Below are 47,800 nucleotides of genomic sequence, written 5' to 3'. Positions count from 1 at the left end.
TAGGCTGTGGTTTGTTGCGGTTAACTGATATTAGTTGCGCATAGGCTGGGGTTTGTTGCGGATAACAGAAAAAAACAGCAGATGCATTCTGCTGTTTTGAGTTATTTAACGGATGCCTAATGCAATTTTCGCATAACGTGACATCATTTCCTTATTCCATGGCGGGTTAAAAACAATATTAACCTCTACATCCTTTATTTCCGGAATATCAGCTAACGCTCTTTTCACTTGGTCGACAATGGTTCCTGCAAGAGGACAGCCCATTGAGGTGAGCGTCATCGTAATCGTTACTACTCCTTCATCATCCATCTCTGCGTCATACACCAATCCTAAATTGACAATATCCACGCCTAATTCTGGATCGATTACCAATTCTAATGCACCCATAATATTTTCTTTTAAATCTTCATTCATTACTCATACACTCCTCTATATTAAGTTAATAAATGTTTCTCGAGCCACGAAACCGCAGCTTGTAAACCTTCCCTGCTGACCTTATGATCCGCATTTTCATCACTTATGAAGTGAAGATTGGCTGGTGTTTCCTCATAATCATCCTTAACGGATTGATAAAACTGGTAGGTTAAATGAAAGGGAACAATTGGATCTTTTTTTCCGTGCCAAAATAATAATGGCCGATTCCCAAGCTTCTCCGGTTGAAGGCTCAAGTCAAATTGGCGAAGAAACGATAACTGCTCTTCAATCTGTTCCTTCGTGAATGAAAGTCCAATACCGAGTCTCTGCATTTGTTCTATTTGCCAATGTAGATATTCCTCATAAGCGGGCATTCCCATTAAGCTGACTGCAGCTTTAATCCATTTATATTTGGTTAATGCCCCCAATGTAACTATACCACCCATTGAAGTTCCCGCAAGTCCAATTTGCTCCTGGTCAGCTAATCCCTCATTAACATAGTATTCCTTATAATCGTTCAATTCATGGATGGTCTTAATAACAATTTCCCAAAAATGTTTGTATAGCGCGTTCTCAGATAAACCTTGTTCCCTTTCACCATGGTAAATTGCCTCTGGTAATATGACTCGAAATCCCTTTTCCGCTAATAAATAGGCATAATGAAGATTATGCTCCTTTGCACTGGTAAATCCATGGTTAAAAATGATGAACGGAAGTTTTTCTTGTTGGTCATTTTTATTTACTATATGTAGATAAGGGTTATTTTTCAGCCAACTTTTTTCAACGATAATCACTAAGGCAGGACCTCCTTTATACATAAATTCAAATTCTTATGAAGTGAATTTTTTTACAGGTATGGTATAAAATTGTTAACATAGTATCTATACAAATTTGATTTTCAACAAAATAAGAAATTCATAGTTGTAGTGTATCATTACATTCTTCAATTTTCTAAAGCTAAGCCTTATTGTATAAAAAACTATCAAAGAAGGAGTCAATATGGCGGAAAAACATTTAATTGCATTGGATTTAGATGGGACTTTATTAAAAGATGATAAAACCATTTCTACAAAAACAAAAAACGTTTTAAGTAAAGCAAGAGAAGAAGGACATGTGGTAATGATTGCAACGGGCAGACCATTTCGCTCGAGTGAACCGTATTATCGTGAGCTCCAATTAGATACTCCAATTGTAAATTTTAATGGTGCTTTTATGCATCACCCACTTGATTCAAGCTGGGGATATTATCATGATCCTTTAGATATTAAAGTCGCAAAGGACATTGTGGAAGCGTGCCGTTCTTTTCAATTTCACAACATCATTGCAGAAGTCATTGATGAAGTTTATTTTCACTATCATGACGAAAAACTTTTAGATATTTTCGGTATGGGCAATCCATTCATAACGACAGGAGATCTTCGTGACTACTTAAAAGATTCTCCAACAAGTTTGTTAATCCATACTGAAGAAGATGATCTAAAGCAAATACGCCGGCATTTGTCAGACGTTCATGCTGAAGTAATTGACCATCGAAGCTGGGCGGCACCATGGCATGTCATTGAAATTATCAAAATTGGCTTAAGTAAGGCTGTTGGGTTAAAAAAAGCCTCAGATTATTTTAATATTCCTCCTGAAAGGATCATTGCTTTTGGAGATGAAGATAATGATCTAGAGATGCTTGAGTATGCTGGGCGCGGCATCGCAATGGGTAATGCCATTGACAAAGTTAAAAGTATTGCGAACGAGGTAACCCTGACGAATGAAGAAGACGGCATTGCCGTATATTTGTCAGATTTGTTAAACTTAAAGTAATAGATGGTATTTCACCAGACTTTACCTAAATGAATTCCTCTTATTAGAGCATACTATTTTTGTGAGGCACTTTCGCTGCTTCATACCAAGCTCACCAAATTGGAGGGATTGCAATGGGTAAACGAAACAAATCGAAACGCTTTGTCCAGCAAGGTGTGGATACCGTAAGTAAACACGCTGAACGTATTCCTTACCACATGACTTACGCTGAAGCGGAAGCCCAGAAAATGTCCAATGTGCGTGACTCCTCGCTTGGAGGGATATAACGATGGGAAACCAGTTATTCCAAGAAGCAAGAAGATTTGTTGAGATGGCGAAAACGGCCGACCCTGCTGAACGGAGTTCTGCGGTTTCGATAGCAAAGAACGCCTTAAGTTCTGCTTTCGCTAATTCTACCTTTGCGGAACAGCGTCAGCTCCAAGAAATGCAAAATGAGCTTGAACAAATTCAATAATAGAAAAGCTGGCACGTTACACTTTCGTGCCAGCTTTTCTATTTTAGCTTTACCAAACCTATTCACGCCGAAAGAAACCATAGATTCCTGTTGTCTGAAGGATATTCGTAAATGCATTAGGATCAACTTCTTTAATAATTCTCTCTAGATCAAATAGCTCGTACCTGGTAATAACGATCATCAGCATGTCTCTTGATTCATTTGAAAATGCCCCCTTCGCTGGAACCATCGTGATTCCCCTTACAAGCTTCGAATGAATAGCTGTTTTTAATTCTTCTGCTTTTTTCGTAATAATCATGGCCGTTAATTTTGCATGCCTTGTATGGATGGCGTCAATTACCCTCGTGGTAGCATACAAAGATACGATTGTATAAAGTGCTTTTTCCCATCCATATAGAAAACCGGCTGTAATAATAATTAGTGAATTTAAAGTAAAGATGTAGTTACCAATCGGCCTATCCTTCATCCTAGATAAAACCATGGCAATGATGTCTAAGCCGCCCGTGGATGCCCCCCATTTTAACGTTAAGCCGACACCAACCGCTAATATCACCCCGCCAAAGACTGAATTTAGGAGGATATCTTTAGATACCTGTGTAATCGGGATCATTTCTAAGAAAAAAGAGGATAGGACAACACTTAGAAAACTATAAACAGTAAATGATTTTCCAACCTTAAACCAGCCCAAAATCGCTACAGGAATATTTAACAGTAACAATAAAATACCCATTGAAATTGTAAAAGGCGTTTGATCAGTTAAAACTTTTGAAAGCAATTGGGCGATTCCTGTAAAACCGCTAGAGTAAACATTTGCCGGTACTAAAAAGAAGTTAATTGCCAGGGCGTTAAGAAATGCACCAACAATAACGATTACTATTTTTTTGGTTTGGAGCCATAACAAAAGCACCATCTCCTCATATATTTTGAAATATAGATAATTGTTTTTTTACCCTGAAACCGATAAACTGAAACTAACTATATTGCTTGAAAGCAGGTGAGCTTCATGCCGGTACAAATACTAGCTGACAGCGCATGCGATTTACCAAAAGATTTTTACTTAGAGCATAACGTGACCTTATTTCCATTAAAGGTTCAGGTTAATGGCCAAGAATATGAAGATGTTAAAACCATTGATCCAAAAACAGTCTATGACGCCATTCGTGGTGGAGATATTCCTAAAACATCACAGGTTTCTCCTTTATTATTTGAGGAAATCTTTACAAAAATGGCTGAAAATAATGAAGATGGAATATATATTGCGTTCTCTTCTGAATTATCTGGTACATATCAGACTTCTGTTATGATTCTTGACCAAGTAAAGGAAAAATATCCAAACTTTAATTTAACAATTGTTGATACTAAGTGTGCCTCACTTGGGTTCGGACTAGTCGTAAGAGAAGCTGCACGGCTTGCTGCAGAAGATGCCTCAAAGGAAGAAATACTTAAAGATGTGGTATTCCGAAGTCAGCATATGGAACAGATTTTTACAGTTGATGACTTAGATTATTTAGCCAAGGGCGGACGTGTCTCGAAAGCTTCAGCCTTTCTGGGTAGCCTACTAAATATCAAGCCAATCCTAAATGTCGAAGATGGCAAACTGGTTCCAATCGAGAAAATACGAGGAAAAAAGAAGGTTTATCGACGTTTGATTGAACTAATGAAGGAGCGCGGTGAAGATTTTGGTGACCAAGTGATCGGGATCAGCCATGCTGATACAAAGGAGACGGTTGAAGTGGTCAAAGCGTTAATCGAGGAAGAATTACAGCCAAGAGAAACGTATGTAACGAATATCGGCTCTGCAGTCGGAGCCCACACAGGACCTGGGGCCATCGCAATTTTCTTTCTGAGTAAATCGCCTTCATAAATAAAACAAAGCAGGGAATTCCCCGCTTTGTTTTATTTATGATCTGTCTTTTTTGAATATTGATTTTTACCCGCTTGACGATTTTTCTCTCGCATCATGTTTTTTTCGTGTCTTAATGCATTATTGTCTTGTGCTTTTTTATCGTTATCTGATGTATGCGGCATAAAGATACTCCTTTCAAAATTCCTTCAGTGTATAGTGTCCGTCATTTCAAATAGGAGTATGTATAGGAAAATTAATCCTTTTTCAGGTACGTCCAGCTTCCTTCCTGGTACACTCTGCCGTCTTTCATAAGTTTACCGAGTGCGCGCTTAAATGCTCCCTTACTTAACTGGAAGCGTTCTTGGATTTCCTCAGGCATACTCTTGTCATTAAAAGGCATTGCACCATTTCTGCTCATTAAATAATCAAAAATACGTTCCGCATCAAGGTCCAGGGATTCCTGTTTTCTAGCAAGTAAAGAAACATTTACTGTTCCATCTTCTTTGACATCAACAATCCGACCTTCCACCATTTGCCCTAACCGCGGCTCTTTTTGTCTTTGTGATTCATGGATGAATCCTTTAAAGCCCTCAATGGTATAAATCCAGCTTCCCACCTTTGCAGTCCGGTAGATATGCCCCTGTATATTCTTGTTAAAATCCTTCCTCGTTGCATTGGTTGATATTGACTCTATTACCGGGTCTGTTGCAAGCTTTGCATATAATAGATAATTGTTATTCACCCTTAAGGTAACATAAACCAAATCGCCTTCCCTAGGCCAGACTGATTTATGGACTGGGAGATCGTCAATTCCTAATAATAGATCCTTTTTAATTCCAATGTCCAAAAATACACCTACATGAGGATTGGTATCCACCACTTTAAGCCAGGCATATTTGCCAATCGCAATTTCGGGTATGGTTGTAGACGCAGATGTTCTTCCTTCAGAATCAACATACAAAAACACCTCGACCGTTTCGTCTTCTTCATATTCTCGGTCCGCTTCATTTATATGCAATAAAACATCTTCATTTCCATCCGTTAAAAAATACCCAAAATCGGCTTTTCGTGCCACCGTTAAGGTAACGGTTTGACCAATAAGTTCTTGTAATGACATGTTAACTCACCTTTTCTCTCCTATTGTTATCCATAGGGTTGTTTGACTTGCTATATTTTACTATAATGTAGGCATAAAGGGAAACATTAGCAGAAATGAAAATAACCGTTATTAAACATATACAGGAGGTATTATTACTATGGCCAAAGACGAATCTTTTGATATCGTATCCAAAGTGGAATTTACTGAAGTCACAAATGCAATTACCGCAACGATGAAGGAAATTAAAACTCGTTACGATTTTAAAGGAAGCAAAAGTGAAGTTACACTAGATAAAGAAGAGCTTGTTTTAGTTTCAGATGATGAATTTAAAATGGATCAGCTGAAAGACGTTTTGCTCGGCAGGTTAATCAAAAGAGGTGTTCCTGTTAAGAATCTGGATTATGGCAAAATGGAAAAATCCTCTGGAGGGACCGTCCGCCAAAGAGCTAAACTTGTTCAAGGGATCGATAAAGAAAATGCTAAGAAAATTAACACGATTATTAAAAACAGCGGACTTAAGGTGAAGAGCCAAATTCAAGATGACCAAGTACGCGTAAGCGGTAAAAACCGTGATGATCTTCAAAAGATTATTTCCTTGGTTCGCGAGGCTGATCTAACAGTCGATGTTCAATTTATTAACTATCGATAAAACATATTTACTGGGTGAAAGAAAAATTTCTTTTCACCTTTTTTATTTTCTCATATTTTCGTTCATTTACCTCAAACTAAAATGGTAAATAACCTTGGAGGTAACATGAATGTCAAATAACCAACAACAGCAAAAAAAGACTTTTCCACCACAGCATCAAAATCATCAGCCTGGTATCGAAAGTGAAATGAAACCGCTTCCTCTCTCAGTCAATTCCAACTATAAAAGTGCAGGGAAATTAGCTGGTAAAACTGCGCTTATCACTGGAGGAGATAGTGGTATAGGAAAATCTGTTGCCATCTATTTTGCAAAAGAGGGCGCAGATGTTGCCATTGTTTATTTAGAAGAACATCAAGATGCGGAGGAAACAAAATCTCTCATTGAAGCAGAAGGGCGTAAATGCCTGCTCATTTCCGGTGACATAGGTAATGAAGATTTTTGTAAGGAAAGTGTTCATAAAGCAATCGAACAGTTTGGTAAGATTGATGTTTTAGTAAATAATGCAGCTGAACAGCACCCGCAGCAAAGTCTGTTAGATATTACCTCAGCACAACTTGAAAAAACGTTTCGGACCAATATATTCTCATACTTTTATATGTCTAAAATGGTCCTGCCACACCTAAAACAAGGTGCGGCGATTATCAATACGGCTTCCGTTACTGCTTATGCCGGCAATGAGCAATTATTAGATTATTCTGCCACAAAAGGTGCAATCGTAACCTTTACTCGTTCCCTGGCAAAATCACTGGCACAGAAAGGTATACGAGTAAACGGCGTTGCACCTGGCCCTATTTGGACACCCCTGATTCCCTCTACCTTTAACGAAGACCAAGTGGCAAGCTTTGGGTCAAATACACCGATGGGCAGAGCCGGGCAGCCATTTGAACTTGCTCCGTGCTATGTATATCTGGCATCCGATGATTCCTCCTATGTAAGTGGACAAATCCTTCATGTCAACGGCGGAGAAATTATAAATGGGTAATCAATGAATATAAAAAGGCGTTACTTCGATATGGAAGTAACGCCTTTTTATAAAGTTTACTTCCTTCTTTTCCTAATCTTTACTATAAAAATAGTGAACAAGACATAAACAACGATTAGTGATCCGATTAGCGGCAGATTAATTCCGCTTTTCTTGGCTAATACATAAACCTCGGCTTCATCTCTATCTATAATGAGGTCGTATCGATTATCCTTACTCCGAACCAGGTCACCTTTTAACAGCCCACGCAGTTCTTTTCCACCTTCAATTTGGTCATTATTTAAGGTGATGCTTTGAGATTCGCTAGTATTATTAATAGCAATAATAGCTGTTTCATCTTGGTAGACACGTTTGTATACGGCCATTCCATCTTTTTCATAAAGCATTTCCATGCTTCCTCTCGTTAACGAAGGAAGTTGGTTTCTTAATTCACCAAGCTTTGTAATATAGTCAATCAGCTCTTTTTCTGTTCGAAAATTCATAGGCTGACGATTATCAGGAATTTCTCCTCCGTTTAATGCAATTTCACTCCCATAAAAGACTACTGGGAGTCCAGGAGTTGAATACATATAGGTTAAAGCCGTCTTCCACCGTGCCCCTGGAAAATGTTTATTCTTAACGATATCACGCGTAAAGCGAGTAGTCATTTCATTGTCAAAAAATACTGGCTGCAACTCGGGCTTATCAACCTCATTATCTTCCAGTCCGCTAAATGATTGATTGACATCAGCAAAGGCATTTCTCAAATTCTCACTATATTGATAATCAGTAATGCTGTCGATTCCAGTACTTTTATAAATATTAAGATCAACCTTACTATTAGTGGAGGTTATCCCTAATAGGAAAAAGTTTTCTTTTTCCTTTTTTACTTCTTTTGAAAATTCGCTCCAAAATGTCTCAGGTACAAAATTTATTTCCGGAAGACTATATCCGTCGATATCGGTTTCATTTATCCACCACTTTGCAGCGTCTAACAAGTAATTTTTGACTTCAGGGTTATCCTGATTAAGATCAGGCAGATCGTTTATCCAGGCATTTTCTAGTTCGTCCTGATCTTTTAAATCATGAATATCCCGTTTCTCATTAAACCAGTCTTGTTTCGTTTTATCCGTAACCCATGGGTGTTCTTTAGAAACATTATTGGTTACAAAATCGATAATAACCTTCATATCACGTTGATGTGCTTCTTGAACCAACTTCCTGAATGTTTTGAGTGATCCAAAATGCTCATCCGTCTTATAAAAATCATTCACCCAATATCCATGGTATCCACCATCCGTATTATCAACGATTGATGTGAGTCGGATTGCTGTAAAGCCCATTTCCTTTATGTAATCAAGCTTGTCCATAACCCCTTGAAAATCTCCGCCATTATAGGCTAAAGGGTCTTGCGTATTCACATCGATATCATTCTTTGTATTGGCATCAAAAAAACGATCGACCATAATCGAATAAATGGTTTCATCCTGCCATTTACGGTCTTCTTTCTCCATTTCAGCCTGTACTGGCAGTGATGTGATAACCAAAAAACAGATTAAAATAAGTGTCATTAAGGTTTTTCTCATGTTCAATCCCCTTCCATACACTCATTTTAATCTAATAATGTTGTGAATCCAACTATTATCGTTTATCATTTTACTATATTAATATTGTAATCTTTAAACCAAATATCAAGTTGAATAAAGTAAGCTAAAAGCTGCGGGCCTGACATCAACTGTCCAAACCATGGCTCTTTGAACGAATTACCCCCAGATTCCACTAGTTTATTTAGTAGATCATGATTGAATAACTCATATAGTACAGATGCCTTATCTCCTAGTATCTTCCTTAATTGTTGTTGAACTGCTAGTGTATATTCTGGATGATGGGTTTTTGGATATGGACTTTTCTTTCGATACAGAACTTCCTCTGGAAGAATCCCTTCAAACGCTTTTCTCAATATCCCCTTTTCTCTGCCGTGAACCATTTTAATATCCCACGGGATATTCCAAACGTATTCAACAAGTCGATGGTCCGCAAATGGAACTCTTACCTCTAGACTTGCACCCATGCTCATTCGATCCTTACGGTCAAGCAGTGTGGTCATAAAATGTGTCATATTAATATAGAAAAGCTCTCTTCGTTTTGCTTCCTCTAGGCTTTCTCCATCCAATCCTGGTGTTTCCAGGATGGCTTGATTGTATTTATCAATCACATAATCCTTTAAATTCAATCTTTCCTGCCAATCCGTTCTTAACAGGTTATTCCTATCATTTACCGAACGCATCCAAGGGAAACTTGGTCTCTCTAAATCTTCCTTGCGGTGGAACCATGGATAGCCTCCAAAAATCTCATCCGCACATTCTCCAGAAAGGCTGACAACAAAGTCATTTTTTATTTCGTTACAAAACCAAAGTAAGGAAGAATCAATGTCAGCCATACCAGGCAAGTCGCGAACATGAACCGCTTCTGTTAAGTCTTTCACTAATTGCTGCTGTGAAATGGTCTTAAAATGATGCTTTGTATTAAACTCATTGGTTACAATGTTAATCCATTTTTCATCCGCATTTGGTTGAAATTCATTTGCCTTGAAAAATTGGTCATTTCCTTCATAGTCAATAGAATACGTGTGAAGCTGACCTTTTCCTTGGTCCTTAAAACATTGAGCAGCAATAGCTGTAATAATACTGGAATCAAGCCCGCCTGATAAGAAAGTAGATAGCGGCACATCCGATACAAGCTGTCTTGTAACAGCATCTGTTACCAAATATCGTACCTTTTCAGCTGTTTCTTCTACATTATCCCTATGCACATCACTCTTTACATTCCAATAGCGCCAAATCCTTAAGCCCTTTTTGGAAAAAGTTAATGCGTGGGCAGGCCTTAACTCTTTAATTCCCTTAAAGATACCAGAGCCAGGTGTCCTTGATGGACCTAAACCAAAAATTTCAGCCAGCCCCTCATATTCCAACTCCGTCTTCATTCCAGGGTTAGCGAGTATGGCTTTTATTTCCGATGCAAATAAAATTCCTTTATTTAATTGTGTAAAAAACAATGGTTTAACCCCTAATCGATCCCGTCCAATAAACAGCTTTTCTTCCTTTTGATCCCAAATGGCAAATGCATAGATTCCGTTTAAATGATTTACGCACTCTTCCGCCCATTCTATATAGGCAGTTAACAGAACTTCTGTATCAGAATGACCTTTAAAAGAATATCCTTTAGTAAGGAGAATTTTGCGGATATCTTCGGTATTATAAAGTTCACCGTTATAACAGATGGTGTACTCATTACCTTCCTTTTGTTTTGTCATTGGCTGTCTGCCGCCCTCAGGGTCAACAACAATTAAACGCTTATGTCCAAACCCCACATGTGTTTGAACCCAGAGGTTTGTTTCATCTGGCCCTCTTCTGGCTAGAGTATTGGTCATTTTTTCGACTGTATATTTTTCTTTTCTTATATCTTTAGTAAAATCAACCCATCCTGATACTCCGCACATATAGCTCTCCTCTCTCCAGTTTTGAACACTGGGTTACATTGCATGTTCTTATTCTATTCAGCCCAATATATTTGGAAAATTGTCCAAATTAAAGATAAACAAGTTATAAAATCTCACAAAGATGTCTACAAAGAAAATGAAAGTATTAGGCACGGAGGTTAAACATGAATCGACAACAAAGAATAAAACTAATGGATTTTCAGCTAAGGGCCTATAACGAAGGTTCAGTTGAACAAATAAGTGATCAATGGATCTTTTTTGACGAAGAAACAGAAGAGGCAGCGATGCTGGATGATTATCTTCAGCAAGAAATAGAAATATTTCGTGTAAATCGTTGGAAGAAAGGAATCTTGATTGAATCTGGGAAGATTCGAAGTGGGAATGAGACTATTATGCTTCGAGACCAAGATTCGGTTAGAATCAGAAAGCATTTAATCTATTCACTGGAAAGGCTTTTAGAGGGAATGAATGATGACGCCTTTTTTCAATTTGTCACGACATTGAACTCGTTAGATTTTTCTATCTATGATTGTATATATTGTTACAATCACCTCTCCTTCTTATCAGATGAAAATCGGAGAGATGGGGTAAACTTTATTGTTTTTGATAACCAAGAACAAATTTGTAATGTTCAGCACCATTTTTGTTATTTTGAAAAGGTAAATGACCGCTTTGAATTTACAATAAATACGGGGAAGAGACTAGTCATCGAAAAGATGATTTCATAGGTACAAAGTGTGTTTTTCATTTGAAGAAAAACACACTTTTTTTTCAATTAATTTCCAATATATCTTGAATACATAGATTTTGCTTTTACGATATCGTTTGTACCATGTACCAAAACTCGCCCATCCTTGAATACCACGATAGAAGTTTCTTTATCTGGAGAAAAACGAAGTAAGAATTGGTTTCCCGTAACCTTACCATGCATTTTCAGCCTCTCACCAAGCTTTAGTAAATCACGTTCCTGCTTTTCCCTAAAATAAATCTGTACGGTATCTCGTCCACAAAGAGAACTATACGATTCTTGAAGGGAAGATGACCGATTGAGAAAGTCAAACTGACGGTTTACACATGCCGGACAATGTGGATTCTTTCCATCCATAATATTCATTGAAAATAAAGAGGGATCCCAAATATCAATTTGCTCAAGATTTGGACTTGTAGCTGCCCCTGTCAGCAGTTTGATCGCTTCAATTGCTTGGAAAGATCCAATAATATCTGTAATAGGAGAGAGAACTCCTATGGTGTCACAGGTTTCACCTCTGCCAATTGGTACGTGCGGAAATAAACAGCGATAACATGGTGTGATTCCTGGTTTTATAACAGCATACATTCCTCTAGAACTAACTGCTGCACCATGAATCCAAGGAATCCCATACTTTATCGCAACATCATTTATTAGATAACGAGTCATAAAATTATCGGTACCGTCAATAAGACAATCAAACCCGGACAATAGATCTTCGGCATTATCTACATTTACATCTGCAATAACGGCATCAACTGTGACAGTCGAGTTAATCGTATTCAATCTCTTTTGTGCGGCAATTACCTTTGGAAGATTTAGATTTACATCTTCTTCATTAAAAAGGGATTGTCGCTGTAAATTTGACAAGTCCACTACATCCCTATCAATTAACCTGATGTAACCCACACCAGACCGGACCAAATGATTGGCAGCGATGGTTCCCAATGCGCCAACACCGACAATCGCCACCTTGCTTTTCAGCAATTTTAACTGTCCTTCTTTCCCAATTCCTGAAAAAAGCATCTGTCTTGAATAGCGTCCTAAATCGTCCATCTGAAGTCCTCTTTTCTAAATTAATAGTTCTCTGACGTAACATGTTAATTTTAATGTAATTTCAGAAAACTTTAAATATTAAATAATAAAAAATAATAGTATAATAGAAGTTGGGTTTATTTATCTTTTTAGGAGGGGTATCCTATTCTATCCAAAAATAGGATATTAGCATCTAATATCAATGAAAGAGAGGAAGAAACATTGAATCTAGGTGGATTTTTAAACAAAGAAGTTGTAGTTGATTTAACAGCTGGAACCGTAAATTACAGGCCTATTAATGAGGAGGATGCAAAGAAGTACATAGGCGGCCGTGGTCTGGGTGTCAAATATGTACTTGATAACGGTCCTGAGGTAGAGCCATTATCACCTGAAAATATTCTATGTATCATGACAGGTCCTGTAACAGGATCACGCTCTTCAATGAGCGGACGACTTTGTGTTGTGACAAAATCTCCGTTGACAGGAACAGTAACAGATTCTCATATGGGCGGTTGGACGGCAGCTCGTCTAAAATGGGCAGGTATCGACAATATCATCTTCGCTGGAAAAAGTGATAAACCAGTATACCTTTATATTGAAGATGGAAAGGCAGAATTACGCGATGCTTCTGACTTATGGGGTAAAGGAACAAGAGAAACAGTTAAAACGCTGCAAGCAAAGCATGGAGAACAAGACCTTAGTGTAATGACAATCGGTCAAGCAGGTGAAAATACGGTTCGATTCGCATCGTTTATTAACGAACATGATCGTGCAGCAGGACGTGGCGGTACTGCAGCAGTAGCAGGTTATAAAAAGTTGAAAGCGATTGCGATTAAGGCGCCGCAAAAAGGAAATATGCCACAGCCGAAGTTAGAAATTGAATATAAAGAAGCAAATAAAAAGGCAGTAAAAGCCATTCTTGATGGCGGCCTAACTGCACCAAATAAAGGTGGTCTTTCCGTTTACGGCACAAATGTTTTAACAAACATTATCAATGAAGTGGGTGCTCTTCCGACAAAGAATTCTCAGTTCACTCATTGGGATGAGGCTGAAAAACACAGTGGTGAGTTTGTAAATGAACATTTATTAATTAAGAATAATACCTGCCATGCATGCCCTGTAGGCTGTAAAATCGAAGTTGAAGTAAAGGATGGAAAGTATAAAACTAGAGTCGAAAGTATTGAATTCGAATCTGCTTGGTCACTTGGATCTAATTGTTTGTTAAGTGACGCAGAGGCAATTTCTTATCTAATTGACCGTTGTAATGAGTATGGTCTAGATACGATTGAGCTAGGACATTGCTTCTCCGTTACAATGGAAGCATATGAAAAAGGACTAATCACCGAGGAGCTAATCTGGGGCGATGCCGATTCAATGATTGAATTGACAAAGAAAATTGCATACCGTGAAGGTTTTGGTGGGATCCTTGCCGAGGGTCCAGCAAGAGCAACTGCTTCATGGGGAGCACCAGAGCTATCTATGTCTGTTAAGGGTCAGTCCATTCCAGCCTATGATCCACGCGGAATTCAAGGGATAGGCCTCGGTTATGCAACCAGTAACCGCGGAGCCTGCCATTTACGCGGTTATACGGTAGCAAGCGAAATCGCGGGTATCCCTGAACCAACTGACCGCTTGAAGCCTGAAGGAAAAGGTGAACTATTAAAAATATTCCAAGATATGCTTGCATTCTCTGATTCTATGAATATTTGTAAGTTTTCGTCTTTCTCCGAAAACGCTGAACACTATGCTGAGCAGTATAGCGGGATGACTGGTATTTCAATGACTGCTGATGATGTAATGAAGGCCGGAGAAAGAATCTATAATCTTGAGCGTTATTACAATAATTTAGCAGGATTCAATAAAGAAGATGATGACTATCTTCCAAAACGATTCACGGAAGAGCCAGCCTCCGGTAATAGTGCAGGAGAAGTAAGCCGTATGGACATCATGCTTACTGAGTATTATCAGGTTCGCGGCTGGAAAAACGGAAAAGTGACCGAAGAAAAGCTTCGTGAGCTTGAAATTATTGGCCCAGAAAATCAGTTAGTTTAATAGGTAAAGGCTTCTGCACTATTTTGCAGAAGCCTTTTGTTATGGCGAATCTATCCGCCGATTCTAGTTGTTTTTACACGAAATTTTTTAATAATTTCCTTAAGAGCCTCGCCGTCGTTTGCAGTAAATCGGATATAGACACGATTTACTTTAAAAGTGGAGGTTATGGTAAGTTCCTCTTCACTTAAAATTTCCCCAATCCAGTCATCCGTTTGATAAGTGATAGGATATAAATTTGTAATCTGTTTACCCCCTAATTCCGCGAAATACATTTCAAGATGTTTACGATTAATTCCACGAAACTCCAGTTCCTGCTGTGGCATTTTATCCACCTGCCACTGGAGGAAACAGGGCAAATTGATCGTTCTCATGGACAATCGTGTCAAGCCCATCTAAATGGATAATATTTCTACCATTAATAAAAACATGAACAAAAGGAAGGAGCTCTTTTTCCTCTGTAAAAATTTCATCCTTTAAATCTGGAAACATTTCAATCATTTTATTGAGTATATCGATTACCCGTCTGCCTTCCGGTTTAACCTCTACCCCAACCCCGCCGCAAATTTGCCGGAGATTTGCAAATACTCTTACCAGCATACGATTCCTCACCTCTCCCTTATCTAAATAGTAAAATGATTTGTAACCCTTGTCATCCTTTTTTCAATAAAAAAAGAGCAGCCAGTTAAGGAACCGACAACTCTATCGAAAGGTTAATCTTATACGTGAAAAATTGACATAGGAAGTTTATCAAAACCTAAATACAATACAAGTAAGAAGGCGATAACAAACTGTATCCACAAAACGGACGTCTTTCTATTTTGCGCAACCTTGGCAAGAATCATTTCAAATAATCCTATAACCCATATCCCTACTACCGCTTTTAATATATACAACAAATCAATATTTGACAGCATGAACAATAAGCCTACACCTGTTGCAATAATTAGCAGATAAAGCACGCGCAGGATCATTCTAACAATTTTAGCTCCCTTTTCTTTTCCGCCTTTTAGTAAAAATATCGCGACAATAAATAAGATTAGGGCTAAAACCCAAGCTGTAACGTGACCATGAATCATTTAATCTTCCTCCTATGTATCAATAGCATATTGCAACACTATCATAACATAGGGATTGGAAAATTCCTAAATAAAAAATGCTAATAGTAATAACTTGTTTTCGTTAAGATTGATAGCTATAAATATCCCGAAGCACAATCGTATTGCCTTTGATTTCCTGTACCTCTGCTATATTAGTAATTTTTCTGGTTCCATCAGTTAAGCGTGATAGATGGATAAACACATCAATCGCACCAGCGAGCTGCTCCCTTATAACCCTTATCGGTGTACCCATTCCTGAGAGCAGGGAAATGATTTCTAAGCGGTCAATCAAATTAGTTGGACTATTCGAGTTACCTTCAGCAAGCAAACCATCATGTCCCTTTTTTATAGCTTGGAATATGGAAAAAGCGTCATTGCCGCGAATATCCCCAATAATTCTTTTTTCATCCCTCTGAATCAAATGGGATAGCGCATTCAGAAGAGTAGTTTTACCAGCCCCCGAACCACCTGAGATAAATATATTTAACCTATCCTCCACACATGCACTTAGAAAATGAGCCATTTCTTCTGTTACCATTCCGGAGTTAATTAAGTCTTTTAATTGAAGAGAATTCTTGGAAGTTTTCTTAATGGTTATGGCCGGACCTTTTGTGGCTGCTGGCGGAAGGATAGCATTGACGCAAGAACCATCTGGCAGCCTTGTATCAAGGATTGGTGAGTTTTCATCCATCTTTATTCCTAGTTGTGCTGCGAATTTTCCAATTACATTCACGATATGTTCATTATCACGAAATTGGATTGATGTTAATTCTATCTTACCATTTCTTTCACAATAAACTTGACATGGCCCATTTACCATAATCCCCGAAACATTTTCGTCCAAAAACAAGGAATGTATCGGGCCAAAATGAATCGCTATCTTTGATTCCTTATACTTCTCCAGCAGCGATACCTTTGGATATTCATTAAATTTTGCAATTGGATATTTTTCTCTGACGCTAATTTTCATTTCATTCGGCCGCAAGGAAGCGTTTAACAAAACCTTTGAAAAGTCATGTTTGTGATTTACTGCTTGTCTTTTTGTTTTTTGTTGGATTCGATTTACTAGACCCATCATTCCACCCACCTTGGCTTATTGATAACGGTTTAGCGGGGTTGTTAAAAAATAAATAACCCCGCCTTTACCGAAAGGGGGGTTGCCAAATTTACTACAACAAAGCGCATAGAAGGTCCTATACAAACCATGCTATAGTATATTAAAAAACACCCTATTCTTTCGGTAACTGGCTGGCGTAGTGCATATGTACACCTTAGCCCCTTTAGCTTTGCGTCACTGACTTTCATCAGTTTTGCCTTTATCGAGAATCAGTGTTTTCATCATTCCTACTGATCTCTTATATTTATCATAAGGCCTTTTACCTTTTCTTACATCCTACTATTTTATCATTTTTTATTTATATATAGGTAATATTACTCATTTATATAATTTTCCCAACATTCCTCTAACCTACCTCGTAACACCATTTCAGTTTGGCAGCCTAAAGCCGTACTATTTCTAAAAAAGGTTCACTCTTAACATTTATTAGGCGATTTAATCACATTACACCATCCCATACATACGATAGTAAGAGAATAAATGTAAAGGGTGTTGTTAATGCCAGCTATTGTAGGAGTTGCACAAGTCATAACACTTAACAGCAGTTCCGTTTTTCATATTGGAGATGTCTATAAAATTATGCCATTTTCATCCGCAAGAACTTTCTCCGGAGCTGGTTCCTTTAATACGGGTGAAAGTTTAAATGTTCATAATAATAATTTAAGTAATACGAACACATATGATGCAGATGGTGTAGATCAAGGAATCTTCCTTAATGCTTAAGGAAAGGTTGGTTTTTAATGAATTTTTATATTCAGCAGTCGATTCAAATAAACTTTATTAAAATTAACGCTATTACAAATTCTTCTGTCCTGCAGATTGGAAGCGCTGGAATCATTAAACCTGCCTCCTATTTGTATAATACAGGAGGTTTTACCCAGCCCGCGCCAACTGCAGGAGGTCCTCCAACTATAGGCGGGCAATCTAGCAGCCCTGCAGTGCCATTATCAGGCGGGAGAGAAGATGATTCAAAGTGAGGTGATGGTATATGTACCAGGATTATTCACAGCTTCTTCAATGGGTCCAAATGACCTTGCAGGCACAGGAAAATAGAATTGCTGCTCTGGAACACACCATCCAAAAATTGCAGGAAGAAATGAAGCAATTAAAGGAAAAGCCTAGCGTTCGGGTTGATAAAATTGAATACAAATTCGATCAATTGAAAGTTGAAACGCTGGAAGGAACCTTAAACATTGGTCTAAATCCATCCGATTTGGCTAATATTGAAGATTTTGCTGTAGAAAATCAATCCTTAAAAACACCCATCCATCCTAAAGCACAAATGCAGCGGTCTATGAAAGTAGAGGAATCTATTTATCAGTATTTAGAAACCGAACTGCCAGCACTATTTAAGGAAACCCAAAATCAATTAAATGTTAGATTAGATGATTCCTATTTAGCTTTTATCAAACAAGATATCATGAAACAGCTTCCAGCTAGGATTGATTACCATATACAAAATACGGCAGCCAAAGAACGTGAAGGCGAACATAATACAGAGGAGAGCATTATTGATTTACTCAAGCAGGAAATCAGAAAAGGTATTATAATTTTTATTAATCATTTGCCAGAGAACGTGAAAGGAATGAATACAAAAAATGAACTTTGAAGTATATAATCGGGATATCTGTGTTGATACCATTCGAATTCTAGGCGTTGCAAGTTCTTCACTCGTAATGGTTGGTGACACACAAACAATTCAATTGGCTGCAACTTTCGACACTCCTGCTGAATCACTCATCATCGGGCCGTTTGTGCCACTTTTTTAGGAGTGCTTAAGAATATGCTCCAGAGATCTTCCGTCGTAAACACCATTCATGTGACCTCTGCTTCCTTCGCCTCTATCATCCAGCTTGGAGATTCCCGTATTATTAATGGATTTTCACGTGCCTTGGCTGTTCAAAGGGAAGCTGAAGTTTTTAATTCAAAAGAAGGTAATTTTTCAAACTATAGTGTGTTTTCAGAACCAATCCCTTTTTTGCCAATCAATGAAAGCATGACGATATCTACTCATAATAGCCTTCCCATCATTAAGGTCAATACTATATCTATCCTTGCAATGTCTTCGGTCGCCATACTGCATGTTGGAAACAGTGAAAACGTCTCAATGGAAGCACGGATAAAACATATCAGACATCTGCATCAAGAATGAACAATGACAAGGAAGTTTGAATACGATATTACAAGATTACTAAGGGCAAGTAAAGAAAAGGATGTTAGTAAATGCCAGCGATAATGGGTCCAGTTCAGATTGTGAATGTAAGCGGTGGAATTGTTCAATTCGGGGATACTGTATATATTTCCCCAAAAAGTGCTTCAAAGACCTATACAGGTTCTGGAGGCTTCAATACAGGGGGAATTATATTTACTGCTAGCGGTTTAAGCGGTACAAACGTACTTGATGCTAATTTGCTTGACCAGCCAATTGGCGGGAATAATTAAAACGACATAAACCACTCATGGTTTATGTCGTTTTTGTCTGTTTTTGTTATGTTAGAGTTTCAAAATATTGGCTCCATCAAAGAAGAATAAATATCTTTCATTCACTTTTCTCTTCCAGATTTGTTCCAATGCTTTTGTGTATAAATTAATTTGCATTCTGTACCGCTCTTCAAAGATCGGTTTAGCTTGTTCGAAGCCGCCTTTATAACGATCTGTAATTCCATCCGATTTAAAGTCAATTAGGACGAGTCCCTTTTCATCTTCAAAAACACAGTCGATAATACCTTGGACAAAAACAGATTCCTCTGCCTCTTTCCATGTCGGGTATACTTCCGAAGCTGGTAATGAAAGAGTAAAGGGAATTTCACGATTTATTGCGTTTGCTTTTATCATCCTTTGACCTAAATCTGTTTCAAAAAATTCTACAATTAGTGCTGTATTGATGACTTCCGCCTGCTCCACCGTTAACAGTTCGTTGGTAACCATCGATACTACTTGTGCCTTAACAGTCTCTGGTGTAACAGGTCTTGAAAAATCAACATGCTGCATCACCATATGCAAGGCTGTCCCTCTCTCAGCGGGGCTCAACGACTTTTCCTGCATAAACTTAGGCCGTTTTGTAATTGAATTTTTAAATCTAGATAACAATTCGGTCCCGCTATGCTCATCTGACACTTCCCGCTGACGCTTGATTTCTGATACTGATTGCTTCGAGCGGTGAGTCGAAGCATTCGAAAAAGAGTATTCCCAAGTTAAACGAGATGTTATCTCTTCTTTAAAGACTGATGTCACGGGAATTAATACATTTTTTTCTACCTGCTGAAGGTAACTGTCCTCCTCCATGCCCTCGAAGATTTCCTGCTTTTTAATATCTTCGACACTCTTTCGAGTAATACTCCATGCAGACGGGTGAAAAGCGATGTCATCGGAAATAAGAGAATGATTAATCTCAGTTTTTCTTAATGCGATACTATCGTGATGCCGGATAAGTGCAGGTCCAACCCAATCCATATAACAGCTTGCAGCTGCTCTTTCATAATCCTTAAGCAGCCAATCTGTATGAGTGGATACATCGTTCCACTGTTCAATTTTTTTATCGGCATCCTTCAACGTTCCGATCAAATAAAGTTTTTCCTTTGCACGTGTCAAGGCTACATAAAAAACACGCATTTCTTCAGCCAGCATTTCCATTTTTTTTCTTCGCTTAAAAGCAATTTGAGGTAAAGAAGGATAGGTAATCCTTTTTTCCACATTTACATATTTTGCTGCAAATCCATATTCTTTATCGAGCATGTATGGTTTACGGATATCGGATTGATTAAAACTGCGTGATAATCCTGCTATAAATACGACTGGGAACTCTAGCCCTTTACTGCTATGAATCGTCATAATCCGAACTACATCTTCTTGCTCGCCAAGCGCCCTGGCCGCTCCAAGGTCGTCTCCTCTTTCAATCATTCTCTCAACAAAACGTAAAAAGCGGAATAACCCTCGAAACGAAGTTTGCTCATACTGTCTTGCCCTGTCATACAAGGCACGTAAGTTAGCCTGACGCTGCTTGCCACCCGGTAAACCACCAACAAAGTCATAAAATTGTGTATCTCGATACAGCTGCCATATTAATTCTGATAATGACCCCTGACGTGCCATTAATCGCCATTCATCTAAAAAGTCATAAAAACGACGGACCTTTTCATATAATTGTTCCGCTTGATGATCCGGTTTGCTGCGACAGAACCTCTTTACAGCCTCCCAAAATGTACCCTTGCTGTGTAAACGTACTTGCGCCAGCTCCTCTTCGTTTAGCCCGACAATCGGCGACCTTAGGACAGAAGCCAATGGGATATCTTGAAGAGGGTTGTCAATGACCCTTAGTAGCGACATCATAATGGCTACTTCCGTTGCTTCAAAATATCCCGAGGATAGATTGGCATAGATGGGAATTCCCTGTTGTTTGAATTCCTCCATTATTTGTGGCGCCCACGTCATGGAACGAAGAAGAATGACCATATCTCGATACTTAATCGGACGGTAAGATTCTGTTTTTGGGTTATACACTTTCGTTTCATTTGCAATTAATTGTTTAATCTTTGCAGCCATTACACGAGCTTCAAGCTGAGACTTTTCCAAATCCACCTCATCAAATTCGGTTGGTACTATCTCTATTTCTGATTCGGCCGCTTCGGCGGGCAATTCTTTACTTTCATTATTTTGGTCAATTAGTAATAGTTCAATAGGAAAAGGTTCATCTTCAGGATACGGTGCACCCGGCCTTAATTCAGCCGCCTCATCATATTCTATTTCCCCAACCTTAACACCCATGATTTGTTTAAATAAATAGTTTGTCCCTTCAAGGACCTCTTTCCGGCTTCTAAAGTTCCTTGCAAGATCTATACGTAATCCCGTACCATTACCATCCGGTCTGAAACGATTATATTTTCCCAAAAACAAATTAGGCTCTGCTAAACGAAACCGGTATATGGATTGTTTTACGTCCCCAACCATAAACAGGTTACCATTCACCTCATCTTCTTTCGCTACTAGTTTTAAAATGGTTTCCTGAACCAAATTTAGATCCTGATACTCATCAACAAATACCTCATTGAAGTGATTTCGGTAGGCCAATGCAGCATCTGAAGGTAAAAATTGTAGGCTATCGGTTATTTCACCGGTTAATATTTTTAAACAATAATGCTCCAAATCTGCATAATCTACGAGCCCTTTTTCCCGTTTTGCTTTCTCAAAACGGTCGGAAAAAGCAGTGACCAAATAGACAAGCGTTTCTATGAGCGGACGCATTTCTTCCATATCACGTAAGAAGCCTTCAGGCTTTCTTACGAAAAGCTCTTCTTTAATATCTTGAATTTTCTTTTTTGCCTTTTCACGAAGTTTTTGGGATTTTTCCGTTAACTCTTTATCATATTGATCCCCTTTTACCTGTTTTGCTCTTGTAAAAGTCCAAGTCTGCATTGCCTGATAAAGGGTTGTCCACGAATCGCGATTTGCTTGGATTAGTGTATGAATAACATTTAGGTCATCTATAAAGTTTTCAGCCCTGGGTGCAGGTCCGCCTGGAAGCTTTGTCACTTCTAAGCCACGCTGTATCATTTCTTTAGCACCTTCTAATTGTAGTTCGATATCAAAAAGAAGAGCTTTGATAAAGGGAAAGTCTTCTAGATTTGTTACATCACCAACATCATACATGTCAATCATGGACTGTAAATAATGCCTTGGTAGAGGATTCGACATGGCAAAATCATAAATATCCCTGACGATATCCATTAAGGCACTATCACTCCGGTCACTGGTAAAGGAATCTACTAACTGAAAAAATGGTTCATTATCCTTTTTTCCGTATTCCTCTTCAAACAGCTCGTCCATTACTTCATCCCTCATTAATTGAGCCTCTGTTTCATCTGCGATTCTAAAACTAGGATCAATATCAATGAGATAATAGTTTTTGCGAATAACCTCCATGCAAAAGGAGTGAAGAGTTGAAATTGAAGCTTTATTTAATAGGCTGAGCTGTTTGCGTAAATGTCTTGATCTAGGATCTTTGTTTATCGCTTTTTCAAGTGCCTCCCCGATACGGTGACGCATTTCAGCAGCAGAAGCGTTCGTAAAGGTTACTACTAATAACTCATCGACATCGATTGGTTCTTCTTCCGAAAGAATTTTTTGAATAATTCGTTCTACAAGTACAGCCGTTTTTCCTGAACCAGCTGCTGCTGCGACAAGGATATCTTTATTTTTCCCCATGATAGCTTTCCATTGGTCTTCCGTCCAAGTTGCGCCATCAGGTTTTGGAGGTATCACAAAACTACTCATTTGCCCCAACCTCCTTTCTTATTAATTCAAAAATTGTTTCCTTTGGTTGAGGTGACAGTATTCGGTAATGATTTTCCATGGACTCGTCAAATTGGCAAACAGATTTGTAGGAACAAAAAGTACAAGGTGTTTTGTCTTTTAGTTTAAAAGGTTCAATTGCAACCTGTCCATCAACAATAGCCTCTCCTGTAGATTGATATAGCCTTCGAACATATGCCCTAAGGTCTTCAAATTCATTTAAGCTGGCTACTTTTGACTTTTTGGTTAGATTACCATCCTTTTTAATACCAGCTGAAATAATGTGTGAGTCCCCCGATTCAAGCGATTGATCCATTAGCTTAAGGACATCTTGGTCACCCACCATTAAGCCATTCATCTTAAATCGCTTCATGATTTCCTTTTCAATTTCATCAGCACTCAGCAATTTGCTAGAGCTTATTAATGGATTATGAACATGGAAATAAAGGACTCCAGCCGGGCTTGCCTTCATTTCTATCAATTCATCTGAGTGCGTGATAACAATATCTAAATAGGTTAACATTTGTAATGCCAGCCCGTAGTATACTTCGTTGAGATTAACATCCTTTTCACTTGATTTATAATCAATAACCCGTAAATACGTTTGATTATTTTCGTCCGTTGCCTGATCAACCCTGTCAATGCGCCCGGCTAATTCCATCCGTTTACCATTTTTCAATGAAAATGCTAATGGCGGGAGCTTGCCATTTCGTCCAAAGCTTAATTCCAATCCGATTGGCGAAAATCCACTTACCTTTGCATGCTCACTTAATACTTGAGACGCCCGGGTAATAATCTGTTCTAGTTTTCGTTTTATATAATGATGACGATCAGAGCTTAGTAGAATTTCATTTTGGAGCTTCGGGGCTAACGCATTTACAGCTTCCCTAGCTAGTTCTTCACATTGCTTTTTTGAAAGAGATGCCCAGCTAAGTTTTTGTTCATTGACGAAATCAGATATATGCTTTAAAGCTGCATGAAATAGTTCACCAATGTCAGGCGCCTCTAAACGAAAAACCTGCCGTTCGCGAAGCTTTAGCCCATGCTGTGCGAAATGAGAAAAAGCACAGCCATTATATAGTTCCATCCGTGATACACTTGCCTGTATCGTATCACCATATAGTTCATCCGCTGTTTCCTTTGAAAGCTGTATCGTCTGATTGGTATAGAAAAGGCTGGAAAAAACTTTCTCTGCCGTCTGCTTCCACTCTCCTTGAATATAAAAGTTATAAACATCCCACCACAAATCGGATATCGGATAATTTCGCTTTTTCAACTGAAGCTGCGTGGTTAAATAAGACAGGGTTGTTTTGTAATTTGTGACAAAGTTCAACTGTTCCTCTTCTGATAACTCAGCAGGGTCTGTACCATAAAAATGCTCTTTTATTTCGGGATACATATCTTTCAATCTCTTAATATATGAGGAAGGAATTAATGCCTTCCCTTCGTCATTCGCAAGCGGGTAGCTGACATAAAGAGCCTCGGAAGGTGTGGTTAGTGCTTTATAGGCAATAAAGTTTTCATCCAATAAACGTGTTTTGCTGCTAGGTGCCACTGTTACATCTGCAGCAAGTAACATTTCACGCTCTTCATCCGATAATATCCCTTCATCGGCAATTTTAGCTGGTAAAATCCCCTCATTTACCCCCACGACAAACGCTGCCTTAATGTCTGTTAATCTGGATTTTTCTAAATCTCCAATGATAACCTGGTCAAGAGCTGGAGGAATGAGTGAAAAATAGAGAGATTCAAATCCAGCTTCTAATATAGTTGAGAATGACTTTAAGGAAACATTTTCTTCGCCCAGTATTTCAACATACTGATCTAAAAGATCAATACAAGCATTCCATACCTGTTCGTGCTCGCGCATTTTTACAAGATTGCCTTTTTGTTCCGCGTCGATTTTCCAATTTTCTAGTTTTGCAGGAATATCCAATTCTTCTAAATATAAATAGATTGCTTCACAAAGCTTCCGGCCTGTATCTGCCTTTTTAAGTCTCCTTGACAAACGGAGAATGGGGGCAGTTACCATAAGCTTTAATTCATTTAATTGCTGTTCGATTTCTTTGTCGGCGTCTGTTTGCACATTACTGTCCATTTCCAGTCCCCTGAAGCGACGATATGTCCATCGATCTTTTCTTGTCCATTTACTCCCTTTTATTCCGTACGCAAGTACGTAGTTTTCGAGTCTATCCATTTTTTCGCGCATTGTATCTGGATTTTCCTGAAGCGGGTATAATAATTCGGTCTTTATTGCCCTAAAAACTGGCTCATAACGCCAAAATGATTGAATAACCTCCAGGGTTGAACGAATTAATTCTATCAATGGATGATTTAACATGGTTCGTTTTTGGTCGATGAAATATGGAATCTTATAATCTGTAAAAACTGGCTCTACTATTTCATGATAGTCACCGCCGTTTCTAATCAAGAAAGCCAGGTCTTTGAATCGATAATTCTTTGTCCGAACCAGCCGAAGAATTTCGCGCGCAATCCCTTCGATTTCAGCTCTGCGATTAACTGCTTGACTAATATGGATGTCTCCTCGGCCATAAAAAGGGACTGCTGGTCTTGAATCAAAATTAGCCTCTAAATGTCTTAGTGAAGGATGACTCCATTTCTGCTGCTGAGATAGATAGGTTGAATGCTCGATTTCAATTCCTTCAACTTTTGCCAATTCATATAGAGAGTATGAAGCATCACTTGATAACCGAAACAAATCCAGTTCATCTGGAGGAGTTTCAAACGTTTTACGATCAGTCGTCATGGTTATTGTCACTCTCTGACAATGTTTCATTAATTCTTTGATGACTAAAAATTCCTGAGGTGTAAAGCTATAAAAACCATCAATATAAATTTCCGCTTCTTGCAAATAGGTTGATACAGAAATCTTTTCTGAAAGTAAATGAAAATAGTCTTCGGAATCAATATATTTCCCAAAGACTTCGTCCTCAAATTGTCTATAAATCATTTCTAAATCTTTCAATTTATCCTGTAACGCTCTAGAAGCTGAACCACCACTCTGATTAACCATCATAGTCTCTTGAATTAGCTCATTGGGCTGAATGCAATAACGCTTAAATTCCGTTATCATCTGTTCTACTTGCTGTACAAAACCATTTTTATCAGCTGCTCGCTGAAACAATTTTAATTGATCTTTTTTTTCTTCGATAATTTTTCGAATGAGCATGCTAATTCCAACACTGCTAAGATGATAACGGCTTATACCGCCCGTCTCCTGCAAAATTCTCCATGCCAATCGTGAAAAGCTATATACTTGTGCGCGAATCATTCCACCAAGTACAGGGTCGGTCGCCAATTGATATTCTGCCTGAAACGTCATTTGTTCAGGAACAATATATATAATCGGCGCTCCCTTAGGATTTTCCAGCAGCCGGTCCTTTATTTCGTTCATACACAGGTGCGTCTTACCACTGCCCGTCCTTCCAGTTACCAATCTTAAAGACATGTTACTTCCTCACTTTCCGATTCCCCTTCTTAAACTATATAATCCCATTTTATCACAAAAAGAGCACAAACGTTTGGAAGACTCCATACAGATTAAAACCAATATTGGTAAATTTTAAAATTAAGAAAAGAGTCTTTAAAAACAAAAAAGAGCCGACATCATCATCGTACTCTCTGGTTTCTGATTACCATATTAAAATTGAACATCCACTTCATTTAGCGGCCAATAACGGAGGTCAACTTTTCCTACCACTTGGCTGACAGAGATAAAGCCAAAATGCCTGCTGTCCCAGCTTCCTAAGCGATTATCCCCAAGGACAAATAGCTTTCCTTCCGGTACTGTACTTTCACCGGTAATTTCCTTCAAACTAAAATCACCTGTAAGTTTAATGCCAGGTATATCCTGCTTATAAACAGATAAAAATGGTTCTTTATACTTTTGTCCGTTGATGTATAATTGATCATCTACAAATTCAATTTTATCCCCTGGAAGTCCGATGACACGTTTAACAAAATCCTCTTTCTCATTTGCATGAAAGACAATAACATCAAAACGGCTAAGATCACTAATTTGGTATCCCAACTTATTGACAACTAATTTGTTCCCATCTTGAAGAGTAGGCATCATCGATTCTCCCTCGACAACATAGTTAGAAAAGAAAAATGTTCGTATAAAAGCAAAAATGATAATTCCAATTGCAAAGGCTTTAATCCATTCAATCCCCTCTTTTTTCCATTCATTATTCATTTTTAACTCCTCCTTTTCTTCAATTCTTTACCTCTATTTATCTCCTCATTATGGTCATTTTCAATGCGCTTATTCAATCTTACTTCAATTCTTTTTCCAACATACCAAAGAATAAAAATAACGACTAAAACTATCCCTGTGCGGTAGGGTTGAGTAATCAATGATCGAAGATCATATCCTACAAAACTAATGGTAAAGATCATTACCATCTTGCCAATCGCAACAGCAAGCATGTATTGATACATACTGATTTTTGAAAGACCTGCTACAACATTTACAATTACAGATGGTGTAAATGGGAAACAGAGCAGTAGAAACAACGGTCCAAAACCATGGCGATCCACCCAATCCATCAACTTCCGAACCTTTTGGTGTTTGGAAAGAAAAGAAAATAGTCTCTTTTGTCCGTACCTTCTTATTAGTAAAAATAGTAATAGTGCTCCTAAGCAAGAGCCCACCCAAGAATATAAGAACCCTAACCAAAGCCCGAAAGCACTTGCATTCGCCATTACAAATATGACCAATGGCAAAAATGGCAAAAATGCCTCAATCATGGGCAGCACGATACCTGGTAATGGTCCAAATGACCTGTATTCTTGAATTAAGTCCATTATATTTTCAAGAGTGAACCATGCTTTGAATGCTTCGATGTCCATAAGAATGCTCCTTAAAATTCTGCAGTTTCTTTTTGCTTATTGTGTTAAAAATTGGTGAAAAGCCTCATTATTCATTTCTAAATCTAAATCCAATACAGCACCTTCCCCCTTTATATTTGCATCTTTATATCCATTTTCTATCGGAATCCTAAAAGTCTCAATATTACCTCTACCCTTTGCAAAGAAATCCTTTGCCATAAATAAAATATCACCTGTATCCATATTTGTATTAATATATGGGGTGACCACCCCGATTAATTTTGGCAGCTTTGGAATCGTTTGGATCCCTGTAAGTTGATCCCCAATAGCTTGAAGTGCCTGCTGTTGACGCTGAACGCGGCCAAAGTCACCTATTGCGTCATGCCGAAACCGCACAAAGCTAAGCATTTGCTCGCCATTTAACCTTTGAAGTCCAGGTTCTAACGGAACTTCTATGTATTCTTTCATTCGTTTCTCAACATTTATTTCTACACCTTTAGGGAAGGCTTCATCTATTAATTGTACAAACCCTTCAAAGTCCACAATCGCATAATATTGCAGGTCTATTTCAAAGTTTTCTTTGATTGTTTTTCTCATAAGTTCAGGACCGCCCCGCATAAAAGCAGAATTGATTTTATGCTTACCATGCCCTGGAATACTGACATAACTATCCCTCATAATAGACGATATTTTATATGTCCCTTTATCTTCATTATAATGCGCAATCATGATCGTATCGGCCCGAGCCTTCTCATTCCCCCGGGCATCACTGCCTAGCAACAGAATATTAGTGGCACCATATTGATCCTTTTTACCCTCAAAAGCATAAACTTCACTATTTATATCGCTTTGTTTTTCCTCATTATTAATTTTCTCTAAAGATTGATTAACTCCTTGTTTATATTGAAAAAATACATAACCAGCTGTTGCACTTATTAACACCAAGAGAACTAATAATATAGATGTTGATTTTCTTTTTTTTCTTTTTTTATGTCTTTCATATCTCATACCAACTCACCCATCTATGTATAATGTATTTATTTTTATGGTTCTATTATATAATTCATTTTCTCCGAGATAATATCCTTCTATAAAAAACTTTCTCATACTCGTACCAAATTTTGCAAATAAAAAAACGCAAGCTTTTAAGCATTGCGTTTTAGATTAAATTTTCGTATGATTAAACAAGAACAAACGTTCTAATGATAAAAACTAGAAAGGTGCCGATAATGGATGACCAGAATTCCAGAGGAAGATCGCAATATAATGGAAAAAGCCATCTATTTACCCATGGTATTGATTGTCTTAAATCGTGATTTAACCATAGTAGAAAAGAGTCCTTTTAAATTAAAAAAACCATATTTATTACTAATTGAAGAAACAATGAAGACCATTCAAAAGGAATTAGCAGAAGTAAAAAAATATATGAAGCAGCATAAACTCCAAGTAATCGAGACAAAACGGGACGATGCTTTTACTATGTATATGTTCTTATATAAAGGGTATGAGGAGTCTCATAATTACTTTAATCCAAGAATTCGCAATAAAGTTCAAGAGTTAATGGAGTTTTATTTTCTAAAATAGAACCTATCTCGATAAGACCTTACAGTTACTTCTTTAACTTTTCTTTATCATACGTATTGAAATTTTCCGATGCTTCTATGTTCTTGGGACGTTGTAATAAATAAAAAGATTTCCTTTCATTAAATTCAATTCTTTGCATTAGCTTTGTTCTTAAATACGCTGTCCGCTCTAATTGAGAACTAATCGTGCTGTACGATATCGGAAATTTAAAGGACTGATTGTTGTTAAAAAGAACTAATGTTTCTTGCGGATTAATACGGTCATAATCTTTTACATGTTCATGGGAAATCCAAATGCACTCTTGTCGGTTAGGTGATGTTGTAGGGAAGAAAAATATCCGGTTGGTGGGATCGATCGCAATTGGAATTTTATGCGCGTACCCAACTAATTGTTTCGTACCATTCCTGCGACCTTCATAATCACATCCATAATATTCACAACTGGTTCTTATAATATCAAGCGGTTTGAAGGGGGATAAAAATTCATCTTCTACTTCAACGATCTCTGAATAAATTTTACTGCCATACGCGATAGGTTTAATAAACATCGTATATGGATTTACCTCATATTCTTCAATTTGCCTCAGCTTCATTTTTTCAACTCCATTAGCAATATTACCCATCATAGCATGTTTGTTTCCTAGTTGATTAATTTTTCAAAATTGTTGCGAATTTATTCACAAAGTTACGAAAATATATGTCGGAAAATTATAATAATTGATTGATATTATCAAAAAAAAACCATATAATATTAAAAAGCATCAGAGGTGATTTTGATGAATGAGAAATCATACACGGAATTAATGAAAATTGGTGCCATGAAACGTCAACGGAAAGAGAACTTCGTTCAGGATTTGTACATTGATATGCTCTTATCAGAAATTCAATTGACGATTGAAAAAGAAAAACTGCAAAAAAAAATTGACCTTGCCATTGACCATCGAGATAAACAACATTTTTACTACCTGTCTAAACAACTTATCGAAATAAACAAACGATTTGGAACGTAGTCACAAAAACGGGAAAGGAGCTCAAAACTCCTCTCCCATTTTTTATTTAGGCCCTTTCTTAATCTACAGCCATTATTTATCTTTTATCCTTTGTTTTATTTCAAATTCTTCCAGAGTAGAAATACGCTCCAACATGGTAGGATGACTATAACGGAATATCTTTACAAGTAATGGCGGATTCACCTGGGTCAGCCCTGATTTTGTTAATTCCTGGAAGGATGTAATGGCTGATTCTGGATTTTGAGTCATATTTATTGCGTATTGATCAGCGCGTTTTTCCTCATAACGAGAAATCAGGTTGCTGAAAGGACTGGAAACAAACATTAACATCGAAAGAATCATAAAAAATAGAGGCAAAGATCGAATGTCTTTGACATCAGGTATTTTTAATTCCTTTCCAAAGCGACTAACTGCCCAATTCATTATTCGATACGTGAGATATAAACCAACTAATGAAAAAAGTAAATACAAGGCAATACCGATATAAATATGCTTCTCAACATAATGACAGATTTCATGTGCCATGATAAATAAAATTTGGTCATTTGATAACTTATTTAAGGTTGTATCCCATAACACAATTCTCGCGTTTGAACCAATGCCTGTTACATAAGCATTCAAAGAATTTGTCTTGTCCGCCATATTTACTTCAAAAACATGTTCTGCCGGGATCTGTGCTTTTTCAGCTAATGATAGTATTTTTGTCTCAAGTTCCTTATTTTTTAAAGGATAAAAGTCATTGTACAAAGGGTCAATCACAATAGGTTGTAAAAACATCAAGAACAAAGTAAACGGTACAGACAATAACCATGCATAAAACCACCAGCGTTTTACACTTCTTTTCATCAACCAGTATAATACTGGCACAATAATCATTAGTGTTCCAAAATTGATCCAGAAATCAATTAGTTCATCCTTCATCCAAGAAGCAAAGCTTTGTGTTGAGATGTTATAGGACTTTGACAAAGTATAGCCGATATAGCTTAAAGGAAATGTTGCAACAAATGCAAAGAACGATAGCCAAATAAGGTAAATAGCTGTTTGAAGCAGTTTGTACTTTGATGAATTTTCAGCCCACGATTTGAACGCTTTAGAAAATCCAACTAATAGTATTAGAAAATAAAAAAGCCATTCGAATGGTGTCGATAGAAAAAACAACAGATTTCTGATTTTTGAATACTCTTCACTTAACATTAACTCCCTGCCATTTAAAAAAGTTGCGGGATCTGCTTTGGTTCCTTGAAATTCGAAGGGCAGGTTTGAGTCTGTAAAATGAAATAAATACCAATAAAAAAACAACCCATATATTACATAGGCCAAAACTGCATAGACTCCCATTTTTCTAACCATGTTTTGTCCTCCTTTTTGTACAACCTCTCTATACATAGTTTAGTATGTACGTTCATATTTAGAACAACAAAAAGCCGGATTTTACCGGCTTAGAGAAAATAAGAATATACAGCTAGGACTGTAATGGACCCAAGAACGACAACAATTACATTCGCTCCTAAAAATGCAGCAGCAAAAGCTGCGGAAGCACCAACGATTCCATACCAGATATCATCTTTTTGAAGCAAAAGAATAGCTGGGAAAATTAATGCACCGAGTGTGGCGTAGGGCACGTTTTTTAGTACTCCTTGAATAAATGTGGGAAGTTCTTTTCCTTTAAACAAAACAAACGGAAGCATTCTTGGTATATATGTAACTAACCCCATCCCAATAATCATCCAAACAATTTCACTTTTCATCCTTTACACCCCAATGTTTTGCTTTTACCACTTCAATCAACTCAATAAGAACAGCTGACAAAATGGTGGAAGAAACAATTGCCCATCCTTGTGCCAATATCTCCCCAAGTGTAAAAATCGAATTAAATATTGCTGCCAGTACAGCAAGATATACTACCTTAACACTTTTTTTCAAAGATGGAACCAGGAGTCCAATGAACATCGCATAAAGGGCAACTCCCATACTCTCCTGCAGTGTTTGTGGAAGGCTTGCTCCAATCAAGTGACCAATCGCGGTAAAAACAACCCAACTCGAGTAGGCAACTGAATTTACGCCAAACATAAAACCAGTTGCTGCTGTTCCTTCTTTGGTCGCCACCACAGAGAATGTTTCATCGGTAATTCCAAAAGAATAGAGCATTTTATTCCCAAGATGGTCATCCTCACACTTTTCATTCAAGGAAGTGGACATCAGAAAATGGCGAATGTTTACAATAAAGGTCGTTAAAACAATTTCTATGATTCCTGTCCCATAGGTAAGCAAACTCAATGAGATATATTGTGAGGCACCAGCAAATACAATCATACTCATTAACACTGATTCATAAATAGATAGTCCTGATGTTTTAGCTAGAAGACCAAACGTAAGTGCTATGGGAAAATATCCAATCCCGATGCTGATACCTGCCTGGAGTCCCTTTTTAAATTCAGACGATTCTTTTCCTATTGCAATTTCCGACAACTTGACCCCTCCAAAGAAAAGCATAAGGCGCCTGCCTATCGGCGACAAGCGTAAGACGAGCCGGCATGAAGGTTGCTTTTTAACCTTCTTGACGGATTGCTTACGACCTCGAGCCAATGGCGCCTGAAGCTAGACAAATTTCACGCTTGAATCAAAGCTAAATTTTAACAAATTTTCGAATAAAATGAAATAAAAAAACATGGCGAAGATTCAGGATGGTTATAAAGTACTTTTTCGACCTCTTGTAGATAGACATTAAATCCACAAACAATAAATCAAATTTAAGTATTCAAATATAAATTTCGTCAAGAAAGAACACGTTACTACTTCCGCATTTGACCATAACAAAATAGTCAGAGTAATCATATTTTAACAGTAGTAATTATGTGATAAGGAAGGGGGATTTCCATGACCTTAATTGGCATGCTCCATCATAGAAAAGATCCAGCTACCGTTATAAAGTCCTATGCCTATGCTGTTGTTGCAAAGGCGGAAGGTGCGGATTTTGTATATTTTACACCGAAGAGTGTAAATTTTGATAACCAGACGATTGAGGGTTATGAATATAAAAATGCTTCTTGGCAGGAAGTAACAACACCTTTCCCAGATGTTATCTACAATACGGGCAGTCCAGAGAAACTTGATGTTTCAAAAGATATTATTAATCAGTTAAAGGAAAGGATTCCTTTTACTACCGTTTCATTGGGGAATAAATGGACAATAAATGAAAGGCTAAAAAAGGGAAAACAATTCTCAAATTATTTAATCCCGGCAAAAGTGCTTAGGAACTGGAATGATCTTAGTGGATTTTTACGAGAATATGAGAACGTTGTGGTAAAGCCTATGGATGGCAGGAAAGGACAAGGAATATACTTTATCCAAACAACCAAGAATGGCTTTATTGTCAATAAGGATTGTAAGGATAAGAGTTATACACAAAAGGAACTGAAGGTGTTTTTAGAAGCTTTACTGCAAGAAAACACTTATATTGTTCAACCATATATTAGCAGTAAAACTAAAAAAGGATTGATCTTTGATTTTCGCCTTCATGCCCAGAAAAATGGGGAAGGTAAATGGGTCATTACCGCCATTTATCCTCGAATCGCAACAGATGGCACCATTATTACCAATATTAATAATGGTGGATATACCAAATATTTAGAACCCTTCCTAAACCAGGAGTTTGGTGAAGAGGAGGCTTTTAATTTAAAGAGGACACTCGAATACTTCACCCTTTCACTTGCTCGGCATCTCGATGAGCTTCAAATGCTTGAATATTCGGAGGTCATAGATGAGATTGGAATTGATGTTGGTTTAGACGAAAACCAGAAACTTTGGATTTATGAAGTAAACTGGCGCCCTGGCTGCCCTCCTGCCTTTTATTTAGAACTTGATGTGGTAAGAAACACAATCCAATATGCATTATACTTGGCCCATCATAATGAAAAGGTTAAGCAGGAAATTAGACGCTTTAAGAAGATGGATTTGGAGAAGAGAAAAATTCCCATTATTGCTGTTACCGGGAGCGCAGGAAAAACAACAACAAAATCTTTTATATCCTCTATCCTTCGTACAAGATGGAATACATTTGAATCAAAGGATTACTGGAATCGAACGGACCATACTCAAATACATGCTGATTTAATTAATTCCAGCCATCAGGCCGTTGTTTTAGAGTATGGGATGGGGTTCCCAGGAGTGATCACCGAACATTGCCGGATTATTCAGCCAAATATTAGTGTGGTCACGAATGTAGGAATGGCACATATTGGAAATTTTGATGGCGATATTAGAAAAATTGCCAAAGCCAAATCTGAATTAATCCATGGAACAAAGAAAAATGGCATTTTATTTATTAACAAGGATGACGAAAATTCCAAATTACTCGAAACTGACCAATTTAAAGGGAATATTATTACAATTGGAGTAAAAAATGATGCGGATTATCGAGCCTATCATGTTTCCTATGCTGATAGCGGCATGAGGTTCAAGGTCATGCTTCACAATAAAGAATGGTCGTTTTTCATTCCGATATATGGTGAGCACCATGTTTATAATGCTTTAAATGCGATTGCCGTGGCAGATTATCTTGGCTTCTCGCCGCAAGAAATTAAATCAGGGTTACTATTCAGAAAGCCGCCGAGACGATTAACGGTCTACCACTTAAATTTTGGGATTAACTTAATCGATGATTCTGTTCACTCCACACCTCAAGGCGTCATTGCAGCCATAGATGTTTTAAAAAATATTAGCCCTGCCAGAAAAATAGCCGTACTCGGCAGGATGATAGGACTTGGCGATAGAAGAATGGAGCAATATCAAAAAATAGGTAACTATTTAGTTAAACAAGGCGTAGATGTTGTGATTACCTATGGCCGGTATGCCAAAGATATTGGACTTGAGGCAATCAAGGCAGGGTTACCTCCACAAAATTTCAAACATTTCCTGAATGAAGATACGATGCACGAATACCTCTTAGATATTTTACTAGAAAAAGATACCATTCTTGTAAAAGGCGCAAGTATAATGAATATGTTTAATACAGTTCAATTTATCAACTCAACCTTAGGTATTAAAGAATAGCAAAAAAAACCCCCATAATAACGAGTATGGGGATTTTTTTTACTCTGTTCGAATATGAAATGTAAGTTCATTTGCAGCTTGCTTTGCTATGCTTTGTGCCTCTTCCAGGGTATCCCCTTTAGCAATAACATATGCATACCGGTGTCCCATGGATAACGGAGGAGTTAAATACGTTCCACTCTTTGGCTTTACGTACACTTCAACTACCCCAGGTGTAGACATTGCCCTGTTTTTCCCTGTAACCTTTTCTAAAATCCCCTTGTTTTCAAGTATCACATATTGTGTATAAACATTGTGCCTTGTACGCATTTCTAGTGACGGTTCCTCTCCGGCTAACATCTTTAATGTCTCTTCCACGAGGCTATAACCATGAGCAGCCTGAATCATCTTGTTCATGGCTCCACCAGATATTCTAGGGTTAATTTCAATCAATTTCCAGCCGTCCTCTGTCAATCTAAGTTCCAAATGAAAAGCACCATTTTTAAATGCTAATAAAGAGACAATTATTTCGATTACATTAAGTAAACTCTCCTCTATATAATACGGTACTTCAGCTAACACACCATATCCAGTAACAATAAACCGTTTACCCTTGGTAATTTCCTGCTTAATAATGGCACCAATTTGGATTTGCCAATTGGTGACTAAAACTTCAACTAGGTATTGGTCACCATCCACATATTCTTCAATAATGATGGTTTCATTTGGATTCTTCGTCCTCAATTTACCTACATTTTTTCCTAGCTCTTTCAAGTTGGAGGCAAAAAGTACATCTCTCGAGCCTGTAGAAGAGGCATACTTCACGACTACTGGGAAATGAAAGTTATTTAGGTCCAATTCAACTGGGAGTTGAGCTTTCTTTGATACTAATTTAAATTCAGGTGTAAAAGATTGATTTGAAAAAAAGGTTCGTGTCTTTTCTTTATTTTCCATTATCGAAATCGCATCAGTGGATAAAAGGTTGTTACAAAATTCATCAGCTAATAACGAAGCTGTATAAACGTAATTATCAACAAAGCTGGTGATCACTACTATCTCGTGTCCCCTTTGTTGTAATAACCTTATTTGGCCTTTTAATTCATCTATATTTTTAGTATCAACCAATGTGAGTAGATGAACATCCTGATATTCGTTTCTTTGCTGGATTTGTTTTTCTTGATCTGTAAATACAACCGTATAATAGCCTAAATCATTTGCAGCTTTTACTGCTTCCCTGCTCGATCCCGATTTATTTACACCGATAAAAATGATCGTTCTCATTCTTCTCACTCCTATTTCCCCTGACAAAGATGAACGCCCTATATGTTATGAAAGAAATGGAGTTTTGGATAGACTTTTTCAGCAATTCATTAAATATGATAATGAGTAAAATATAGTTATTTGTGCAATCCCACGAATAAAGTGTGTCATACACTAAAAAGTGAATTTACTTTACAAGTGGGAAGTGAAATGAAGAAATCATGAAAGCTTTTTCTATTTCAGAAATCAGAAAAATCATCAATGGTGAGCTTCTGCTGGGATCAGATAATTTGGTCATTGATTATATCCCTTATTATAAAAATATACGAAGAAAAAAGAGAAACGTACTCATATTTATTCGAAGAAAATTCGAATTTGATTTAAATTACATTAAATCCAGACTTCCTTGTGCAATCGTCATTGACCATTCTTTCGGTCCACTTAAATCCATTGAAGGGTTAACTGTGATTAGGGTGGCCAATGTAAAAAGCGCACTATGGAAATTTATTGAATACTACCGGCAATTGTTTTCTATTCCAGTTGTAGCTGTAACGGGAACATGTGGTAAGACAACCACGAAGGAAATGATTGCACATATCCTTCGTGAGAAAAAAAATGTTCGATATACAGTAAACAGTAATAATTCTAGGCTTGCTCACCTGCACTATCTTATAGGAATAGATGAGCATACCGATGCGGCCGTCTTCGAAACTGCTGTAGGTATGCCTGGAGATGTCAGGAATGCTTGCAGATATTTTAAACCAACAATTGGTATTATTACAAACATCGGTGCATGTCATTTGAATGCCTGTAAAACCATTGATGCTTATATAAAAGCAAAAGGAGAAATGGCTGCAGGTTTAGAGGATGATGGTGTTTTAATCTTGAATGCTGATGATGAGAAAACAAAGTCAATCAGTTTAGAGAACTTTAAAGGAAAGATTGTGTACTTTGGTATCAAAAATCGTGCTGATTTCCGTGCAACCGGCATTGAATACCGAGATGGCGGGATGAGGTTTGTTCTCCAATCCAATAATGGAAGCATGCCCATCTTTATTCCCGGATATGGAGAGCATCAAGTCGCTAATGCATTAGCAGCATTAGCAGCAGTGAATGAAATAGGCATAGATCTGAAACAAGCGGCAGAACGGTTAAAGACATTCAAAAACCTGGGAAGGCACTTAGAAATCGCTTCTGGTTATAATGGAGCAACCATTATTGATGATACTTGGAACTTCAACACGACCTCATTGGAGGCTGGTATGAAGGTCTTAAATCATGTTGCAGGTAAAAAACATAGAATTGCTTTATTTACGGATATGACTTCATTAGGAGATTATAGCCTTCAACTTCACAAACAAGCTGGTGAAATTGTTAAAAAGTATGGCGCAGATACAATTATTACGTTAGGGAATCGTGCACAGGAAATGGCGAACTATGCAATCGAACTTGGGTTAAAATGCAAGACCTATTCATTTACAGATTACGGCCAGGTTTACACACTTTTAAAAGAATTACTGAATGACAATTCAACCATTTTGATTAAGAGTTTTGGAAATAACACCTCTATGATTGAACTAGCGGCCAACTTAAAAAAATAGGCTGAATTTGAATAGATTTAATGCAATTTATTGAGATTATAGGAAGAAATTTCCACCGTTTCTCCTCCACTTTCTATGTTACGATGGTTTTGTTCCTACGCAGGGAGAAAATACAGAAAGCGAGGAGAAATTTTATATGAATAAGAAATTAATTACAACATCCGTTGCCCTAATGATAACTTTTAGCGGAATGAGTATTCCAACTTTCCATTTAAGTACCAACCATGCAGCTGCTGCAACAACAACCATCCCAAACCCCTACAATAACCAGGCCGCAGTTGACGTAAAAGCAGACCAAATCATCGCAACAGCGAAGAATTTAATTGGAAAAGCTACGTACGGTACGAAGAAATTAACCTACCCATATCAATTTGCTTGTGCAACATTTGTTAATTATGTATTTGCACAAAATGGAGTTGATATAGCGACCGAAACAGAAGAATATATGATGGAACAAGGTTATGAAGTTCCTCGAGACCAACTGCAAAAAGGTGACCTTGTTTTCTTTGACGCCAACCCAGCAAACACGGATCCAACCGATCATCTTGGGATATATATTGGCGATAATAAGATCATTCACATGGCAAACCCTGAATTAAATATTACTATTTCTGATTTGGATAGCACTTCTTATTATCGTAACAACTATGTAAAAGCTAAACGGGTACTTCCAAGTCTATTATCAGCAAACCCTACTACAAAAGGTGACCAAGTTGTTTCTAGTTATTTCGCTTTAAAAGATAAGGTGAAAATCAATTCTACAACGAATAATACAGCAGCAGCTACATTTACAAATGCCGGATTAGTTGATCATATTTATAAGCAGGCTGGTATAAATCTAGGTACAACAAACATGAATGAGCAAATGAAATTGGGTCAGCCTGTTTCTAAAGATAATCTAAAAAAAGGTGACCTTGTCTTCTTTAACAATAAAACAGGTTCAAATACACCAGCATTAGTAGGTATTTACGGAGGCGATCATCGCTTACTCTTAGCCTCTACTGCCTATGGAACGGTTACTAGAATTCTGTTCCTGCCATATTATAATGATTTGCACTATATTACTGCAAGACGTGTAATTACGGAAACACCAGTAACAGTTACACCGACACCGGAACCTGCACCAACGCCTGCGCCGGCTCCAACACCAACACCTGCGCCGGCTCCAACACCAGCACCTGCGCCGGCTCCAGCACCAACGCCAGCACCTGCGCCGGCTCCAACGCCAGCTGTACCAACAAAAGCTGATAATATTGTTACTTCTGCCACAAACCTTATTGGGAAAGCAAACTTTGGTTATGTTTATAATGTAAGTACCTTAACCTTTACACCTGGCGGTTTCACGAAATATATTTATGGTCAGCATGGCATCAACTTAAAATCTACTCTTGCCAGCTACCAAGCGACATTAGGACAGCCTGTCGAGAAAGCGAATCTTCAAAAAGGTGATTTAATTTTCTTTGGCGGAGCCTCAATTAGTAACGTAGGAATTTATGCAGGTGATGATCAATTCATTCATTTAATTAGAGGTAAAGGAACAATAAAAGAAAACTTGAATTCAGATTGGGCAACACAAAATTATAAAACTGCCCGTCGCGTTCAATAATACTCAAAGAGGAGCAATTTTTGCTCCTCTTTTTTCTATTTACCGTAATCTTTTTTCCACAGGGGTTAAGCTTCTCCCTTTAGCTGTGGCTATAAAACCATTCTTTAAGTAGTGATTCAAGGAATATGGTGTACATTTTGCCTTAATTAAGTCCTTGTTTAGGGTAAATACAAATTTATCCCTTTCTTCAAATAAACGTCTATATATTCCTTTACTTCTGTAATCTTTTCGAACAAAGTCAGTATTATAATAAACATATTCCCTTCTTAAAACACATGAAACAATACCAACTACTTCGTCTCCCATTTTTGCCCCAAACCAAATGGTATTCTCAGTATTTCTTACCCTCATTCGTCCTTTAATCACATAAGGTACTATAGGAGCAATTTCTTCAAAAGTCATGCGAGAGACGGTGAGTTCTTCCATAAACATCCACTCCAGTAAGATTTTAAATACGGTTAAGATTAAGTACTTGTCTAATATATATATGAACGGATGTAAACTGTGTTTGTGTTAACCTACCGGTTGAAGGGCCTAAAAAAAACGATGATTTTCATCATCGTTTCAAATACTAATAAATTAAATTGATTAATTCTTCTTTGGAGACATTTCCAAAATAAAAGGTTGTATCAATATCCTTTAGTGCTGTTTCCAAATCGCCTTTTTCATAGCGAACACCTTTGAGTTTATTCTCAATATTACTTACATCCCCCACACCAAAAAAGTCACCATATATTTTACAATTCTCAATGACTCCTCTTTCAACATCTAAGCGCACATCAATCTGCCCTACAGGGAAACGATGGGAATGCTGAAGATTAAACTTTGGAGATTTACCGTAGTTCCAATCCCAGTTTTGATAACGTTCCTTTGAAATTTGGTGAATCTTCTCCCAATCCTCTTCCGTTAATATATATTCCGTTATTTCTTTTCCTTGGAAAATATATTTTAGCAGTGACGAACGGAACTCTTCGATATCGATTTTTTCTTTCAAAAATTCAGAAATATTAGCCACTCTGCTGCGGATTGACTTAATTCCTTTAGATTCAATTTTATCCTTTTTCACCCTTAAGGCGGAGACAATATGTTCCATTTCTGAATTAAAAAGGAGAGTTCCATGAGTAAACATCCGGCCTTTTGTAGAAAATTGTGCATTGCCGGAGATTTTCCTTCCTTCAGCCAAGATATCGTTTCTCCCGCTTAATTCAGCGTTGACCCCCATTTGTTTAAGAGCAGTAATCACCGGCTCAGTAAACTTTCGGAAATTGTGAAAACTATCCCCATCATCTTTTGTAATAAAGCTATAATTTAGGTTGCCAAGGTCATGATATACTGCGCCGCCGCCAGACAGCCTGCGCACTACATGGATACCGTTCCTCTCAACATACTCGGTATTAATTTCTTCTACTGAGTTTTGGTTCTTCCCAATGATGATAGATGGCTCATTTATGTAAAATAATAAATACGTATCATTTATATCAAGATTTTTTAACGCATATTCTTCTATCGCTAGATTTATACGCGGGTCGGTAATTCCTTTATTATCAATAAATAACATACTGCCTTTTCTCCTTCTTATACTAAAATGGTTTGAAATTCATCTGCTAGTTTTATTATACCAGTATATTCAGTATTTGCTTCACTGATAAGCTTTGATGAGTCCCCGTAATGTGGAAGATGGGTTAGAATTAATTGTTTAACACCTGCTTTTTCTGCAAATCTCCCAGCATCAATGCTGTTCATATGACCTGCAGATTTCCCGTCTTGATGCTGATAAAAATTACATTCACATAGTAATAGATCTGCGCCTTTACCAAACTCAATAAATTCTTCTTTATAGGAACTATCACCTGTGTACACGAGTGTCTTCCCGTTTGCTTCTATTCTCATTGCATAACAAGGAACTGGATGATTGGTTTTCAGAAAAGAAACTTGAAATGGTCCAACAGAAAGTACACTATTGGGATCATAGTTTATTCCCTTTGTAATGTCTTTATAGGTCAGTTTCGTAAATTCCGCCTGGTCGAAGGAGTGGCCATAGAGAGGTAATGTTGGGAAACTCTTGTCTAGAAAGCCCTGAATTAGCCTTGCATGCTGTAAAACCCCAATGTCAGCGATATGATCGGGATGATAGTGAGAAAGTATCACGGCATCCAGCTCCTCAGGTTCGATAATATTTTGCAGCTTGCTAAGAACACCACTGCCACAATCAATCAGCAGATTAAATCCATTATGCTCAAGTAAATACCCTGAACTTGCACCATTCTTTTTTGGGTATCCTCCCCAATAACCTATTATTGTAAGTTTCATCTAAACTACCCCCTCTTGATTTTTCATACCTTTACTATACTTGAAAAAGCTGCGAATAAAAAAGAAGCTATTCTCAAAAATAGCTTCTGGTTCATTATTTCACATTTAAATATTCTAATACACCTTTTACAGCTTCCTCACCTTGGTCAATACAATCAGGAAGTCCAACACCGCCAAAGGATGCACTGGCTAAAAAGACGCCTGGCAGATCTGTTTTTATATGGCCTCTAATGGTCTCCAGCCGCTGTTTATGTCCAACTGTATATTGCGGCATTGAATCTTTCCAGCGTGAAACAACTGCAAATTCAGGCTGCATTCCTATATCCATCGTTCTGCTCAAATCATCAAGAACAATCTTTATAATTCTGTCATCAGAAAGATCAACAATCGTTTCATCTCCAGCTCTTCCAACATAACAGCGAAGGAGAACTTTGCCTTTCGGAGTGGAATGAACCCATTTTTTGTGTGTCCAGGTGCAAGCTGTAATAGAATAATCTCCATTTCTCGAAACGACAAACCCAGTTCCATCAATGTCCTTTTTTATTGCTTCCTCTGGAAACGCTAAGGCAACCGTAGCAACCGATGTAGATGGAACTGACTTAAACGGTTCAAAGAATTCATAGTCCGAAAACATAGATTGTGTAATTTTATGCGGTGTTGCAGCAACAATAGAATCCGCTGTCATTGTTTCACCGTTATTTAAGTAAAGCTTGTATTGTTTATTTGTCCTTGTAATTTTATCAACCCGGTGTCCTTTCAGTATTGAGTCAGGGTCAAGTTTTGCTTCAATTGCTTCCGCAAAGGATTGGAGACCGGTTTTAAAGGTTAAAAATACACCTTTTTTCTTCTCGGCAGGTTCTTCAGTTTTCGATTTTGCCGGTGTGTTTTTTTTCATACCCAAAATAAGACTACGGTATTTTTGTTCAACCTGATAGAACTGCGGAAAGGTCGACATTAAGCTCATTCGATCAATATCGCCCGCATAAATCCCCGATAATAACGGTTCAATTAGATTTTCAACTACCTCATCGCCTAATCTTCTTCGAAAAAACTCACCTAAAGATTGGTCAACATTACCTGGGGATCTTGGTAAAATAAAATCCGCTGCTGCTCTTAACTTCCCCGGAATCGAAAACAAACCAGTTGTAATAAATGGTCCGAGTTCAGTCGGGATTCCCATTATGGAACCCCCAGGCATTGGATAAAGCTTGTCTTTCACCAAACAATAGGATTTTCCGGTCGAATTTGATACTAATTGATCCTCCATTCCAACTTCCTTTGCCAGCCTGGTCATGCTTGTCTTTCTTGCTAGGAATGAATCAGGACCTCTTTCAATAATAAAACCATCTCTAATAACGGTTTGCATTTTACCTCCGAGACGGTGAGATGCTTCAATCAGTTTAATCTCAAGAGGCAGCTTTTTTTCGTTTATTATTTTTTGAAGGTAGTATGCGGCAGTAAGCCCTGCAATACCTCCACCAATAATCGCTACCTTCTGTTTTTCTTCCGCCACGGATGTCACCCTACTTTCGTTTCAGATCAATATCAGTTTGCTAATTTTTTTAAAATGACTGATGTCATTGCTTGGATTAAATCATCATGTGCGTTAGGCATTTTAGGGCGATAATAACTTGCTCCTACTTCCTTTGCTGCCATTCTGCACTCATAATCGTTGTCATAAAGAACCTCTAAGTGTTCACATACAAAGCCAACAGGTGCATAAACAAATGCCTTATATGGATATTCTTTAGCCAAAGTCTTAGTTAAATCTTGAACATCTGGTCCCAGCCAAGGTTCTGGCGTATTCCCTGCGCTTTGCCAGCCGATTGCATAATTCGTTATCCCAGCTTGCTTTGCAATCAAATCTGCTGTTTCCTGAAGTTGATTTGGATATGGGTCACCAAATTGCAAAATCTTTTCTGGAAGACTGTGGGCTGAAACAATCAACATCGCATGATCTTTTTCTTCCTGCGGCATATGGTCATATATTTCTTTGATTTTTCCCGCCCAGTAATGAATAAATTTAGGTTCAGCATACCAGCTGTCAACGGAAGTAATAGCAATACCACCGAGTCTTTCTGCTTCTTCCTTGGCTCTATTATTATACGACTTAATGCTAAACGTTGAGAAATGAGGCGCCAAAACAATACTTACTGCCTCTTCAATTCCATCAGCATGCATTTGTGCAACTGCATCCTCGATAAATGGTTCAATATGCTTTAAGCCAAGATACATTTTAAATTCAATCTTATCTTGTACTGTGTTAATATGCTCTTCTAATGTTTTTGCCTGTTCGAGAGTAAGCTTTGCTAAGGGAGAAATTCCGCCAATAGCTTCATAGCGATTCCGTAACTCTTCTAACATTTCGAGAGTTGGCTTCCTGCCATGCCGAATATGTGTATAATAACGTTCCAAGTCATCTAAAGTATATGGGGTCCCGTAAGCCATTACTAGTAATCCCATTCTCTTTTTAGTCATCTGGTGCACCTCTTTTAAAGTCTAGTTTCCTCAAATCAAGGATTTAGAGGGCCTCTAATTAGTTAGGGCCCTCCTTCTTTTTTCGCATATTATATTGTGCCAAAAAATAATCTATTTTACCATTATTACCACTTGAGTATTTAATTGCTGCGTTTAGACGCAGAATACTCATGGACAAACGATGTTAATCTCTTCAAGGTTGCTGGATTTACGGATGGGAACACACCATGGCCAAGATTAAAGATATAGCCCCCCTGAGCCATGCCTTGATCTAAAATTGCTTTAGCTCTTTCTTCAATTACATCCCAAGGTGCTAACAGTATTGCTGGATCAAGATTACCTTGTACCGTTTTTTGAATTCCCATTTGTCTCGCTTGTTGAATCGGCAAACGCCAGTCCAATCCAACCACATCAATCGGAAGGTCATTCCACTCCAGCGCTAAATGACTCGCGCCGACTCCAAACATAATAAGTGGAACATTTTCTTCTTTTAGTTCTGTAAAAATTCTGTTCATAACCGGTTTAATAAAATAGCGATAGTCCTCTACATTTAATGCCCCGACCCAGGAATCAAAAATTTGTATCGCTTTAGCTCCTGCTTTAATTTGTGATTTTACATATGTAATAATCATATCAGCAAGTTTATCCATCAAAGCAAACCAAGCTTTTGGCTCAGAATACATAAATGCTTTTGTTTTATTGTAATTTTTTGATGGTCCTCCCTCAATCATGTAACTAGCAAGCGTAAATGGAGCCCCAGAAAATCCAATTAAGGGTACAGACAATTGTTCTTGAGTTAATATTTTTATCGTATCTAAAACATAAGATACGTCCTCTTCCGGATGAAGTTCACCAAGTTTTTCAACATCAGCTAAGGAAGTGATTGGATTATCAATAACTGGACCAATACCAGATTTAATTTCTACTTTCATCCCCATTGCTGGAAGTGGAGTCATAATATCTTTATAAAGAATAGCAGCATCTACATTATACTGCTCTACTGGCAGACGGGTAACATACGCACATAACTCAGGCTGATGAGTAATTTCAAACAAAGAGTACTTTTCTTTAATTTCTCTATACTCTGGCTGAGAGCGACCTGCTTGACGCATGAACCAAACTGGAACATGGTCAGTTTTTTCTCCTCTTGCAGCTTTTAAGAATGTTTCGTTTATTTGCTTTGACATGTAAATAAATCCACCTTTCAAAAGACCTGTCTCATTCATTTTAATATATGTAGCTTAAAATAACCAACTTCATAGAGTATAGCACTGTTTTCACTATATCGATTAATCCTATTTGTGTATAGGTTAAGATGGAAAGTGTCAAAGAAAAGTCGTTTTTACAGATTAAATTTTCCTTGGAATCCCTTTCACCACTTTATTGCAGATTCATATTCTGTATTACATCCAAAGGGCGAATACCTATTTTTCGTCCTTAGATGATGAAAGGAGGTCATTGTATGCTTATCGAACTGTCAGCTCTTCATTGGATATATGTTGTCTTTATTGCCCTTATTATCGGATTTATGGTAAAACGAAGAGATACTACACTTATTTGTATTTTAGGGATATTCCTCATTGCTGTCACCGCAACAGGATCCTTAAGCAGTTCAGTTAGTAGTATTTTCAACAGTTTTATTTATGCGATTACGGAGTTATTATCAACCATCTTAGTTATATCAATCATTGTAGCTATGAGTAAAACACTAACTTCTACTGGTATCAACGATGTGATGATTTCACCTTTTACAAGATTGATCCGCAACCCGGCACTCGCCTATTGGACCATTGGTATATTAATGATGGTCATTTCATGGTTCTTCTGGCCTTCGCCAGCAGTTGCTCTTCTAGGTGCTGTGCTGCTTCCTGTAGCGCTGCGGGCAGGTCTGCCTGCTTTGGGTGTTGCCATGGCAATGAACTTGTTTGGACATGGGATCGCTCTATCAGGCGATTTTGTCATTCAAGCTGCACCAAAATTAACCTCTGATGCTGCCGGAATTCCAATCGGTGATGTCATTAGTGCTAGTATTCCTTTAGTTTTCACGATGGGGATAGTAACTACGATTGCTGCCTTTTATTTTCTAAAACGAGATATGAAAAACGGTTTACTTCAGCCAACCCCGTATGTTCCTGTCGATTCAGACTTAGAAACAACTTCTGAGAAGAACCTGCTATCCATTGGACAAAAGCGATTCCTTGCGATTCTCGTGCCAATATTATTTGCAGTTGATGTAGCAGCTATGTTTATCCTTGAACTGACTGGCGGGGAAGCTACTGCTTTAGTTGGCGGGACATCTATTTTTATTCTTCTTCTAATTACCATGGTAAGCCATAAAAACAAGGGGCTAGAAAAGACAACTAGCTATTTAATTGAAGGCTTCACCTTTGGTTTTAAGGTTTTTGGACCTGTCATCCCAATTGCTGCCTTCTTCTATTTAGGTGATGCTGGTTTTGGAAAAATCATTGGGGACTTTTTACCGGACGGATCTCAAGGAATTGTAAACGACCTAGGTATTGCATTAGCGAATATCGTACCTTTAAGTAAAGTGGTCGGAGCGGTGACACTTACTACTGTAGGGGCTATTACAGGTTTGGATGGCTCAGGATTTTCTGGAATATCACTCGCTGGTTCAGTCGCAGGTTTATTTGCTGTTGCGATTGGCAAAGGTGTTGCCACTCTGACTGCACTTGGGCAAATTGCCGCTATTTGGGTAGGTGGCGGAACATTGGTACCTTGGGCATTAATCCCTGCTGCAGCTATCTGTAATGTTGATCCATTTGAATTGGCAAGGCGAAACTTACTACCAGTAATCATTGGACTGGTGGTCACCACAATTGTGGCAATGTTTTTGATATAAAGGCGGGGTTAATATTTACGGTGATATCTGGACAGCGACATCAAAGATTGATGAGGGACAAATCAGGAGATTCCTCAACGAGTTTTGTCCTTCATAACCAGGATGAAGGACAAATCAGGAGATTTCTCAACGAGTTTTG

Annotated in this window: 48 protein-coding genes and 1 riboswitch; of the genes, 20 read left to right on the top strand and 28 right to left on the bottom strand. The window is 37.8% G+C overall.

The window, feature by feature from the left end:
- Positions 1 to 105 precede the first annotated feature (105 nt).
- Both V7108_RS23795 and V7108_RS23790 read right to left on the bottom strand, forming a co-directional pair.
- The gene (locus V7108_RS23795; protein ID WP_335515233.1) at positions 106 to 414 is read right to left on the bottom strand and encodes a metal-sulfur cluster assembly factor; all 309 of its coding nucleotides are present in this window, start codon (positions 412 to 414) and stop codon (positions 106 to 108) included.
- Between the two features lie 20 nt (positions 415 to 434).
- Positions 435 to 1,208: a prolyl oligopeptidase family serine peptidase gene (locus V7108_RS23790; protein ID WP_335569638.1), complete on the bottom strand. Its 774-nt coding sequence runs from the start codon at positions 1,206 to 1,208 to the stop codon at positions 435 to 437.
- Between the two features lie 205 nt (positions 1,209 to 1,413).
- Between V7108_RS23790 and V7108_RS23785 the strand changes: the two genes are divergently transcribed.
- The 3 genes from V7108_RS23785 (at position 1,414) to V7108_RS23775 (ending at position 2,680) form a co-directional block, all read left to right on the top strand.
- A complete protein-coding gene (locus V7108_RS23785; protein WP_335515239.1) occupies positions 1,414 to 2,226 on the top strand; it encodes a Cof-type HAD-IIB family hydrolase in 813 nt (270 codons plus the stop codon).
- Positions 2,227 to 2,339: 113 nt separating this feature from the next.
- Entirely contained in the window at positions 2,340 to 2,492 is a 153-nt protein-coding gene (locus tag V7108_RS23780; protein WP_179292599.1) for a hypothetical protein, read from the top strand.
- Between the two features lie 2 nt (positions 2,493 to 2,494).
- A complete protein-coding gene (locus V7108_RS23775) occupies positions 2,495 to 2,680 on the top strand; it encodes a DUF3813 domain-containing protein (protein WP_335515242.1) in 186 nt (61 codons plus the stop codon).
- A gap of 58 nt (positions 2,681 to 2,738) precedes the next feature.
- Here V7108_RS23775 and V7108_RS23770 read toward each other — a convergent pair whose 3' ends face one another.
- On the bottom strand, positions 2,739 to 3,590 hold the full coding sequence (locus V7108_RS23770) for a YitT family protein (protein WP_420489215.1): 852 nt from the start codon (positions 3,588 to 3,590) through the stop codon (positions 2,739 to 2,741).
- Positions 3,591 to 3,683: 93 nt separating this feature from the next.
- Between V7108_RS23770 and V7108_RS23765 the strand changes: the two genes are divergently transcribed.
- Positions 3,684 to 4,544, top strand: coding sequence for a DegV family protein (locus V7108_RS23765; RefSeq protein WP_335515247.1), 861 nt, complete (start codon positions 3,684 to 3,686; stop codon positions 4,542 to 4,544).
- A gap of 32 nt (positions 4,545 to 4,576) precedes the next feature.
- Here the strand turns inward: V7108_RS23765 and V7108_RS23760 are convergent, their stop codons facing one another.
- Both V7108_RS23760 and V7108_RS23755 read right to left on the bottom strand, forming a co-directional pair.
- A complete protein-coding gene (locus tag V7108_RS23760) occupies positions 4,577 to 4,708 on the bottom strand; it encodes a DUF3941 domain-containing protein (protein ID WP_081810752.1) in 132 nt (43 codons plus the stop codon).
- A gap of 71 nt (positions 4,709 to 4,779) precedes the next feature.
- Positions 4,780 to 5,643: a CvfB family protein gene (locus V7108_RS23755; RefSeq protein WP_335515250.1), complete on the bottom strand. Its 864-nt coding sequence runs from the start codon at positions 5,641 to 5,643 to the stop codon at positions 4,780 to 4,782.
- Positions 5,644 to 5,782: 139 nt separating this feature from the next.
- On the opposite strand from V7108_RS23755, the gene V7108_RS23750 reads away from it, so the two are divergent.
- Positions 5,783 to 6,274, top strand: coding sequence for a YajQ family cyclic di-GMP-binding protein (locus V7108_RS23750; RefSeq protein WP_335569636.1), 492 nt, complete (start codon positions 5,783 to 5,785; stop codon positions 6,272 to 6,274).
- Between the two features lie 109 nt (positions 6,275 to 6,383).
- Complete coding sequence (locus V7108_RS23745) at positions 6,384 to 7,256, top strand: SDR family oxidoreductase (protein WP_335569635.1); 873 nt, start codon at positions 6,384 to 6,386, stop codon at positions 7,254 to 7,256.
- Positions 7,257 to 7,312: 56 nt separating this feature from the next.
- Here the strand turns inward: V7108_RS23745 and V7108_RS23740 are convergent, their stop codons facing one another.
- Both V7108_RS23740 and asnB read right to left on the bottom strand, forming a co-directional pair.
- Entirely contained in the window at positions 7,313 to 8,821 is a 1,509-nt protein-coding gene (locus V7108_RS23740) for an alpha-amylase family glycosyl hydrolase (protein WP_335569634.1), read from the bottom strand.
- Between the two features lie 65 nt (positions 8,822 to 8,886).
- Positions 8,887 to 10,734, bottom strand: coding sequence for an asparagine synthase (glutamine-hydrolyzing) (gene asnB / locus V7108_RS23735; RefSeq protein ID WP_335569633.1), 1,848 nt, complete (start codon positions 10,732 to 10,734; stop codon positions 8,887 to 8,889).
- Positions 10,735 to 10,898: 164 nt separating this feature from the next.
- On the opposite strand from asnB, the gene V7108_RS23730 reads away from it, so the two are divergent.
- A complete protein-coding gene (locus V7108_RS23730) occupies positions 10,899 to 11,462 on the top strand; it encodes a DUF2777 domain-containing protein (RefSeq protein WP_335516593.1) in 564 nt (187 codons plus the stop codon).
- Positions 11,463 to 11,509: 47 nt separating this feature from the next.
- Here V7108_RS23730 and V7108_RS23725 read toward each other — a convergent pair whose 3' ends face one another.
- Positions 11,510 to 12,538, bottom strand: a complete 1,029-nt coding sequence (locus V7108_RS23725; protein WP_335569632.1) for a ThiF family adenylyltransferase — start codon at positions 12,536 to 12,538, stop codon at positions 11,510 to 11,512.
- Between the two features lie 201 nt (positions 12,539 to 12,739).
- Here V7108_RS23725 and V7108_RS23720 point away from each other — a divergent pair, with 201 nt between their 5' ends.
- Positions 12,740 to 14,569: an aldehyde ferredoxin oxidoreductase family protein gene (locus V7108_RS23720; RefSeq protein ID WP_335516588.1), complete on the top strand. Its 1,830-nt coding sequence runs from the start codon at positions 12,740 to 12,742 to the stop codon at positions 14,567 to 14,569.
- A 50-nt stretch (positions 14,570 to 14,619) separates the two neighbouring features.
- Here V7108_RS23720 and V7108_RS23715 read toward each other — a convergent pair whose 3' ends face one another.
- From V7108_RS23715 to V7108_RS23700, 4 genes are all read right to left on the bottom strand, one after another.
- Complete coding sequence (locus V7108_RS23715; RefSeq protein WP_335516585.1) at positions 14,620 to 14,892, bottom strand: hypothetical protein; 273 nt, start codon at positions 14,890 to 14,892, stop codon at positions 14,620 to 14,622.
- 1 nt (position 14,893) lies between these two features.
- The gene (locus V7108_RS23710; protein ID WP_335516584.1) at positions 14,894 to 15,166 is read right to left on the bottom strand and encodes a ubiquitin-like small modifier protein 1; all 273 of its coding nucleotides are present in this window, start codon (positions 15,164 to 15,166) and stop codon (positions 14,894 to 14,896) included.
- Positions 15,167 to 15,285: 119 nt separating this feature from the next.
- Positions 15,286 to 15,645 carry a YisL family protein gene (locus V7108_RS23705; protein WP_335516581.1) on the bottom strand — a complete coding sequence of 120 codons (360 nt, stop codon included), beginning with the start codon at positions 15,643 to 15,645 and terminating at the stop codon, positions 15,286 to 15,288.
- A 103-nt stretch (positions 15,646 to 15,748) separates the two neighbouring features.
- A complete protein-coding gene (locus tag V7108_RS23700) occupies positions 15,749 to 16,741 on the bottom strand; it encodes a CpaF family protein (protein ID WP_335516578.1) in 993 nt (330 codons plus the stop codon).
- A gap of 161 nt (positions 16,742 to 16,902) precedes the next feature.
- Positions 16,903 to 16,991: riboswitch (cyclic di-GMP riboswitch) on the bottom strand.
- Positions 16,992 to 17,281: 290 nt separating this feature from the next.
- Between V7108_RS23700 and V7108_RS23695 the strand changes: the two genes are divergently transcribed.
- The 6 genes from V7108_RS23695 (at position 17,282) to V7108_RS23670 (ending at position 19,225) form a co-directional block, all read left to right on the top strand.
- Complete coding sequence (locus V7108_RS23695) at positions 17,282 to 17,506, top strand: spore germination protein (protein WP_335569631.1); 225 nt, start codon at positions 17,282 to 17,284, stop codon at positions 17,504 to 17,506.
- Between the two features lie 17 nt (positions 17,507 to 17,523).
- Positions 17,524 to 17,760: a spore germination protein GerPB gene (locus V7108_RS23690; protein WP_335569630.1), complete on the top strand. Its 237-nt coding sequence runs from the start codon at positions 17,524 to 17,526 to the stop codon at positions 17,758 to 17,760.
- A gap of 11 nt (positions 17,761 to 17,771) precedes the next feature.
- Entirely contained in the window at positions 17,772 to 18,392 is a 621-nt protein-coding gene (gene gerPC, locus V7108_RS23685) for a spore germination protein GerPC (RefSeq protein WP_335569629.1), read from the top strand.
- A complete protein-coding gene (locus V7108_RS23680; protein ID WP_090763346.1) occupies positions 18,382 to 18,552 on the top strand; it encodes a spore gernimation protein GerPD in 171 nt (56 codons plus the stop codon). Before gerPC ends, V7108_RS23680 begins: the two co-directional genes overlap by 11 nt.
- Before the next feature lie 14 nt (positions 18,553 to 18,566).
- Positions 18,567 to 18,935 carry a spore germination protein GerPE gene (locus tag V7108_RS23675; RefSeq protein WP_335518952.1) on the top strand — a complete coding sequence of 123 codons (369 nt, stop codon included), beginning with the start codon at positions 18,567 to 18,569 and terminating at the stop codon, positions 18,933 to 18,935.
- A gap of 71 nt (positions 18,936 to 19,006) precedes the next feature.
- A complete protein-coding gene (locus V7108_RS23670) occupies positions 19,007 to 19,225 on the top strand; it encodes a spore germination protein (protein ID WP_335518954.1) in 219 nt (72 codons plus the stop codon).
- Positions 19,226 to 19,276: 51 nt separating this feature from the next.
- On the opposite strand, the gene addA is transcribed toward V7108_RS23670, so the two are convergent.
- From addA to V7108_RS23645, 5 genes are all read right to left on the bottom strand, one after another.
- A complete protein-coding gene (addA, locus tag V7108_RS23665) occupies positions 19,277 to 23,053 on the bottom strand; it encodes a helicase-exonuclease AddAB subunit AddA (protein WP_335569628.1) in 3,777 nt (1,258 codons plus the stop codon).
- Positions 23,046 to 26,540, bottom strand: coding sequence for a helicase-exonuclease AddAB subunit AddB (addB, locus tag V7108_RS23660; protein ID WP_335569627.1), 3,495 nt, complete (start codon positions 26,538 to 26,540; stop codon positions 23,046 to 23,048). The genes addA and addB overlap by 8 nt, the downstream gene beginning before the upstream one ends.
- A 192-nt stretch (positions 26,541 to 26,732) precedes the next feature.
- Complete coding sequence (gene lepB, locus V7108_RS23655; protein ID WP_335518965.1) at positions 26,733 to 27,287, bottom strand: signal peptidase I; 555 nt, start codon at positions 27,285 to 27,287, stop codon at positions 26,733 to 26,735.
- 2 nt (positions 27,288 to 27,289) lie between these two features.
- Positions 27,290 to 27,943, bottom strand: a complete 654-nt coding sequence (locus V7108_RS23650; protein WP_335569626.1) for a TVP38/TMEM64 family protein — start codon at positions 27,941 to 27,943, stop codon at positions 27,290 to 27,292.
- 36 nt (positions 27,944 to 27,979) lie between these two features.
- Positions 27,980 to 28,930 (bottom strand): LCP family protein, encoded by a 951-nt coding sequence (locus tag V7108_RS23645; RefSeq protein ID WP_335569625.1) that lies wholly within the window; start codon positions 28,928 to 28,930, stop codon positions 27,980 to 27,982.
- 225 nt (positions 28,931 to 29,155) lie between these two features.
- Here V7108_RS23645 and V7108_RS23640 point away from each other — a divergent pair, with 225 nt between their 5' ends.
- Positions 29,156 to 29,506 carry a hypothetical protein gene (locus V7108_RS23640; RefSeq protein WP_335569624.1) on the top strand — a complete coding sequence of 117 codons (351 nt, stop codon included), beginning with the start codon at positions 29,156 to 29,158 and terminating at the stop codon, positions 29,504 to 29,506.
- Between the two features lie 25 nt (positions 29,507 to 29,531).
- Here the strand turns inward: V7108_RS23640 and V7108_RS23635 are convergent, their stop codons facing one another.
- On the bottom strand, positions 29,532 to 30,098 hold the full coding sequence (locus V7108_RS23635) for a competence protein ComK (RefSeq protein WP_335519378.1): 567 nt from the start codon (positions 30,096 to 30,098) through the stop codon (positions 29,532 to 29,534).
- Positions 30,099 to 30,281: 183 nt separating this feature from the next.
- On the opposite strand from V7108_RS23635, the gene V7108_RS23630 reads away from it, so the two are divergent.
- Positions 30,282 to 30,515 (top strand): IDEAL domain-containing protein, encoded by a 234-nt coding sequence (locus V7108_RS23630; RefSeq protein WP_335569623.1) that lies wholly within the window; start codon positions 30,282 to 30,284, stop codon positions 30,513 to 30,515.
- Between the two features lie 72 nt (positions 30,516 to 30,587).
- On the opposite strand, the gene V7108_RS23625 is transcribed toward V7108_RS23630, so the two are convergent.
- From V7108_RS23625 to V7108_RS23615, 3 genes are all read right to left on the bottom strand, one after another.
- Positions 30,588 to 31,865: a M48 family metallopeptidase gene (locus V7108_RS23625; protein ID WP_335519383.1), complete on the bottom strand. Its 1,278-nt coding sequence runs from the start codon at positions 31,863 to 31,865 to the stop codon at positions 30,588 to 30,590.
- A gap of 89 nt (positions 31,866 to 31,954) precedes the next feature.
- Positions 31,955 to 32,263 (bottom strand): AzlD domain-containing protein, encoded by a 309-nt coding sequence (locus tag V7108_RS23620; protein ID WP_335519385.1) that lies wholly within the window; start codon positions 32,261 to 32,263, stop codon positions 31,955 to 31,957.
- Positions 32,253 to 32,984 (bottom strand): AzlC family ABC transporter permease, encoded by a 732-nt coding sequence (locus V7108_RS23615; RefSeq protein WP_335519387.1) that lies wholly within the window; start codon positions 32,982 to 32,984, stop codon positions 32,253 to 32,255. Before V7108_RS23615 ends, V7108_RS23620 begins: the two co-directional genes overlap by 11 nt.
- 408 nt (positions 32,985 to 33,392) lie before the next feature.
- Between V7108_RS23615 and V7108_RS23610 the strand changes: the two genes are divergently transcribed.
- Positions 33,393 to 35,567, top strand: coding sequence for a YheC/YheD family protein (locus tag V7108_RS23610; RefSeq protein ID WP_335519390.1), 2,175 nt, complete (start codon positions 33,393 to 33,395; stop codon positions 35,565 to 35,567).
- A 39-nt stretch (positions 35,568 to 35,606) separates the two neighbouring features.
- On the opposite strand, the gene V7108_RS23605 is transcribed toward V7108_RS23610, so the two are convergent.
- A complete protein-coding gene (locus V7108_RS23605; protein ID WP_335519393.1) occupies positions 35,607 to 36,827 on the bottom strand; it encodes an ATP-grasp domain-containing protein in 1,221 nt (406 codons plus the stop codon).
- Positions 36,828 to 37,027: 200 nt separating this feature from the next.
- Between V7108_RS23605 and V7108_RS23600 the strand changes: the two genes are divergently transcribed.
- Positions 37,028 to 38,407, top strand: coding sequence for a UDP-N-acetylmuramoyl-tripeptide--D-alanyl-D-alanine ligase (locus V7108_RS23600; RefSeq protein ID WP_335519397.1), 1,380 nt, complete (start codon positions 37,028 to 37,030; stop codon positions 38,405 to 38,407).
- Positions 38,408 to 38,543: 136 nt separating this feature from the next.
- Positions 38,544 to 40,013 (top strand): C40 family peptidase, encoded by a 1,470-nt coding sequence (locus V7108_RS23595; RefSeq protein ID WP_335569622.1) that lies wholly within the window; start codon positions 38,544 to 38,546, stop codon positions 40,011 to 40,013.
- Between the two features lie 39 nt (positions 40,014 to 40,052).
- Here V7108_RS23595 and V7108_RS23590 read toward each other — a convergent pair whose 3' ends face one another.
- The 6 genes from V7108_RS23590 to hemE form a co-directional block, all read right to left on the bottom strand.
- Positions 40,053 to 40,439 (bottom strand): GNAT family N-acetyltransferase, encoded by a 387-nt coding sequence (locus tag V7108_RS23590; protein WP_335519403.1) that lies wholly within the window; start codon positions 40,437 to 40,439, stop codon positions 40,053 to 40,055.
- A 145-nt stretch (positions 40,440 to 40,584) separates the two neighbouring features.
- Positions 40,585 to 41,571, bottom strand: coding sequence for a lipoate--protein ligase (locus V7108_RS23585; protein WP_335569621.1), 987 nt, complete (start codon positions 41,569 to 41,571; stop codon positions 40,585 to 40,587).
- 17 nt (positions 41,572 to 41,588) lie between these two features.
- Entirely contained in the window at positions 41,589 to 42,323 is a 735-nt protein-coding gene (locus V7108_RS23580) for an MBL fold metallo-hydrolase (protein ID WP_335569620.1), read from the bottom strand.
- Between the two features lie 94 nt (positions 42,324 to 42,417).
- Positions 42,418 to 43,836, bottom strand: a complete 1,419-nt coding sequence (hemY, locus tag V7108_RS23575) for a protoporphyrinogen oxidase (RefSeq protein WP_335517686.1) — start codon at positions 43,834 to 43,836, stop codon at positions 42,418 to 42,420.
- 32 nt (positions 43,837 to 43,868) lie between these two features.
- Positions 43,869 to 44,801, bottom strand: coding sequence for a ferrochelatase (gene hemH / locus V7108_RS23570; RefSeq protein ID WP_335517689.1), 933 nt, complete (start codon positions 44,799 to 44,801; stop codon positions 43,869 to 43,871).
- Between the two features lie 140 nt (positions 44,802 to 44,941).
- Positions 44,942 to 45,988, bottom strand: a complete 1,047-nt coding sequence (hemE, locus tag V7108_RS23565) for a uroporphyrinogen decarboxylase (RefSeq protein WP_335517692.1) — start codon at positions 45,986 to 45,988, stop codon at positions 44,942 to 44,944.
- 275 nt (positions 45,989 to 46,263) lie between these two features.
- Between hemE and V7108_RS23560 the strand changes: the two genes are divergently transcribed.
- Positions 46,264 to 47,661: a hypothetical protein gene (locus tag V7108_RS23560; protein WP_335569619.1), complete on the top strand. Its 1,398-nt coding sequence runs from the start codon at positions 46,264 to 46,266 to the stop codon at positions 47,659 to 47,661.
- The last annotated feature ends 139 nt before the right edge of the window (positions 47,662 to 47,800 follow it).

The organism is Neobacillus vireti (genome assembly GCF_036962345.1).
Taxonomy (GTDB): domain Bacteria; phylum Bacillota; class Bacilli; order Bacillales; family Cytobacillaceae; genus Neobacillus; species Neobacillus vireti_A.
The sequence above is the reverse complement of the archived record's forward strand: the minus strand, read 5'-3'. Positions and strand labels throughout refer to the sequence as shown.

Bases quoted from the DNA above. Each gene is read 5' to 3' on its own strand.
- V7108_RS23795 (WP_335515233.1), bottom strand. From the start codon at position 414: ATGAATGAAGATTTAAAAGAAAATATTATGGGTGCATTAGAATTGGTA.
- V7108_RS23785 (WP_335515239.1), top strand. From the start codon at position 1,414: ATGGCGGAAAAACATTTAATTGCATTGGATTTAGATGGGACTTTATTA.
- V7108_RS23780 (WP_179292599.1), top strand. From the start codon at position 2,340: ATGGGTAAACGAAACAAATCGAAACGCTTTGTCCAGCAAGGTGTGGAT.
- V7108_RS23775 (WP_335515242.1), top strand. From the start codon at position 2,495: ATGGGAAACCAGTTATTCCAAGAAGCAAGAAGATTTGTTGAGATGGCG.
- V7108_RS23770 (WP_420489215.1), bottom strand. From the start codon at position 3,590: ATGGTGCTTTTGTTATGGCTCCAAACCAAAAAAATAGTAATCGTTATT.
- V7108_RS23765 (WP_335515247.1), top strand. From the start codon at position 3,684: ATGCCGGTACAAATACTAGCTGACAGCGCATGCGATTTACCAAAAGAT.
- V7108_RS23760 (WP_081810752.1), bottom strand. From the start codon at position 4,708: ATGCCGCATACATCAGATAACGATAAAAAAGCACAAGACAATAATGCA.
- V7108_RS23755 (WP_335515250.1), bottom strand. From the start codon at position 5,643: ATGTCATTACAAGAACTTATTGGTCAAACCGTTACCTTAACGGTGGCA.
- V7108_RS23750 (WP_335569636.1), top strand. From the start codon at position 5,783: ATGGCCAAAGACGAATCTTTTGATATCGTATCCAAAGTGGAATTTACT.
- V7108_RS23745 (WP_335569635.1), top strand. From the start codon at position 6,384: ATGTCAAATAACCAACAACAGCAAAAAAAGACTTTTCCACCACAGCAT.
- V7108_RS23740 (WP_335569634.1), bottom strand. From the start codon at position 8,821: ATGAGAAAAACCTTAATGACACTTATTTTAATCTGTTTTTTGGTTATC.
- asnB (WP_335569633.1), bottom strand. From the start codon at position 10,734: ATGTGCGGAGTATCAGGATGGGTTGATTTTACTAAAGATATAAGAAAA.
- V7108_RS23730 (WP_335516593.1), top strand. From the start codon at position 10,899: ATGAATCGACAACAAAGAATAAAACTAATGGATTTTCAGCTAAGGGCC.
- V7108_RS23725 (WP_335569632.1), bottom strand. From the start codon at position 12,538: ATGGACGATTTAGGACGCTATTCAAGACAGATGCTTTTTTCAGGAATT.
- V7108_RS23715 (WP_335516585.1), bottom strand. From the start codon at position 14,892: ATGCCACAGCAGGAACTGGAGTTTCGTGGAATTAATCGTAAACATCTT.
- V7108_RS23710 (WP_335516584.1), bottom strand. From the start codon at position 15,166: ATGCTGGTAAGAGTATTTGCAAATCTCCGGCAAATTTGCGGCGGGGTT.
- V7108_RS23705 (WP_335516581.1), bottom strand. From the start codon at position 15,645: ATGATTCATGGTCACGTTACAGCTTGGGTTTTAGCCCTAATCTTATTT.
- V7108_RS23700 (WP_335516578.1), bottom strand. From the start codon at position 16,741: ATGGGTCTAGTAAATCGAATCCAACAAAAAACAAAAAGACAAGCAGTA.
- V7108_RS23695 (WP_335569631.1), top strand. From the start codon at position 17,282: ATGCCAGCTATTGTAGGAGTTGCACAAGTCATAACACTTAACAGCAGT.
- V7108_RS23690 (WP_335569630.1), top strand. From the start codon at position 17,524: ATGAATTTTTATATTCAGCAGTCGATTCAAATAAACTTTATTAAAATT.
- gerPC (WP_335569629.1), top strand. From the start codon at position 17,772: ATGTACCAGGATTATTCACAGCTTCTTCAATGGGTCCAAATGACCTTG.
- V7108_RS23680 (WP_090763346.1), top strand. From the start codon at position 18,382: ATGAACTTTGAAGTATATAATCGGGATATCTGTGTTGATACCATTCGA.
- V7108_RS23675 (WP_335518952.1), top strand. From the start codon at position 18,567: ATGCTCCAGAGATCTTCCGTCGTAAACACCATTCATGTGACCTCTGCT.
- V7108_RS23670 (WP_335518954.1), top strand. From the start codon at position 19,007: ATGCCAGCGATAATGGGTCCAGTTCAGATTGTGAATGTAAGCGGTGGA.
- addA (WP_335569628.1), bottom strand. From the start codon at position 23,053: ATGAGTAGTTTTGTGATACCTCCAAAACCTGATGGCGCAACTTGGACG.
- addB (WP_335569627.1), bottom strand. From the start codon at position 26,540: ATGTCTTTAAGATTGGTAACTGGAAGGACGGGCAGTGGTAAGACGCAC.
- lepB (WP_335518965.1), bottom strand. From the start codon at position 27,287: ATGAATAATGAATGGAAAAAAGAGGGGATTGAATGGATTAAAGCCTTT.
- V7108_RS23650 (WP_335569626.1), bottom strand. From the start codon at position 27,943: ATGGACATCGAAGCATTCAAAGCATGGTTCACTCTTGAAAATATAATG.
- V7108_RS23645 (WP_335569625.1), bottom strand. From the start codon at position 28,930: ATGAGATATGAAAGACATAAAAAAAGAAAAAAAAGAAAATCAACATCT.
- V7108_RS23640 (WP_335569624.1), top strand. From the start codon at position 29,156: ATGACCAGAATTCCAGAGGAAGATCGCAATATAATGGAAAAAGCCATC.
- V7108_RS23635 (WP_335519378.1), bottom strand. From the start codon at position 30,098: ATGAAGCTGAGGCAAATTGAAGAATATGAGGTAAATCCATATACGATG.
- V7108_RS23630 (WP_335569623.1), top strand. From the start codon at position 30,282: ATGAATGAGAAATCATACACGGAATTAATGAAAATTGGTGCCATGAAA.
- V7108_RS23625 (WP_335519383.1), bottom strand. From the start codon at position 31,865: ATGGTTAGAAAAATGGGAGTCTATGCAGTTTTGGCCTATGTAATATAT.
- V7108_RS23620 (WP_335519385.1), bottom strand. From the start codon at position 32,263: ATGAAAAGTGAAATTGTTTGGATGATTATTGGGATGGGGTTAGTTACA.
- V7108_RS23610 (WP_335519390.1), top strand. From the start codon at position 33,393: ATGACCTTAATTGGCATGCTCCATCATAGAAAAGATCCAGCTACCGTT.
- V7108_RS23605 (WP_335519393.1), bottom strand. From the start codon at position 36,827: ATGAGAACGATCATTTTTATCGGTGTAAATAAATCGGGATCGAGCAGG.
- V7108_RS23600 (WP_335519397.1), top strand. From the start codon at position 37,028: ATGAAAGCTTTTTCTATTTCAGAAATCAGAAAAATCATCAATGGTGAG.
- V7108_RS23595 (WP_335569622.1), top strand. From the start codon at position 38,544: ATGAATAAGAAATTAATTACAACATCCGTTGCCCTAATGATAACTTTT.
- V7108_RS23590 (WP_335519403.1), bottom strand. From the start codon at position 40,439: ATGGAAGAACTCACCGTCTCTCGCATGACTTTTGAAGAAATTGCTCCT.
- V7108_RS23585 (WP_335569621.1), bottom strand. From the start codon at position 41,571: ATGTTATTTATTGATAATAAAGGAATTACCGACCCGCGTATAAATCTA.
- V7108_RS23580 (WP_335569620.1), bottom strand. From the start codon at position 42,323: ATGAAACTTACAATAATAGGTTATTGGGGAGGATACCCAAAAAAGAAT.
- hemH (WP_335517689.1), bottom strand. From the start codon at position 44,801: ATGACTAAAAAGAGAATGGGATTACTAGTAATGGCTTACGGGACCCCA.
- hemE (WP_335517692.1), bottom strand. From the start codon at position 45,988: ATGTCAAAGCAAATAAACGAAACATTCTTAAAAGCTGCAAGAGGAGAA.
- V7108_RS23560 (WP_335569619.1), top strand. From the start codon at position 46,264: ATGCTTATCGAACTGTCAGCTCTTCATTGGATATATGTTGTCTTTATT.